Below are 57,671 nucleotides of genomic sequence, written 5' to 3'. Positions count from 1 at the left end.
GGCCCGTCGCCAAGCCTACTATGACATTTTAGAGTCCACCCAAAGGGGCGATGTCGATATTACTCCTTGGTTAGTATGGTTTTTTGAAACCCTCAATGATTGCTTACTCAATGCGATGGGAGAGGTGAACAAGACTCTTCGGAAAACGCAGTATTGGCAAAATCTCGATCAATCCTTATTGAGTCAAGAGCAAGCCAAAGTGCTCAATCGGATGTTAGATGGCGATTTTGAATTAGGAATGAATAGTAGCCAGTATCAAAAGGTCGCTAAGGTAAGCCGCGCTACCGCCACCCGTCACCTTGCGCAAATGGTCGAGCAAGGCTTCTTAGTAAAAGCCAACGCCGGCGGCCGAAGTACGAGGTACTTATTGGCGAGTGGGCAGTAGTGAGTGCTTAGCTTTAAGGCTCAACAGTGGCCACAAAATGGTATCGCCCGCAGGCACGCCGTAAACTCTTCCATGAGGGCTCCTCTGCGCCATCCATGGCGCAGAGGGCCTGCTTATCGATACCATTTTCCGCTATGAAGCCATTCTATATGTCCACAGCGAAAGACGGGTCAATAGTTTTGCAGTTACTTGTTTAAGTTTTACATAGATAACTATGGCATGTGAGTCAAAGGAGCATATCTAAGGATCTACTGATTGTGGGTAGTGATACTCAATGTTTGGATCTTACATTATAGATTTCAGAAGTTTTGCCACTGAACGGAACACGGGGACAACGACTGAGTTACCGAATTGTTTGTATGCACTGGCGTCAGCACAAACTATTCGGAAGTTGGTATCCTGTTCACTGCGATCAAACTCAGGTTTTTCAAAACCCATCAAGCGAGCACATTCCTTGGGTGTCAGGCGACGAGGGGTTTTGTAGAGGGCATTAAACTCTTGGGTGTATCTCCCCTTGCAATTATCATATTTCTTTTCCCCTTCTTTGAGCATTTCATAGCACTTAGCGTCAGTAGCATTTGGGTTTTCTCTCCGAAAATGCTCTACAAATTCCCTTGCAAATTCTTCGCGCTCAATATTTTTATTGATGGCGAACTGTTTTTTTTCTTCTAAATAATCATTTTCCAGGCCTGATTGATTGATCAGAATTTCTGAGCCGTCTTTGTAATATCTGGCTGACAAAGTTCTTGTAACAGCATCCTTGTTCTTTGGGTTCACCAGACCAAACCCAAACCCATTTCCTTTGGTTTTGTGCTTCAGAGCATAGTGATATAGATAATTCCATAGATTAGGTGTCAGAGTGTACTTCCGAAGCTCATCCTCTGAGAGATCGCAAAGAATGTCTGCGATGGTGTAGCGAATCTCAGGCTTTTCGATTTGGCTCAGGGACAGTGCTTTTAATAAGGGATTTTTTTCAACGAGATCATTTCGAATACCAACCAGCACGATGCGTTCTCTATGTTGAGGAATGAAATGTATGCCATCAAGAATAGCTGGTTCCTGCTTACGTTTTCTGACGTTGGAAATGGCTTCTTCAATATTACTTCCTGCATTGCTGATATCTAATATCCAATATCCCAATCTGTCTAGGGTACGGATGATAGTTGCAAATGTGTTACCTTTATCGTGGCTCTTAAGGTTTTTGACGTTTTCCAATACAAAATATTGGGGTTGTCTTGCCTCGATAATCTTTTCAACATCAAAGAAAAGTGTTCCCTGAGTTTCGCATTCGAAACCGTGGGCGCGCCCAAGAGAATTCTTTTTGGATACGCCGGCAATAGAGAATGGTTGACAGGGAAATCCTGCCAACAGTACGTCATGGGCTGGGATGTGCTTGCGTATATGCTCTGCCTTCTCCTCATCACTGAGATTGGGATGTCCGCTCAGTGTAACTTTGGTTATATCCATGAAAGATCTGTTTTTTTCAGGGTTTTCTTCCTCAGAATCGATAAAGTAAGGCAGATCATGTTCATCAACGTAGTGATTTGCTAGATAGGTACGTCGTGCCTTGGGCTCCCACTCGCTGGTAAAAACGCATTTCCCGCCAATTTCTTCAAATCCTTTACGTAAGCCACCAATACCGGCAAATAGGTCAATAAATCTGAAATCGGGTTCGTCCCAATGGCTTGGTTTGGTGGGAAGAAGATGCTCACGTATCAGTTTCATGGCTTTTTCATCTAGGCCAACACTGACTGATTCTGGATCTTTGCAAAGTTTATTAAGGCTTTCTCTGCTGGTATTGAAGCCCAGTTCATTCAGCTTGATAGCGAGATTTTTTTGGTCATAGATTTCAATCAGAAATTTGAGAAGGCGCTTTGCGCGTAGTTCAAGTTGTTTGTTGAGTTTTTCATGCAGTTGGTCGCCAAGGGCTACGATATCTCTGGTCATTACTTTTGAATATTTTCAGGTAAAAGTGTGTCGAACTTTATCACACGTTTTTCCCTTTTTCTTGGGTAGGAGGGGGGGATCTCCCAATTTTTACTTAATATACTGACTTAAAATGTTTTTTGTTTTAGGTTGTGTGCATTATCAACCTAGATCCTACAGGGAAAGTGTATGAAGTTTATAGCGTGGTTGTACGAAAAGTATTTGAAGGATGATTGCTATCTTTACATAAAGAGGCTTTCTGCAAATGATACGGGAGCTTCTGGCGGTCATCAGGTTGGTGTTTATTTCCCCAAAAATGTACTTTCACACCTGTTCCCGACTATAAACACCACTGCCGTTTTAAATCCTTCTGTTGAGTTAGGTTCTAAAGTTGTGAATCCTTTGCCGGAAGTTACTGCTCAAGTCAGAGCTATTTACTACAACAATCAGTTCTTTGGGAAGACAAGAAATGAGAAACGGATTACGCGTTGGGGGGGGAATAAGTCTCCTCTGCAAAACAAGGAATCCACAGGATCTGCAGCGATTTTTGCTTTTCATAAAACCAATGGAAAGGATGCGGAGTATCTTGAAGTGTGGATTTGTGATTCGCTCGAAGAAGAAGTCGAACTAGAAACTGTTGTTGGTGAATTGGTTGCTGGTGACGCTTTTTACGGCTTGGCGTCAGAATTATTGATAGGTGTCGGGGCCAAATATAAAAAGGGAGCGTCTTACGAGATTCCTCCTTCATGGGAGGTTAATTTTCCATCGGGTAACGATATAGTCAAATACATATCAGAGACATTTAAAGTTGTAGATACAGATCCTGATAAGCTTCTTCTCGAACTCAGGAATGTAGAATATACCTTGTTCAAAAAAGTAGAAGAACATCATGTTCTTAATGTGGTTCGCGAAGGTTTTAAGAGCATGGATGACTTTATGGCTACTGCAAATTCAGTCAGCAATAGAAGGAAGTCGAGATCGGGGCGGTCTTTGGAACTTCATCTTGAAAACATTTTTAAAGACAATGGGATAACAGGTTTTTCAACTCAGTCTGCTACTGAAGGGAATAAAAAGCCGGACTTTATTTTTCCTTCTATCGAAGAGTATAAGGATAAAGACTATCCCATGGAGCAATTGCGAATGCTTGCCGTAAAAACGACCTGTAAAGATAGGTGGCGACAAATTCTCAATGAGGCAGACAGAATACCAACAAAACATTTATTTACTCTTCAACAGGGTGTCTCCGAAAACCAATTCCAAGAGATGAAGAGCGCAGGGGTGAAATTGGTCGTTCCGAAGGAATTACACGACAGTTACCCTAAAAGTATCCGAAATGAGCTGTCAACTTTGGCTGAATTTATAGACGAAATAAAATCTCTTGGTGTTGAATAGTACTCCCTACTTACAAGTTCCTGCATTTGAAGCGATCATATCCACATGGAGTTCAGGCTTGACCGAATACTATTTGTACTACATATATCTCAAACCTCCGTATGAACAGCACGGGAGCAAGCGGCTAGATTGTCTGATGCTAATAAAATATACATGGCAAGCACTATTCCGCTAGCTTTTAGTTTGTGATTGAGGAGTTTGTAATTGTGATAAAACTTAATGACTAACTTATATTCACATCGTACAAAATAACGCCACATGCTTAGTCGTTAGCAAGCTTTTTTGCAGAAATGCTTTTGGGGCTATAAGTACAGATACCTGATAGAGCTGAGGTCATATTAGAATCGACATTGTTGCACCAGTGACCGTCTAAAACAGGGAGGTTTTAGTCGAGCCTACATGGAGGTATGAACGGCGTGTCACTGGGGAAATAATGGAGGTTAAGTGACTCATTTTATGTATCACTTTTTGCTCTATTTTTTAAATTTGATAATTATATCAATTGGTAATGAGTGAGCCACCCATAAGCAGCTAATCCTCTTTTGCCCTAGAATTTATAAATTGTTGTGCTTCTGCCAGTGCAAAATCAAAATGAAATGCTAGCCCTGATTGAATTACTTCATTATCAAAGCATACGGACCATTCAAAGCCTCCCCTGAACCGATCTGGGTTTCGTTCGATGTAGATCACGTATCCACACCATTCTTCTTCATAAGCGACAAAATAAGCCTCTTCAAACTGGCTAACGGATTGGTATTCCATGATGTAAACCTAGTGTATTGGTAGGCTTATATTTTCAGTCATTGCTGTTGTATGTTCCACGGACTATGAGTCACATCGAATAGTTTTATTTTGTTAGTCGGGCATTTATGTCGTGGTTATCGTATTGAAACTACTTTGGCGCTCAGTTGCTGTTTTATCTGCTCAAGGTAGTGAATTAGGTCACAGGGTTGTTCAAATTCAAGTTGTAGTGTTGGCTGAGAAGCGGTACGAATTTCTGGGTGTATGTTGTCGCCGTCATTTACGGCCGAAATAATGGTGTAGCGGGGATAATCTTCTTCGCGGCAGATGGGGTCGGCATAGTCGACCCAAAGAATAAAGTAGTGGTTGTTGTGTTTGAAGTAAAAGCTGGGGCACATATCGTTTTGGTAGCTTTTATCGATGAGAAATGGGTATAAGCTTAGGTCGAAGCCAAGCTCAAATTCATCGCCAAATGTTTGCTGATAAGCACTCATTTTTTGCCTTAAATCATCGCATTAAGTGATGTTAAGTATAGTAGAAGTATTTTCTTAACGAACTGTTTTATCAGGCTTAAATGTATTTTTATTAGTCTGTTTTGGCTGTGTGGTTATGTTCGTTATAACCATTATGTAATGCCGTATTTATTATTAACCCTAGCTAATAATTGCCCAATCTCTTTGCTAAGAACTCCATCAAAAACTCAATCAATACCGTCACTTTGGTTGGGAGGTATTTTCGCTGTGGATACACAGCATAAATTCCATGTTCGGGTAGCGGATAGTCTGTAAGTAACGCCTGTAAACGCCCGGTTTGCAGATCAGGCTCAACAATAAAGCGCGGTAGGTTGGCGATGCCTAGGCCATCGAGACAGGCTTGGTGGATAGCATCACTATTATTCACCTGATAGTTGCCTTTGGGCTGAACACGTTGCACGCCATTGGGACTGTGGAAACTCCATTCCACACCATCTTGAAAGTAACTGTAAAACAAACAGTTGTGCTGAGTTAACTCGCTAGGAGTGAGGGGGACACCGTGCTGAGCTAGATACGCGGGGGATGCGCAAATCACGCTTAAGCAAGGGGCTATTTTGCGGGCGATAAGGCTGGAGTCGGGCAGTTCGCCGATACGGATAGCTAAATCGAAGCCGCCTGCAATTAAATCTGTGGTCTTGTCATCCATTTGCATTTGCAACTGAATATCGGGGTAACGTTTTAAAAACTCAGCGATTAAAGGCGCAATATACAAGCGGCCAAACACCATAGGCACGGAAATTCGCAGATTGCCTTTAGGTGTTTGCTGCAATTCGGAGATGGCATCCAATCCTTCTTGGGTGAGCTGTACCGCCGGGCGAATATATTCGAAATAGCGCGCGCCAGCACCCGTTAGGCTCAAACTGCGAGTGGTGCGTTGTAACAATTGAATCCCTAAGTGTTGCTCCAACTGTGTGATTCGTTTGCTGATGGCTGATTTACTCAGCCCAAGTTTTTGTCCCGCAGCGGAAAAGCTACCGCATTCCACCACAGTGACGAAAATGGGCAGGGCGGAAAAATGTTCCATGCAGGGCTTCCTTTATCAAACGATGATGTAACAGCCGAGACTTGGCTGTAGGTCTTATTTATATCACGTTAAGCTGAGTATGAGGGGATTTAGGGCCTCACTTGCATCTCGCTTTTCGCTTAAAGCGGAAATCATCAACATTAATTGTCAGCTAAAGCTCAACAATAAGTTTCTATAACGGTGGATTATAAGGCCTAAACTATCACTGTAGACTATTTTGCAACAAAAATGGATGGACTGTTTTGATGCAAACGTCAAACAAACTGACCTTATTTATGTCCTTTGTGGCGCTCTGTTCCGGCGTTTTACTGGCATTAATGATTAAACTCAATAGCCAGCTTGCTATGTATAGCTCACCGCTTTTGGCATCTTGGATGGCTCATGGTATTGGCGCAATAACAGTGTTGTTGATGCTGTTTTTACTGAGAAAAAGGCTGGTGGGTAAGGAAGCCAAGTCGACTTTGAATGCCGATGCGAGTCAATCACTGTTACCTTGGTGGGCGTATTTAGGTGGTGTTCCTGGTGCTGCGACGGTTGTGTTGGCCGCTGTCACAGTCAACAGTGAATTAGCCTTGGCTGGCACCTTAGCCTTGATGCTTGTGGGGCAGTTAATCTTGAGCTGTATATTCGACTGTTGTGGTTATTTCGGTGTCCTTAAGCGGCGCATTCGATTCACAGAAGTCATTGCTATGGTAATGATTTTGTTGGGAGCCATGTTAGTGATTTATTCACACTAGCTGGCGTAGCAGGGGAAATTGAATGGAATTGATGGTGCTTATCGCACTGCTTAATGGCGGTTTGATTGCCTTAAGCCGAACCTTTAATGGTGCTTTGGCAAAACATAGCCATGCGTTAATCGCATCTTGCTGTAATCATATTGTGGGCTTTGTAGTCTTGAGTGCATGGATAATCTGCCTAGAGAGTGGCACAAATCAGCTACAAGGGCAGCCGCCAATGTATTTGTACCTCGGTGGAGTCATTGGTGCTTTATTTGTCGTGCTAAATAGCTGGGCATTGCCATCGTTAGGGGTGATGCGTTGTACTTTGCTGGTGATATGTGGGCAGATGCTGACAGGCGTTGTGCTGGATATAATATCTAGCACCAGCGGTATGCATTGGGCGTCGCTCGTTGGAGTATGTTTGATGTTAGCGGGTGTCGTGTTCCTTAATCGGGCGAAGCAACCTACGCCGCAGGTAAAGCATGCGAATTGCTCGTTGTGATATGGTGTTAATTGCCGTTCAAGCTCATCATATCGTAGCGAACGGGTTGCTTTGTCATTCTCGGGTATGTGAAAAACATCCCAAGTTGTGACTGGCTGTTGTGTTGATTATTTTTAGGGTTGTCGCATAGTTTTTTCATGCTTAGCATTTGATTTTTGTTTGTTATTAGGAGTGTTATGTCGTTCTCAAGCCAGATTAATTCTTCGGCCGCACCTTACTCTTGGGTGCTTTTCGATGCCGATGAAACCCTATTTTATTTTGATGCTTTCGAAGGGTTGAAGCGGATGTTTTCAGGCTTTGGCATCGATTTTACTCGGGCCGATTTCGATGAATATCAAAGTGTAAATAAGCCGCTGTGGGTTGAGTATCAGGATGGCAAGATCAGCGCCGCCGAACTGCAAACCATACGCTTCGAGCCTTGGGCGGCAAAGCTTGCTGTGACCCCACAAACCCTAAATAGTGCATTTTTAACGGCTATGGCTGAGATTTGTGCGCCCTTGCCCGGCGCCCGTGAATTGCTGGCCGCGCTGCAGGGAAAAGCCAAAATGGGGATTATCACCAATGGCTTTACCGAGTTGCAGACAGTGCGTTTAGAGCGTACAGGTTTGCAGCATCATTTTGATATTTTGGTTATTTCAGAAAAAGTGGGCATTGCAAAACCCGATGTTGGTATCTTTGAATACGCTCTCGAGTTGATGGGCCAGCCTGCGCGCGAACAAGTGTTAATGGTGGGCGATAACCCACATTCAGACATTCAAGGCGGCATCAATGCGGGATTCCACACCTGTTGGTATAACGTCCATGGACACGCTGCCCCCGCAGGTATTCGCCCGCACTTTCAAGTCGCCTCCCACCATGAGTTACAGCAGAAGCTAATCTCATTACTCGGCTAGCTTTCAAAAAAACAAAAGCCCTTAAAAAGGGCTTTTGGTTTTAGATAACACAAATAACACTATTCCACGTTTTGGATCTGCTCATTGAGCAGCGGACTAGACCCTCAAAAAATCAATAAGTTACCGAAAAGAAACCGTTCAAAAATGCCTGTTTGCCCACCAAACTGCCCACCACTTGCCTGTGGCTTTTACTAAATCTTAGTGGTTAGCAATGGAAAAACAGTGCCGTTTTTTTGCTGCTGTTAGAGCTAAAACATAGCAGTTTTGAAGGGCTTTATCGAGTAATTTTTTCAACACTTTATTTAATAATGGATACAATAATATCCACTTTCTGTTTTATTTCGCTATAATGGATATGACTGTATCCATTTGGCCTTTGCGGATGAAATTTACCTTACTTGATGATACCGATGTAAGCCACGCCTATGCGGCTTATTTACGTGAGTTACGAAAGCAGGCAAAGCTGTCACGAGCGGCGCTTGCTGAGCGAAGCTGCGTACCTGCGGCCACCATTAAGAAATTTGAGCTGACCGGGCAAATTTCATTTCGCCAATTGCTGTTGCTATGGCAGACACTTGATTCGCTAGAGAGGCTCTATCAACTCACACAACCTAGCAAAGAACGGGTCACTATGCCCTCTAGTATTGATGAGGTGCTAAAAGATGAGTTTTAAACCCATTCAAAAACTCGCCGTGACTCGCACCTTAAGTTCAGGTGAGCAGGTTGCAGTAGGGGTCTTGGCGCAGAATCGGCAAGGCGTTTTTTTCCAGTATGCAGACAGCTATTTGCAGCAGTTTGGCAACTTATCACCTTTTACCTTGCATGCGAACGCGCAAGTTCAAGTCGCTCCTAAAGCGCCGCACCAAGGTGTACATGGCGTATTTGGAGATTGTTTACCCGATGGCTGGGGCATGCTGTTACAAGATCGTATTTTTCGGCAAAAGGGCATCCTACCTAATCAATTAACGGCGATGGATAGACTGGCCTTTGTCGGTGATAAAGGCATGGGAGCATTGTCTTTTTCTCCGGTGTCTGAGTTTTCAGCCACCACGCACGCAGATATTGATTTAGCGACGTTAGGCTTAGAAGCACAAACGCTGTTCGATTCTTCGATGTCAGATTATATGGATGATAATCACGATGAGTTAGATGGGCATACTCAACAGGTGTTGGCCGCATTAGTTGCCGGAGGTAGTTCGGGTGGGGCAAGGCCTAAGGCACAAATTTATATGCCTGCTGGGGAAACTCAGTATTGTCGAACCTTCGCTCAGCTTGGAGATGAGGCTTGGCTGATTAAATTTACTTCTAAAAATCTCGCGCTCGGGCATGAAGAAGGTTTGTGCGAGGCAGTTTATTTACAAATGGCAGAACTTGCTAAGTGTCAACCGCCGCAATGGCAACTCATTGAAGCACCACCTACAAGCGGTGCGTCTGCTTGGTTGGCGCTTAAGCGTTTTGATTATGTCACTGAACAGGCCGACTTAGGCAGAAAGCGCAGTGCAGGTCGATTGCATATGCACAGCGCTTGCGGGCTGCTGGATGCAGACTTTCGAACGCCAAGTTTAGATTACATTGATTTAATTAAAGCCAGCCGTCAGTTGTGTAAATCGCCAGCGGCTGGACAGCTGCAATTTCGCCGCGCCATTTTTAATCTGCTGTCGTCTAATCAAGACGACCACAGTAAAAACTGGGCGTTTTTGCAAGCGGATGACGGTCAATGGGATCCTGCCCCTTTTTACGATGTTACCTACAGCCCGTATCCATTCAACGAACACGCCACTGCTTTCGGCGGTTATGGCAAAGCGCCATCGCTTAAGGTGATGCAAAAACTTGCTACTAGTGCTGGCTTTGCGAATTGGAATGATGCAAAGCAAGTTATTGAAGAAGTCGCAGAAGCCATCAGCCAATTTACGTATCTTGCCAAGCAACAAGGGATCAGTAAAACAACAGTGTCTGCGATTGCTAAGACATTGGAGCAGCGTAAACAAGAAAATGCAGCGCTTTTTCTATAACAATTTTGTTAAAACAAACTTTTCAATTCACCATAAATAGATAGCAAGGTCATCGTGAGCGAATATCAATACTATAAATTTGAGCGTCTGGATGGGTATTTAGATGCTAAAGCACGTCAAGCACTCAGGGCCATTTCAAGCCGTGCCGAGATCAGCGCTACGTCCTTTCAGGTGTATTACACCTACAGTGATCTAAAGGCCGAGCCTTTTGAGCTGATGTTAAAATACTTTGATATCGGTTTTTACTATGCCGATTGGGGCTCAATCGATGTATACATCAAGCTACCAGCAGGAACGCTTCCAGATGCGTTACTTGGCTTTTCAAGTGATGGACTTCATATTCACGAAAACGATGAGTGGCAGTTGCTGATTTTTTCCCTTGAGGAGTATGACGAATATTTTGACGATGAGCATGCCGACCAATTTTTCCAGCATTTAGCTGGGTTACGCAGCGGGTTAATGCAAGGGGATTGGCGCCTTGTGTACTTTATGTGGCTCAAAATGTTTGATTTTAATGATGACGTTGAGCGAGTGCCGTTAATTCAATTCGATTTTGAGCACTTCAGTGAAGAGGAGCAGGCGTTTGCAGCGCTGTATGATATTCCCTTAGCATTAGTTAAGGCTCTGGCCATGGTGCTGAAGGAGCAACCCAGTCACCTAGCCAAACAAACCCAATTTCAGTTTGATTCGTGGCTCCATAATCTCTCGCAAGCAGAGAAAGACACGCTTTTACGCACGCTGTTTGAGCAAGGCCAGCTAACCCGACACCAAGCCTTAGCGCTGACGCGAAAAGAACCTGTCAACACAGACGAGATCTATCAGTATTGGTTAACCCCCGAGGTAATTTCTCCTTTTATTGAGCAAGCGCAAAGTCAATTACAGCAAGAGCAATCCGCAGCACTCGCAAAAAAATTAGCTATCGAAAAAGCGGAAAAAGAAAAAGCGTTGACTGATATCTACAATCAACGTGAGCACTACTGGCAGCAATCACAAGAGCAAGCGGATCGAACTTGCGCCAGTGGTTACGATGCGGCATCACGCTATCTGCATCAGCTGTTTGAGGCCTATCAGTTCAAAGCTGATGAAGCGGCGTTTGAACAACGCTTTAAGCGCTTTTTTGTGGCGAATAATAGCCGTAAAGCACTGTTAAATCGCTTGAGTGATTTGCTTTAAACGATGAGGCGATAGGCTGGCCAAATGACGTTAGCAAAAAACCGATTGAGGGTTGGTTGAAAGGTTGTAAGCCCACCAAAGGTCTACAAATTGTTACCTATGAAGTCACTTTGTGTAGACCTTCGGAGCTAAGCAACGCGCCTTTACCATCTCTCTGGTAAATACTGCGTGAAATACAAAGGCATCACGATATTGGTTTGTTCTAACGCTGAAGAGCCTTGTGTACCCGTTAACTTAAAGGTTTTACTTGGAGTACACTTTTCAACGTAGGATGCCAACGATTTTGCTCTTGTACGTTTACCACTTTTGACTTCAACAGGGATGATATCGCCTTCATCGGTCGCCAAAATAAATTCGATTTCGGCGCGGGCGTCATTCCATGAATAGCTTGGGTCAACGCCAATAGCTGTGAGCTCTTGTTGCACAAAGTTTTCAGCCACATAGCCTTTGTATTCATAGTTTTGTTGCTTAATCTCTTTATAACTGCTGCTCAGCATATGATTGAGCAGGCCCACATCAAACAGAAATAGTTTAACCATATTGTCTTTTTTATAGGCCGCCAACGGAGATTTGGGTAATCCTTCAATAGGGTAGTTTGGCAAAGCTAAGCGGCAGCAGTTAAGCCAATGGATCGCGGTTTCAAAATCGCTATAACGAGATTTACGCTCATGCACATGCTTAAATTTAAAGCGTTTAACTGACTCATCGCTGACAAGTGATAGCTGGGCTGGAATGCTATTAAACACCGATTCAATCAGTGTGGCATCGACCTTGCCCGCGTACTTACCGAAATCGCGGCGATAACCTTCAACTAAATCGGCATGAATTTTTGTGACTTTTTCAACACGCTCTAGAATGCTTGAATCCTTAAACTGATACCAAGCAGAAACGGCTTCCGGCATACCACCGGTAAAAAAATAGTCGGTTAGTTTATCCATCAATTTAGTGTGCACCGCCGGTGTGCTTGCTTGACTATCAAATGCTTTGATCAGTGCTTGCTCGTTGGATGCGTAAATAAATTCTTGGAAGGTCAGTGGTCGTAAATTGTATTGTTCTACCTTGCCCACAGGGAAGGTGTTGAGCAAACCAATATTTGAACCGCTGGCTGCGACAAAATAGGACGGTGCTTTTTCGGCAAAATACTTCAGCGAAGTTACGGCTCGTTCACATTCGCCAATTTCATCTAATATCAGCAAGTCGGTGTCTGGATTGAACGCTTGGTTGGTTAACAACTCAATGTTCATTACTAGCTCGTCAGGTGACAACGAGCCATCGAACGCTTCTTTGTAAGCTGGGTTTTCAAGGAAGTCGATACGAAGGATGTTGGCAAAGGTATTCCCAAACAACTCTTGCAGTAGATAGGTTTTACCTGTTTGTCTTGCGCCATCGATCAATAATGGCTTGCGCACAGGTTGACTTTTCCATGCTATTAGGGCGTTGAGTAAGTTGCGCTGCATTGTCATTTCCCGCCAATTAAGACTGTTAACTGCCTGTAGTATAACTCAGTCTACACTTTTACGCGCAGAAAAATGCGGAATTTTACATTTTTGTGCGCATAAAAGTGTTATAACGTTTTCGTTGGGCAAGGCTTTCCCTCTTGAGATGGCTTTGGGCACTTACCCTTTGGGCATCTGGGGCAGTTTGGGCAAAGCTTTAGTTCACGCCACTTAGGCACACACTAACCCTGCCCACAGGGTATTTATGACTTGGGGCATTATGTAAAATTCTGGGGCAGCTAGCTATCTGTACCCTCAGAAAGCTGCACGATCTGAGTATTTATCTGCCTACTGCGTCCGTTTAGTACTGGCAAACTCCTAACTGAACTTAACAGATCAGTGAGGAAGCAAACGATGAACCCAACCACACAATTACCCACAAACTCAGTACACCCAGCGCGTCAGCAGCGGATTTTGCGCTTGCCCGAGGTAAAGGCCAAAACAGGCTTTGGCCGCAGCACCATTTATGCCCTGATGGCTAACGGTGAATTTCCGCGATCTATCCGGATTGGTGCGCGTGCTGTGGGCTGGTTAGAAAGCGATATCGACCAGTGGATTGAAACCCGCCGTATCGGTGCTGCTTATGGCCGTGGATAAACCGTCAGCATCAAACCAACTACCTTCCAGTGATATGGATAGCAAAGTGCCAACATTACCGGCTGGTTTTGCCTATAACGCGCAAAACTGGCTGGTGATGCAACCAGCAGAGCAAGATAGCCCAGTCAAAATCTGCTCTTGGCTGCAAGTAGCTGCTCGTACTCGCGATCCACAAGGGGACAACTACGGCTATTTATTGCACTGGTTAGACGATGACAATCGCCATCGCTATTGGGCCATGCCCGCAGAACTCTTAGCAGGAGACGGCAGCGAGTACCGTCGAATCCTACTCAGCCGAGGAATGCGCCTAAGCAACAGTGTCAAAGCGCGGCAGTTGCTCTCGCTGTTTATTCAACAAATGGGCGAACTGGCTACGCAAAAGGCTATCAGCGTGAACTGTATTGGTTGGCATCACCACGCTTATGTGCATCCGCGCCTCACCTTTTACCCAAGCGAACACAACAACCCGCGCATGGTGCTGCAAACCATGCACCCGATAGAAGGCTTTATTCAACAAGGTAGTAGCGACAGTTGGCGGCAGCACGTTGGCCGTTATTGTCTAGATAACCCGCTATTAATTGTTGGCGTTTGTGCTGCACTGGCTGCGCCTTTGTTGCATTTGTGCGGGGTGGATGGTTTTGGTTTACACCTCTACGGTGCAAGCAGCACTGGTAAAACCGCAGCGCTGTATCCGGCATTATCGGTGTGGGGCGAACCTAATCAGCTGCGCCACAGTTGGCGTGCCACGGCCAACGGTTTAGAAGGCACAGCATTAGCGCATAACGATGCCTTGCTGGCGCTCGATGAAATGGGCGAAGTTGATCCTAAAGAGGCGGGAGATGTCGCTTATATGCTTGCCAATGGCCAAGGTAAAACCCGTGCAGGCAAATACGGTGAAATGCGCTTACCCGCCCGTTGGCGTTTGGTGTTTTTATCCACCGGTGAAGTGACGCTCGAAAGCCACCTTGCCAGTATTGGCAAACGCGTGAAAGCGGGGCAGCAAGTGCGCGTGATTGATCTCAGTGCCGATGCCGGAGCGCAAATGGGCGTGTTTAACCAGAGTCATGGTATGAACGCTGCCGATTTAGCCGATCACCTAAAACAGCAAAGTCGCCAGCATTACGGCAGCTTGGCTTTGGACTGGTTACGGTATTTAACGCAGCACAGCGCTCAGGTGCGCCCCGTTTTCCAAAATGTACGCCAACGTTTTTTAACCGGCTTACCTCCCGAGTCAGACGGCCAAGTGCGCCGGGTCGCCGAAAAGTTTGCCTTACTGGCTAGTGCTGGGTTGTTAGCCATTCAAGCCAAAGTACTCGATTGGCCGGCTCAAAGTGTCGAAGCCGCTTGTTTAAGCCAGCTTAACCAATGGATACTCGCCCGTGGTGGTGTGGCCGCCAATGAGGACCAACAAGCCATTCGTCAGGTACGCAGCTTTATTGAGCAGCATGGCGAAAGCCGCTTTACGCCTAAGCAAACCGGTTACAGCAGCCAAGTACGCCAACGCGCAGGGTGGATAGACACCAGCGGCCCACAAACCCTCTACCTGTTTTACCCAACTGGCTGGCGTGAAGCCACCGAAGGCCTAAGCCCTGATCGCGCCGCCAAAGCGCTGATGGCCGCAGGCTACTTAGTCCCCGATGGTAATCGGCCACAGCGCAAAGTCAGCCTGCCCGACAACACCCGCCCACGCATGTATTGCGTAAAAAGCAGTATTTTGGATGACTAAAAAGGCGATGAATCCTGTGTGGGCTTGTCGCCTGGCAGTGAACTGCCAGTCAACATATGGACTGGGTTAAGTTTGAAGTCCATTGCAAACAAGACCGCTAGAGTACTGGCTGTGTACTTAGCTATTCGATACAGCGTATTGACTATATCAGTGCCATTTCCAGTTTATGTTTTCGCTTCACCCAATCTGGTAGAGAGCGTTCGAGCAAACGATAAAACTCTGGGCCATGGTTGTGGTGCTCTAGGTGACATAGTTCATGAATGATCACATACTCAATACACTCTTTCGGTGCTTTAATTAAGTCGCGGTTTAAGGTCAGCGTTCCGCTTTTTGATAGACTGCCCCAGCGTTTTTTGAGTTGCATTATTTTAATTTTTGGCTTGTCTGTATCTGAATATTTGAACTTCTCCCAACAATCCGAAAACACCTTATTTAAATGAAAATCGGCTTTTTCTCGATACCAATCACTCAGTAACGACTCCACATGGTCTGGTTTACCATTGGCAGACGTTACCCAAAAAAAGCCCGCTTTCAGCGCTACACCGTTGTCAGTGCCTACTGCAATTTTTAGCCGATACTTCTTACCAAGATACAAATGGCTTTCACCACTTACGTATTTGCGAGAAGGGGTTCTTGGGTCAAACTGGTCAAAGTAGCGAATTTGACGTTTGATCCACCGAGCACGCTTCTTCACCTTAGCTTCAATGGCCTCACGGTCGGTGCCTTCAGGGGCTTTCACAAAAACTGATTTATCAGGGTGAACTGATATTTCCAGCGACTTGCGTTTAGAAAAAGCCAGCTGAAAGGGGATTTCTCCCCCTCCGTATACAACCGCTAGCTTTTCAGCGCTTGCTGTTGGTATCTCGGCCTGCTTGATGGTTGACGACATCAAGAATGCCTCCGGTGCTTCGCAACTTGCATGGTTTTCTCAATGATTTCGTCCATTTGCTCTAGGCTCAGCGTCACGCCGTACTGCTCTTTGACTTCGTCATAAAGAAAATCGTCAATATCATTCATCGCCGTTTTTTGAACGTCGGCATCGTCCCAAAAATCGACTTTCCAATGAGCATCAATGATTTTTTGTATCGCTAACGATGTTTGTGCCGCAATCGCATCAAGCTGAGCATCATCTAACTCGTTGAGTGTTGCCACTTGCTGAAACTGCGGCTTAATCAAGCCAAAGTAGGCGCACGCTTCGTCGTTTTCACGAATGCAATCAGGCATATCATCATGCTGCTTTGTGGCCACTTTGTTACGAATATCAATCACTCGGTTGAGATATTCTAAGTCTGAGATGCGCTTGGCCTTAAAGTCATCAATGGCGGCTTGGATCAGCTTCGAAAACTTCTCATAAAACGCAGGGTCTTCGTCCATATTCTCCGAAATACTGCGCTTTGTAGCGTGGGCGATGGTGTCCGCTTTTGACGCTGTGGTTTTAGCTTGATAAACCCCTTGCTCTTCTTTCACGGCGGTAAACATTTTTTCATCAAAAATATTCACGGGCTCGTTAAGCTGAGTCACCTCATTAGCCTGAATATGGGTATCCAGCAGCTTTTTAATTTTCGGCTCGTAGTCGCGATAATCAATCGCCTCGGCGTAACGCAACTTAACTGCCGCCTTTAAGTTCTGAAAACGTTTTAAATCGTTTTTATAGGTTTGTAGCTTTTTCTCATCAGAGTTCATGATGAACTGCTCAGACGATAAAGCGATGGCTAAAGATTTACTGTATGCCGATAAACACTCGTAAAACTCTTCACGCAACTCGTCATCTGCCAACAACACCTCATAGGCTTCTTCGTCTTTTGAGTTTTTAACGGCTTTAAACAAATCCCATAGGTCAGAGTAACGCTGTGGCAGCTTAAACACTTCCTCATTAATGGAGGTGAGCGTGCCTGCTAAGTCATCTTCATCAAACCCTTCAAAGGCTTCGTACATGGTTAGGGCTTTATCCAACTCGCCCAATACGCTGGCATAGTCGATGATATAGCCAAACTCTTTGCCTTCGTAAAGGCGGTTAACCCGAGCGATAGCCTGCAATAGCGTGTGCTCTCGCAGGGTTCGGCATAGATACAGCACGGTGTTACGCGGTGCATCAAAACCGGTTAATAGCTTATCCACCACAATGAGTATTTCAGGGTCATCACCGTATTTAAACTGATTGATGATTTGCTTGGTGTACTCTTCTTCAGAGCCAAAGCGCTTCATCATTTTATCCCAGAATTTACCTACCTCATCGGTTGGTCCTTCGTCCACTTCGTCGTGGCCTTCACGGGTATCAGGGCCAGAAATCACCACCTCTGTGGTGACGGTGCCAATCTCTTGCAAGAACTGCTGGTACTTTAACGCCGCCGGTTTGCCTGGGGCAACCAGCTGAGCCTTAAAGCCGGTGCCTTGCCAGTTCGCACGAAAATGCTCGCTGATATCAAAGGCGCGCATATATATCACCTGATCAGCTTTGTTTAGCATTTCAGCACGGGCGTATTTCTTTTTAAGGTCGGCCTTTTGCTCTTTGCTTAAATCGGCGGTGTGGCGTTCAAACCAGAGGTCGATGGCCGACTGATTCTGCTCCATCTCAATATGTCGGCCTTCGTACAGCAATGGCAATACCGCTTCATCGGCAACCGCTTGTTTAATGGTATAGTGCGGCTCAATCAGGCCACCAAATTTGGCAAAGTTATTCTTTTCTTTTTTCAGTAGTGGCGTACCGGTAAAGCCAAGAAAACAGGCATTGGGCAACATTTGGCGCATTCGGGCTGCCAATGAGCCAAAGTTGGTGCGGTGACTTTCATCGACCAATACAAAAATATCGTGCGATTCATCCACAAATTTCTCGGCTACCCAGCCTTTATCAAATTTGTGGATCAGTGTGGTGATCAGGCCCACTTTATTTTTAAGGTGCTTCACCAAATTACGGCCAGACGTGGCACGCTCGCGACTTAAACCACAGGCCGCAAAGGTATTACCCAGTTGTTTATCAAGGTCATCCCGGTCGGTAACCAAAATGATTCTTGGATTGATAAGCTGCGGATCAAGTGCCATAGCACGGGTGAGCATCACCATGGTAAGCGACTTACCCGAGCCTTGGGTATGCCAAATAACACCACCTTGGCGGTTTTCTTTTGCACCATTGCCTTTATTGGTCAAACGTTTAATTCGGGCGATGGTCGCTTTAATCACAAAGTATTGTTGATAGCGGGCTACTTTCTTAATGCCACCATCAAACAGGGTAAAGCGATACACCAAATCTAATAAGCGCTCTGGACGGCACAGGCTGTGAATGGCATTGTCTTGTTCCGTCACCAAGCGTTTACCTTCCGCCTCTAGCGCATCAAAAAATGGCCGTGCTGCAGCAAACTCACCACTGAATAGCTGTGCTTTAGTGTCTTCGTCTAAAGCGGTATTTACGTCTTTATCGACATCGGCAGGTTTGTCTTCTTGCTCTTTCCACACGCCCCAGAACTTCTTAGGAGTGCCAGCTGTGGCGTATTGGGCGGCGTTTTTATTCACTGCCAGCACTTGCTGCACATAAGTAAACAGGCGCGGAATATAGTCATCACCTTGGTTACGAATATTTTGTGATACGGCTTGCTCTACATCCACTTTAGGTGATTTACATTCAATCACGCTAAAGGGAATGCCATTCACAAACAGGACGATATCGGGACGCACCGTATCGGTGCTGCGCGCGCGCTCAACCGAGAATTCAGCCACCACATGAAAGCTGTTGTTAGACGGCGTTTTCCAATCAATGTAATTGAGGGTAAAGCTTTTTGAGTCCCCCTCAATGGTTTGCTCCATGGCTGAGCCTAAGGTGATTAAATCGTAAATCGACTCATTGGTTTTTTGCAGGCCATCAAACTTAATATTTTTGAGCTTTTGGATCGCGGTTTGAATGTTCTCTTCGCTAAACAGATACTCGCCACCTTTATAGTTAATGCGATTAATCTTCTTCAGCTGCTGACGTAGTACCCCTTCCAAAATCACATTGGCACTGCGTCCACCCCGTTCAGCCAGCGCTTGTTCTGGAGTGAGGTATTGGTAACCCAAATTGATTAACTGTTGCAGGGCAGGAATTTGCGACAAGTACTTTTCGTTAAATTCAAAGCCCGAAGGCTCTGAGTTTGCTACGTAATTGACTGGAGGTGTGCTCATGCGCTTGCCTCCTGATAAGTCTCCTCAGAGAGGTGCTGAGAACTACCAACTTGCCACTCACCTGTAAGCAGTTTTTGCATCAGACCGCGTTTTTGGCTGCGGTATTGCTCTAAGGTCTTTTTGAGTAAGCTGATTTCCTTTTGAGCAAGGTTGAGCTTGTAGGTTACGTCTTTTTGCACGTCCATTGCTGGCAATGGGATATCAATTGCGCCAAGATCTTTAAAACTGACTGTCTCACGCACGCTACCCTGAGCGCTGTTCTTAATACGTTGGCGTGCTTCACTTGAATTAAGCCAGTGCAAAAAGTAGTCGCTACATACCTTTTTTGTATCTAGTTTAAACACGACGTACATTGGGCTTAAAATGCCATTTTCCCAGTCATCAAGACGAGCAATAGAGCCCACATTGATTCGAGACGGGTTATAAGCGTATTGGCCTTGTTCAACGATTTTGTAATTTGACACGTTTGCGCTGGCCACGCGTCGCTCAAATTGCTCTTCTGGCAACACAAAGCCACTGTGATTTGTTACGCTTAAAACACGTTCAATCGTGCTGTTTTTATTGCGTTTAGAAACCTCTGTCATCAAACCAGAAGCCGACGTACGTTTATGACCAGCACGGTTGATCAAGTTAGAAGTTAACCACTCAAACTGCTTTTCCTTAGCCGCAATTAACGCCTCTGTTTTTTCGATGGCGTTGTCCCAGGTACCAAGTAAATTAGCAATTTTTTTCTGTTGTGACAGTGGCGGGAGTGTAATCGGAATTATTTCAACCAACCCTAAATTTAAATTGCCCTGCCCACTACTATTGCTTAACGCTCTGATATTCTCGTAGTTAAATAATAAATACTGATAAATGAACCAGCTATCGCACTCGTTATTACATGTTATGGTTGCTGCGTTTTGATTAGTACAAGCATCGAAGCTTAAGTAGCCAACTTGCCCACGAGTTTTGCCTTGGCCAATCATGCCCAACACAATAGTTCCAGCCGGTACCATTTTGGCCGATGAATTTTTTAGCCCTTCTTCTGTTATCCACTCATCTACATCTTGCGGGGTGATAACGCAATTTTGTATTTGGGTTGTTTTAACCCAAGGGATATTTCCATTCCAGTAACTCGGGTTGGCGCGAGAAGGTGTGCCACCGGAGGAAATACGTGCAATTTCGCCTAGCTTTACAGACTTAATCATTGATCACCCTCCAACTTCTTCTGTGCACGAGCCAACTGGGGAATGCCTTTTTCAGGTGTTGGTAAATCCTCTGGCATGGTGCCTCCCAGCTCTTCAATGGTGGCACGCACTTTTGCACCTACTTCAAAATGGGTTTGATTGGCATGGACTTTCTTGCTGACCTGATCGCGCTTTAGCTTTTCTTCCGTTTGCGTGGCGCGGAACAGGTTAGCGGCAAGCTCGGTACTGCCCATGTGGTCGAGGATTTTTTGGCTCTTTTTTAAGCCCTTGTGTTGGTGAATGGCTTTATTGTCTAACCCGCCATATAAGCCTTTGTAGCCATGGTTTTGGAAAATGGCGTAGTCCAAACCCGACTCAACACCTGCATCACGGGCCGCCGCAGCCAGTTGCTTGTTGTGGTCGGCCAATTCATTGCGTAGCATTAAACGCTTTTGGTCTTCATTTAGTTGCTGAAAACCTGTGTCATCCTGTAGTTCTTGACGACGGGTTTGAATAGCAAAATAGGTCTGGCCATTGGCGATCACCGGCTTGCTAGCATCACCGTTTTGCACAATGAGGTAACAGGCGTAACGGGAAAGCTGATAATCACGGGTAGTTCGCTTAGCCCCCGAGCCAATATCGACCATTTTTCCCACCTGGGAAAAATGGTCTTCACTCGACTGGCCGGAGCCCTCACAAGCGGTGATCGCTTTTTTGATAACACGCTCAAACTTGTCCCAAGTGCTGTAGTCAAGAACAGTCTGTAACTCTCTGGCATACCAGAACTCGTTACCTTCAGATTCATGCTTTAAGCTTTCAAAGCTGGTGTGTTCTGGTTGGGTAAGCTGCTTGTCACTCATCGCACACCTCCCACCATTTTCGTGACGTCACGCAATTGGTCTGTAGTGCCGTACTCACACTTAGACACCATTTTGTTGGCGTCAACAAAATGGTTGTTGTTCGTCATACTCATTCAGCCACCTCCGTTGTGTTGTTTTGCGCTTCGTTAGGTACGATATCCTTTAACAGCGCTGCCATTTTGCTGCGGACATCGGCAAGTTCGCTTTCAAGGCTGGTGATCTCAGCCTGTACCGCCACAATATCGACCTCAATTTCTTCTTCGAAGGTATCGACGTAGCGCGGGATATTCAGGTTAAAGTCGTTCTCTTTGATCTCGTCAAAGGTGGCTAAATGGGCGTATTTTTCTACCTCTTCACGGGCTGTTACCGCTGCAACAATTTTGTCTAGGTGTTCATCCAGCAGGATGTTTTGGTTTTTCCCTGCTTGGTAATGATCTTTACCGCTGGCATCGACAAACAGCACGTCTTTGCGGTGTTCATTGGCACCGCCTTTCTCACGTGAGCGGTCGAATATCAGGATTGCGACAGGAATACCAGTGCTTGGGAACAGGTTACCGGGCAAGCCGATTACGGCATCTAATAGGTTTTCTTCAATCAGTTGTTGACGAATGCGTAGTTCCGCCGCACCTCTAAACAGCACACCATGAGGGACTACTACGGCAATGCGGCCTTCTTTTTCAACGGCGGCTTCAACCATGTGGCTGATAAAGGCAAAGTCGGCTTTTGATTTAGGCGGTAGCCCGCGCCAGTAGCGGTTGTATCTGTCGGATTCAACGTCTTCTGAACCCCATTTGTCGAGTGAAAACGGTGGGTTGGCAACCACGTTATCAAACTTCATCAGTCTGTCATTTTCGACCAGCGCAGGTGAAGTGAGGGTGTTACACCATTCGATACGAGCAGAGTCGGAGCCGTGCAAGAACATGTTCATACGTGCCAGCGCCCAGGTGCTGCCGTTGACTTCCATGCCGTAGAGTGAGTAATTGCGGTCACCCACTTGACGAGCGGCTTCAATCAATAAACCGGCTGAGCCACAGGCAGGGTCACAAATACGCGCCCCCGATTTTGGTGCAGACAGACGCGCAACCAGCTCAGAGACTTTATGAGGGGTGTAGAATTCACCGGCTTTTTTACCTGCATCGGAGCCAAAGCGCTCAATAAGGTAGATGTAAGTGTTACCAATGACATCTTCAGACACGCGCGACGGGCTCATGTCGAGTGCTGGCTTGTTGAAGTCGTCCAGCAAGGTTTTTAGGCGACGGTTACGGTCTTTGGTTTTACCCAAGTTGGCTTCGCTGTTGAAGTCGATGTTACGGAATACGCCTTCTAACTTGGCTTTGTTCGCGGTTTCAATATGCTCTAAAACAATGTTGATCAGTTCGCCAATGTTGGGTTCGTTTTTACGCTCTAACAATGAATAGTAGTTGGCCAAAAATGTGTCGGTAACAACGGTTTTCTTCTCTTTGGTTGCTTTGTCTTCTACTTCTTCTGTGAGTTCAACCATTGGCAGTACAAAACGCTCGCGCTCAAGCTTACGTCTGATACGGACGTCGTCGTCGCCGTACTGCTTTTTATATTCTGCGTAGTGGTCATTCCATACATCGGAGATGTATTTTACGAACAGCATGACTAGGATGTAGTCTTTATATTGCGCAGGGTCTACCGCGCCACGGAAAGTATCGCATGCAGCCCATGCTGCATTGTTGATGTCTTTTTGTTGAATCTTGTCGTTCATATCTTTAGTCATGCTTTTGTTCATGTTGTTATTCATAAAAGGCCCTCAAATTTGTTCAGTGTCATAAAGCGGGGCAGGCTATACCGATAGCGCCCCGCTAGCTGTAAGTTAAAAGGTTAAGAATCGAGTACGGCTGATTGAGTCCAGGTAATCGACCGCCCAAATGGAGGGTAAATCGATGTACTGTCCTTTATGGTGTACCGTGCAATGACTTCACCTTGCTCGTTTAGCTCTTCACATTCATAGGTATCAGTGTCTTGGCCTTTTCGTTGCGACCACTGACTACTTACGATGTTGAGGGTATGCGACTCGGGTACACCTATTTTCTTTTTGTATTCATCACTCATAAGGGCTCCTATCCTTTAATGTCTTTTGGGTCGTTACCGTGGCTATCTTTGCGTTGTATCTGGCCGTCTTTGCCATGTACAACAAGCTCAGAACCTTCGCGCTTACTTTGCTCGCGCGCCGCAGCCTCGGCCTCTCGTTTGGTGCTGTGTACACTTGAAGCGCGTTCGGCACCGCCTTTTTTGTTCGCCCATCCATCAGGATGTGGTACGACATGTCGGGTATTGCCCTTGCTTGATGATGTATTCTTTGCCATAATTTTGGCTCCTGTTTTTTTGAAATGAAACGCGGATTAAAGTTTTGCTAAAAGTGCTGTCACACTTTCGGCTCATCTAAACCCAGTAACTGTCATTACTGGGTATTCATTGCTAAATTCATTAATATTGCGTCAGTTAACACCTCCTTTTTCTTTGCTAATGCATTCATTAGCTTCTGTTCGTTGATGGATAATTGGTAAATCTTAATGATCTTTTTCTGCACATCGAGACTAGGCACTACTATCTCCAGATCCTCAAGTGCAGGTTTGCCAATCATTCTTACCGCCGTGCCTGTTGCCTTACTCTGCAATACTGCTTGTGAAGTCGGTTGATTAATAAACCAGCATAAATACGCCGGCATAACCGAATCACTTTCAACTCGAATTCGCAACAGTGGCGCAGCGATAACAGCATCATTCAACTCTTGGTCAATCAATGCTGCCGTGTTAGTTTGACCTCTAGAGCGAAATGCTAAGTCGTTATGTTTAACTCTGTGATGATCCTTCAAATCTTGCATAGTAATCTGCACTAGCTCTTGGGCATTAACTCGGTTATCTTCAGTAAGATCCTTCATCTGAATAACAGAGATATTTCCATTAGCGTCTGGCTCAAGCTTTGACCTAAAAGAGTGTCCCATCTGTACAGAGGCAATTTTTTTCAAATTAACTTTCATTGTCACCTCAAATGCGTTGTAATGGCGTTTCTGCAACTTGTGAATAAGCTTAAGCTGAGATTCATAAGTTGTCAATTTTTTATTTTACAAAAACGTCGTTACTGTATTTTTTTTAGTGGCGTTTGGAAATGCTTGAATTGACCGGATACTTGGCTGTATTGAGAGGGATGAGTGGTTGTTGTCTGGTACCGACATTTATGTCGGTACAGGTATCTTGCTGATAAAAAAGAGTTAATTATTAAGAGTCATATAACCAAGCTGGTAGAGCTGTACAAAACGCAACCATCTGGAAATTCCGAATAGTTCAACGTGAAGCCTGAGTAAAACCCTAACAGAGACCGCTCTAGCCAAAAATATCGAGCTATTTGGCGCTTTTGATATTAAAATCGCACCAACAATACCCCTCCCGCTACCCGTTAGATCAGCGCCCTGTGAGGGGGTACTCTTTTTTCAGGCTTCTAATTTTTGGTACCGTAATGAGTTATGGCACCAAAATTCGCTTTCAACCACACATCATTCTCCGGCCCACAAAGGTGGTGCAGCAGCGCTAAGTTTAACTGGTGACTGATCACGTTGCAGTTTTGTTTTTGGCTTTCTTTTCTTAAACCGCTCACTAATAACCCCGTGCACGATTTTCCTATTTGTTCTGGCGTACTGGGCAGGCAAAAGGCGCGGTTTTGCTGTTTGGGGTGCAAGGTAGCGCGTTTTCCTGTTTTAGATAAAGGCGTAATGCACCAAAAAATACGGGTGTTGGCCGGTGCGTTTGCTTGCAATATTCTAGTTTGAATCGTGCCATCCCTATTTGTCGGTAACAAATGTGCCGGTAACAAAACTAACCCTCCTTGCGCGTGGCCTTCAACCTCAGGTAAAGGTAGCCAATACAGGTTTGGCCATTGCTCGGGGCTCTGCCATTTTTCTACGATCACTTGCGCGCCAATGCTATTCAGCCATTGGTGAATCGGGCAGCCTGGGTGCGCTTGTTTAACGCGTGGTAACTGATAGGTCAACCAACGGGTTAAACGTTCGGCGGCATTATCGCACAGGCTTAATGCTGGGTAGAGGGTAAACGCGCCATGCCCAACCAGTAAAGCGACCACCTGCTGTATCCATTCTCTATCCCAATCATTAGCACTTGCCCATAACACGTCACTTATCACCCTGTTGGTTCGTCATGCTATCTATTTTCAGTGGTCGGGTGCAGACGCGGTGGTGAATTAGATGAAAGAAATGGCCATCAAACTAACCAGTCAAATCGGTTTTTTATGATGACTTGTGTGCGGCTAACTGTTTGATATACATAGTCCAATACGGTGCTGTTTGGCGGCATTTAGCCCATGCAAAAAAATCGAGACGCCAAACGATCGTTTGAATTCTGGGTTAGAAAAAACAAACGGTTTGTACTTTGATGCCGAGGTTGGTTTAGGGTGCAAAAAGTGCCAAACCTTGTGTTGATCCAGTACTGGCAAGGCTTAGCAGCGTTGGATTTAAATCGAGAAGCCAAACAATGAATGGGCTAATTTCCCTGTTTGGCGTTTCGATCCAAAAGCCAAACGGATAGTGGTTTTGGCGTATGGGGGTAAAGGCATGGGGAAGTGTTTAATGAAGTGCTGCTGTTTATTTTGGCTTGGTATTTGATGAAGGGACGTTTTCTAACTTCAGTGAAGGTTGCTTGTTACTGTTGTCATCAATGTACTCAAGGGCGTACCCCATAGCCTTGTAGCTTTTCTCGCGTTTTTTAAACATGCGTTGCAGCATAGGGAGGGCGCAGTCTACATAGTCGTGAATGGTGACTTGTGTTTTTCCTTCCGATTCACGATGAATTCGACCGGCATATTGGGCCAATGTACCTTTCCATGCGATTGGCATGGCCAAAAACAACGTATCCAGTCTTGGTAGGTCAAACCCTTCACCCACATATTTTCCTGTTGCGACGACAATTTGAGCCGATTGCAGATGATTGTCAGCGTTCTTGCGTTCGACAGATTTCATGGCGCCTTTGAGTACGACAGTGCTTATACCCATCTTGGTAAGTTGTGAGTGTATTTCCTCTGCGTGCTCTCTACGCTCTGTAAGGACTAAGGGGTGTCCGCCATTTTGAACACACTGAGAGGCGTCTGAGACAATTTTTGAAGTGCGCTGTTGGTTATCGACGAGCCAGCGGTAGGCATCGCTTATTTTTGGGCGCTCATCTGTTTTTATTAGCGCAGCTGGCGGTATATCGTAGAGCTGATGAATCATCACGGTTTGAGTAAATTGCTCATCAGGATTTTGTTTCACTTTGTAGCGAATGGGCCCTGCCGCCATAAAAATGATTTTCTGATGGCCATCTTGTCGCTCAGGTGTTGCTGTTAGGCCCAATACAAATTTTGCTCTTACCTCGTTGAGTACCATTTCAAACCTTGGCGCAGACAGATGGTGGCATTCATCAACAATAATATGGCCGTAGTCTTGGATGAGAGGCGTGATGGAATTGTCTTTTTTATTGACCAAGCTTTGGTAGGTGGCAATGTCGATAATGCCACTCGGCTTTCTTTTCCCCCCGCCTATACTGCCAATGTTTACTTCTGGTAGGAACGTGCGTAATCGCTCTTGCCACTGTTCAAGCAGTTGTCGGCTATGAACCAGTATTAGGGTATTTACTTTGCGTTTTACGATCATGCCAATGGCAGTAACCGTTTTTCCAAATGCAGTCGGCGCATGCAAAATACCGAAGTCATGTTTAGATATTGCGGCCACTGCGTCTCGCTGGTTCTTTCGCAAGGTGAACGCAGGGGTAAGTTTTAATAATGGTTTGCCGGTTTCACGCTTATCGTCAAGCAGTGGCGAAATATTGTGCTCTTGTAGCAAAGCAATCGCATCATCGAGACAGCCACGCGGTAGTGCAAGATAACCGTTTTCAATACGAGCGCAGGAAATAAACCTTGGAATGCCATGGGTTGAAAAACGCAACGCTTGTGTCTTAAAAAACACAGGATTAGAAAAACTAGCTAATCGCTTTAGTCCTGCCAGCAGTGGCCCAGGTAACTCGCTCATCAAAAAGTAGATATGGTTGGCCAAGGTAATAGTCACGTTTTTCGGCAAAGACTCTAATTTTATTGGTGTGGCTTTGGCTGTGATTTCCCAAGGTGGGCGGTTATCTGTTAGCCCTTGTTCGGACAGTAATAGGGTGTTGGGTGAAATTGTTGTTATGAGTTGATCAATACTCGATTGCGTGAGCGATTTAAGCTCAGCAAGGTACTGCCATTGATCGTCAATCGCATCCAGGTCATTGTCAACAAAGCAGCTACGGCCTGAAAGGCGAGCCTCCTTTTGAAGTGGTAGCGCAATGAGATTGCCAAACCCTCCTTCAGGAAGGACATCTTGGTTAGGAAAGAGCCTGTCATAGGAGTCAAACGATAGATTTGGAAATATTTCCATGGCTTTATCAAGCAAAGCGAAACCAAGTGCCCGAGCTTGGTTAGCGGGGATGTTAGTTTCAAAAAAGATCCATAAGTGCGCCCCGTTGCCAGAACGCGAGATTTCTATCGCGTGTGGAATATCAAACGCTTGGCACGCTTTAGACATTGCTTTGACTTCTTCTTGCCAACAGCCTTTGTCAAAATCGGCTGCCAACAAATAGCACGTATTATCTTTCAGTAAGGGATACAGCCCCACCACTTGATGACCGGCAAGGTGCCTGTAAATAATGCGCTCGTTTAGTTCGCTAAACTTTCGGTGTGAACAGTCTTGGCATTTAATGCGGGGCTTGTTACAAACCCCGTTTACCCATTCATTATCACAGGCTACGGAATAGCCACTGCGCCCCTGTTGATTTTGCCAACGATTGGCGAAGATATCCTCTCTTCCACGAAATCGTTGTCTGAATAGGGCGACTTTTTGTTCTGGCGTGAATGTCTGTACTGAACGCTCGTTTTGAGCGCTACGCAAAGCCTCTCTTAATGCGAGAAGCTGCTGCTTTTCATTTTCAAGCTCAGCTAGCCTGTTATCAATAGCTGAAATATTTGGGTAGCGAGCGTCATTCATGACAACATAATTTTTATGCGCAGCGCTATGAAGCGCGAACTTGCGGCGGTTTGATGAGCGACTCTGCTGGAATACCTAGCCCTTCATGAAGTTTCCAAATCATTTTTAGCGTGAGTGATCGCTTATGGTTTAGGATTTCATAAACACGATTGCTTTTACCTATCATGGGTTCAAGATCTTTAACTGTTAATCCTTTGCGCTCCATCTCAAACTTTATTGCCTCAACAGGATCTGGCAAATCCATTGGAAAATGCTTTGCTTCGTAGGCTTCAACTAACGTAACCAAAATGTCCAGCTTTTCGCCTTCGATGGTATCAGGCTCCGCCATCATTAGGTTTTCGATGTCGTTTAATGCCGCGCGGTAGTCGGCATCTGTTTTAATAGGTCTGATGTCCATTATATTTACCTCTTGTTACTACCTTTTGGCTTCAAATCGTTTGCACATCAATTTTATCGTATTGCGCATGGCTGCCGATAAACCGTATGTAAACCACTTTGTAGGCATAATTGATCCAAACAACTAACCGGTATTTATTACCGGCAATGTTAAACACGACACGCCCATCTTTGAGGATGCTGGCATTTCTAAAGTCCTGTTTCACATCCGCCGGTGCTCCCCAATCAGCGTTTAATGCATGCCTATACCACGCTAACGTTGGCTCTTTAGCGTCAATGTATTCTGGGCTGTCTTCCCAAAATGTTTTTAAGGTTGATAATGCGATAATTCTCATAAACAGATGTTAGTCCCAACTTGGGACTTTTGCAAGTTTGGTATTCTTGATGCGGTTAGGAGTTGTTACCGCATCCCCAACTGCCCCATTCCTTGGGGCAGTTTAATTTCCTCTTATTCACCCTCTAAAGCTCGGCATATCTAGTGTTGCCCCATTGTCCCAACTGCCCACGGTAAGTGAGTAAATGGGGACTGCTAGTTTCGCCTGATTGGCTTTTTTGGCATACGGCTGCGTTTGCCATCGAAGAAGGCTAATACTCTGAACCAATAGAGTGATTCTTCATAACCTAGGCTATACGTTGGGCGTGCAGGCGGGATGAGTCCTAGTTTACGTCCTAGGCTGACAATCACGTAGAACGTGAGTTTTAGCGTCAGCCAAGGAGCGAGTACCACGAATACCATCAGGCAATATCGAGTAAGTGTGTAGCCTACGCCATAAGTTTGTTCGAGTAAGGCAATGCCAATACACCAGCCAAGGCCTGCCAGCATGGCTATTGGAAAGGTAATGGGGGCGAGTCGCATCATAAACTGCATATTAGCGCCCTCCGGTGTGGTGTTGTGAAGCGGGCTCAAAGTTCACCAGCGGTTCAACCACATCAGCTACGGTTTGGTGGGCAATACGGCGCTCTTCAAAGTAATCGTGGCGGTCGTAGATGCCCTCAACGCCTTTTAGCTTATGGTTAAGGCAGCGTTCGGCCACGTTGCCTGCAATGCCCAAAGAGGCGGCAAGGCTGCGAAAGGTGCGGCGCAAATCGTGTACGGTGAAGTGTTCAAGTTTGCCCATTTTATTGGGAGGCTGCTTTTTGCGCCCAGGCTCGCGACCAAAGAGCTTAGAAATGGCACGGTTAAGCGTATCTGGCCCCATATGCGGACGATGGCTTGCTCGTCTGGCTGGGAAAACATAAGGCGAGCCACAAGCGCGGATTTGCAACTCGTTAAACCAAGCAATGGCTTGGCGCGGTAAAGGGATGCTGATTGGCACGCCAGTTTTACTGCGTTCTTTGGGAAGATCCCACACGCCTGTGGTTAAATCCATTTCACGCCACATGGCTTCGCACAATTCGCTTTTGCGCACGCCCAATACCAAAAACAGGCAGCAAGCGAGGTAGTTGTCGCGGCCAAAGCTATTGATATGGGTATGAAACACGCTAAAGGCGTAGTGAATTTCCTCTTTGCTGAGCATCCTGTCTTTACTGGACTCCACGCCACCGGCATCGTCCACGGTAAAGGCTGCGGCGGGGTTGTTCAGCGTTAAGTCGAGCTTTATCGCATGTCGAAACAGTTGCTTCATGTACATCAAGGTATCGTTGGCAATGGTAGGACGGTTACTTTCTCGAATGCGCTCTAATACTTCGCGTACATGTGTTGGACGCACAGCTTGGATAGGAAGTTGACCAATCACTGGTGCAATTTCTTTGGTAAAAACACGTTTGGGTATATTTGGGTGCTTTAATCGGCGACTTAAGTCTTTGGCATACCAGTCTTGAAACAGCTGACTGACATTTTGAATCTCAGGGATGGTTTCAATAGCACGGATTGCTAATGGGTCTTCACCTTGCTGAAGTTGTAGCTGCATTTTAGACGATTCAAGTCGAGCCTCTGCTAAGGTCATACTTGGGTATTGGCCGAGCGTGGCTTCTCGTCGTCCGTTTAGGCTGGTATACCTTAGCATCCAATACGGCATGCCAGATTTTCTTACGCAAAAATATAAGCCGTTACCATCACTGTATTTTTTGTTTGCTGTTGCGGCGCGAGCATAAGACTGCACCTGAGTTGCGGTTAGTTTTGCCATCGTTTGTTACTCTATATTCCTAAGAAATCGTTAAAATTTGCTCACCATTGCCCACCACTGTTTGTTTATCGATTGGTTCGATAGTTGAGTGATTGAACAACCTGCAAGCAGCACGATAAGTGGAGATGGCATAAGGCGGTGGTGAGATAGATGCAAAAATCTGCTCACCAGATACCTTGACTTTTTGCTTATTGAGTCAAAAAAACAGGTCTTGCCCACCATTTTGCCCACCACTTAAACAGCAACTGGTAACGGACATCTGCAAACCGATTTGGACGGGGAAAATAAAAAAGCCCTGTATTTACAAGCAAATAACAGGGCTTCTAAGACATTCTTGGACGGGTAAAAAAACTATTCGATATTTTGAATTTGCTCGCGCATTTGTTCGATAAGCACTTTGAGCTCGACGGCTGCTGCTGTGATTTCAGTGCTGATGGATTTTGAGGCGAGAGTGTTAGATTCGCGGTTAAATTCCTGCATCATAAAATCTAAGCGACGGCCTTCGCTGCCGCCTTTTTTGAGGATGCGGCGCGCTTCGGTGACATGGGCTTCGAGTCTGTCCATCTCTTCGGCCACATCTTGTTTTTGTGCTAACAGGATCATCTCCTGCTCGATGCGGGCGGGGTCGAGTTCACCTTTGATTTCCGCGAGGCGATTGGTGAGTTTATCGCGTTGATATTCCATTACTTTAGGCATGTGTTCGCGCACGATAGCGATTTGTTCTTCGACGCCTTCTAAACGGCTTAACAACATTTCTTTAATCGCTGCACCTTCACGGCCACGGGCTTCGATAAACTGGTCTATTGCTAAATCGAAAGCCGTTAATAGCTCGGCGCCAATGGCATCCATATCTTGCTCTGAGCTTGAGAGTACACCTGGCCAGCGCAGAATGTCAGTCAGGCTCACTTCGCCTTGGCCGGCTTCTTGTTTTAACCAGCTGGCGGCGTCGAGCAACTGCTTGGCTAACCCTTGGTTTAATTTGAGTTCGTTATTGCTGTTGTCGGCTAACTCATAGCGTAAATTGACCTCGACTTTACCACGGCTTAAACGTTTACGCAGACGGTCGCGCAGTACGGGTTCGAAGCTGCGGAATTGTTCTGGTAGACGTAGGTAAGTTTCGAGATAACGCTGGTTGACTGAGCGAATTTCCCAAGAGGCGGTGCCCCATTGTGCTTTGTGCTCGATGCGAGCGTAGGCTGTCATGCTTTGGATCATGGGATTGTCCTGATGGTTGAATCGTCATATTGATAGGCGATTATAGAGTCAATGGCTTTAGGATTAAAGGCATACAATATACTGCTAGGGGTTAAGCTAGCATTTAAAGATGGGGAGTTTGTCAGAGAATGGCCCTAGGCATGGCATCCTCAGGCACAAATCCCTATAATATGCAGCCAAAATCGGTCAATGACTCAGAATACAGGAATCTCGCATGCGTCCAAGTAACAGAACGCCAGTACAAACACGTCCCATCACTATCACTCGCCAGTTTACGGCCCACGCCGAAGGTTCTGTGTTAGTGGAGTTTGGCGAAACCAAAGTACTTTGTACCGCCAGTTTTACTGAGGGTGTGCCACGTTTCCTAAAAGGTCAGGGACAAGGCTGGGTGACGGCAGAATACGGTATGTTGCCACGTTCAACCCACAGTCGTATGGACCGTGAAGCGGCTCGCGGCAAGCAATCTGGCCGTACTCAAGAGATCCAGCGTCTGATTGGTCGCGCACTGCGTGCTTGCGTCGATATGAAAGCCCTTGGTGAAAACACTATCGTTATCGATTGCGATGTGATCCAAGCCGATGGCGGTACTCGCACCGCGTCTATCACAGGTGCCTGTGTGGCTCTCGTGGATGCACTGAACTGGGCTCGTGGTAAGGGCATTATCAAGTCTAACCCACTGAAATTCCTAATTGCTGCGGTTAGCGTTGGTATATACAACGGCGAAGCGATCAGCGATCTCGAATATGTGGAAGACAGCGCTGCCGAAACCGATATGAACGTAGTCATGACGGAAACCGGTAAGATTATTGAAATTCAAGGTACGGCCGAAGGTGAGCCGTTTAGCCATGAAGAATTGATTGAGCTACTCGGGTTGGCGAAGAACAGTATTCGCGAAATCGTCGATGTGCAGAAAGCCGCATTAAATTAATTGTTGTTGATAAGAAGCCCCGTTATGGGGCTTTTTATTAAATCAATATTGCTATAACCAATAAAAATAGAACGTTAAAGTCGTAAGGAGAGATTGTGAAAGCCTATCAACGTGAGTTTATTGAATTTGCCCTAGAGCGTCAGGTACTGCGTTTCGGTGAGTTTACCCTTAAATCGGGCCGTATCAGTCCTTATTTCTTTAATGCGGGTTTATTCAATACTGGACGGGACCTTGCGCGTTTAGGCCGTTTTTATGCGGCGGCGTTAGTGGATTCCGGCATAGAGTACGATCTGTTGTTTGGCCCGGCTTACAAAGGTATTCCGATTGCGACCACGACGGCGGTGGCCTTGTGCGAACACCATGATATCGATATTCCCTACTGCTTTAACCGTAAAGAGAAAAAAGATCACGGTGAAGGCGGCAGCTTAGTCGGTAGCGAGCTTAAAGGTCGGGTAATGCTGGTGGACGATGTGATCACCGCGGGTACGGCGATTCGTGAGTCGATGGAAATCATCGAGGCCCATCAGGCGCAGTTGGCTGGCGTATTAATCGCGCTGGATAGACAAGAGAAGGGCAAGGGTGAACTGTCGGCCATCCAAGAGGTTGAGCGTGATTTTGGCTGCGGTATTGTGGCGATCATCAAGCTTGCGGATCTGATCAGCTACCTGTCAGAAAAACCGGGTATGGAAGCGCAACTGGCGGCGGTAAGCCAGTATCGTGAGCAGTATGGCATCGAGGCCTAATAAGGCTTAAGCGGGTTATAAACCGCTAAAACAAAAACGCTGCGATTCATCAAGAATGGCAGCGTTTTTTTATGCTTTGATTAAATCTAACAGCTTATTTGGATTGATTTAAAAATTCGGCACGGGTGGCTGGGTTAGATTTAAAAATGCCCCCTAAGGCGGTGGTTGTGGTGGAGCTGGTGGAGTCCATCACGCCGCGGGATTTGACGCAGTAATGCACCGCATCCATTTTCACGGCTACGTCTTTGGTTTCGAGCAGGGTTTGCAAGGCAACTAACACTTGTTGAGTTAAGCGCTCTTGCACCTGTGGACGCTGGGAGAAGAAACGTACTATGCGGTTAATCTTTGATAAACCTATAATTTTTTTACGTGGAATATAAGCGATCGTCGCTGTGCCATCGATAGTGACTAAGTGATGCTCACAGGTACTGGTCAGGCTGATATCCTGCACGCGCACCATCTCATCGAAACCCATTTTATTATCAATGACAGTGATCTTCGGGAAGTTTTCATAGTCTAAGCCGGAGAAAATTTCGTCGACATACATTTTGGCGATGCGGCGTGGAGTATCGGCAAGACTGTCGTCGGAAAGATCCAGTGACATTAGCGTCAGGATTTCCTTCATATGGAATTCAATCTTGTCCTTACGCTCTTCAGGCGTAAACACATTGGGGAGCATGGGGGTTTCAAGTCCGCGTTCTTGTAGGGCGGCTTGTACTTTTACTGCTGCTTCACTTAATGCCATCTTATCCTCCACTACTGCAGTAGCGGCTATCACTGAAAACCTAGCACCCTAAACTGAGTTTGTACAATGGGTGAACTCAGGTACAAATCGACTCGTTCTTATCTGGGTAAGAACAAGGTGGGGGAGAATAGCGCGAATTGCGGATAATTCATACCAAAAAACGCTCACGCTGAAGATGAAAAAGCCGATAGTCCTTATCGATTATTGGCTCCTTGAGGCGCTAAAACATCATTATCTTGATGAAGATAATAGGGCGTGTTGACGTTTTAGGGTTATTTTTGCAGCAATTTGGCGGGTTTTTATGCAAGGCAAAGTCCGTGCTGTGTAGTTATTCTACATAAACGGACGATAACGCGGCAGAAAAGCCAGCCAAATGCTGCCCGAAGGGTTCGTCTGGCAAGCCCTTGCTCTTTGTCACTCGTCATTTGAGTAGAATAACTACACTTCATTCCTCGTTTCGCGAGCACGAGCTTGCCAGAACGAACAAAATTTAATCTCGAAACGTCAACACGCCCTAGTTATTTTAGCGAGTACTAAAGTTTTAAGTTGGTTTTTAAGAAGCTCAGCATCTGATCGTAATACTTGGCTCTATGCTCATCGTTATAAAAACCATGGCCTTCGTTATTCATCACCAGTTTTTGGTAGGGATAATTATGGGCTTTGAGAGCTTTTTCGAGTGATTCGAGTTGTTCAATCGGCGCTCGCTCATCGTCACCACCGTGCACCAGTAAGAGGTTTGCTTTCAATTTAGCAACGTTTTCTGAGGGAGACATGGCTTTTAGGTTGGCTTTGTCTTGGCCGAGTACGTCCTTAAGATAGCTTGTGCCTGAACGTGTTCTGGCGACGTCTCCTTCATCAAACATCAACTCCAGATCATACACACCGGCAAACCCAACCGCGCATTTAAACATATCGGGCGCTAATACGGCGCTTTGTAGTGCGCTATAGCCGCCAAAGCTACCGCCTGCGATACACACCCGTTCCTTATCGGCAACGCCTTGATCAATCACATATTGAGTTGCATCGATAATATCGTGCTGAATATCCGAACCCCACTTTTGATAGCCTGCTTGCTCGAAACGCTCGCCATAACCACCTGAGCCGCGGAAGTTAACCTGCAATACCGCCATACCATTTTGAGCGAGTAGTTGGTTTTGTGGGTCAAAGCCCCACCAGTCACGAATGCCATGGGGACCACCATGGGGATTGACGACCAAGGGTAAATTTTTGGCTTCTTTGCCGAAGGGTAAGGTTAAATAGCCATGGATTATTTGGCCATCGCGGTTGGTGAAACTAATAGGTTTAACCTCCGCCATTTTTTCGGGGTCGAGCCATTTACGGGCGGCGGTTAGATACTCTAGCTTGAGCTTTTTCGTATCAAACAAATAGTAATCACCGGGATTGCGATCGTTAAATGCAATCACCACTAATTGTTCGCCATTACGGGTTTCGCTGACGATTTGCACTTGATGCCCCGGTAGTGCCGCGAGTAAATCCTTAAGCAGTTTGGCATGGTTATCGTTGTTATCGACAAAGGCATAACTGGGGTAGCCATTTTCAAACTCAACGGCATACAGCTGCTTATTGGTGCCGTTGATCCAGAAGTTGCTCGGATCGACCGCTTCATCTTGAATAATCTCAGCCTTCTCGCCCGTTTCGAGATTGATGCGATATACGCCTAAGGTTTCGTTACCCACTCGGCCTGCGGCGTAAATACTATTTTTATTATCGGCGAAGGAGATAGGCTTGAAATCGCTTAAGCCAAGGTTGAGTTTGTCGGTGTTTACCCATTCGCCATCTTTGCGGTAAAAGACTTTAGTGATGTTTTTGCCATCTTCCCCAGCCACAAAGCGGACTTCACCCTCATGGTCTGTCATAAAGCGAGCTTGGCCAATGGGAGAACCTGTAATGCGCTTACGCGTGCCGTTAAATAGGTCTACGCGGTAGACATCCTGCAGCAATTCAAAGTTTAAGTTCGATTCATTATTCCAAGGAATCGCATTGACCAGCATATAACGCTCGTCATCAGGCAGAGGATCGAGAATAAAGGCGGTGGCGCGCATTGGGGTGTTTTTCTTGATACTCGATCCGGTTTGTTGCTCGCCGCTGTTATAGCCGAATAGGTACGCCTTGCGAGAACCATCGGCGTTGACCGCCATTAATTCGCCGTAGTATTGGGGTACATCGGTCCAGCCCTTAAGGTATTCTTTTGCCAGTACAATGCGTTCGCTATTGGCCCACTCATAGGTGCCTACCTGCGCGTTGCTCGGGAAGCGAATTGCGTTAAGCATTTTTTTGGTTTTAGCATCGAGTACTAAAAGTACATTTTTGCCTTCGACACTGGTGATTGCACTTAAGTATTTGCCGGTAGGCGAGATCTTGACGTTAGAGTACTCGTTACCGCGACTGAATAATTGGGATTGTGACAGGGCATTTGCCGCCGAGGTTTCGGCCGCGAATGTGCTGAAAGGCATAATAGGCAAGCAAATTACGGCCAATGCAGCAAATGGCAAAGATTTCATCTGACATCCTTGTAATATTATTGTTGTTTTTGTTTTGAAAATGTTTACTCGAGATTAAAACAAAAGAAATACCGATACAAGGCGTGGGGGATAAAAGAAAGGACGGTGATTACCGTCCTTTGTATTGAAAAATCATTAGCTTTGTAACAGCTGATGCTGAATAAAGCGCCACTGTTCATCGAAGTGCTGTGTCGGTTTGAGTTTAAACTCGCTGCGTACAAATTGGGCGATTCGCCCTTCGGCGAAGGCTAACAGCAAATTAGCTAAAATAGCCTCATCTAAATTAAAGCCTTTCCCTTCACGTAGGGTTTTTTCCCGCAGAATTTGCTTGAGTTGGGTTTCAATTTTGGCAAATAGGGTGCTGATACGACTGCGTAGACGCTCGTTTTCACCTAAGAGTGCATCGCCATTGAGTACCCGAGAGATCCCAGGGTTGCGCTCGGCGAAAATCAACAGCAGTTGTAGCACTAATTGGCAACGTCTCATGGTGTCTTTTTCATCGTCCATGATGATGTTGATGCGGGAGAGTAGTGACTCTTCAATAAACTCAATTAACCCTTCAAACATCCGCGCCTTACTCGGAAAGTGGCGATAGAGTGCCGCTTCCGATACACCGACCTCAGAGGCGAGTTTAGCGGTGGTAATACGTTGTCCTGGGCTGGTTTCTAGCATTTGCGCTAGGCATTGCAGTATGTGTTCACGACGATTAATTTTTGGGCTTACAGCCATTGCAGTATCCTTGCTCAATATCGATGCTGGTTATTTAGTGCCAGAATGGCCAAATCCACCTTCACCACGATCTGAGCTGTCGAACTCATCAACGAGTTTGAATTGTGCTTGTACCACTGGAACAAACACGAGTTGTGCGAGACGATCACCAATTTCTAAAGTGAATGGGGTATCGCTGCGGTTCCAGCAAGAAACCATCAAGGGACCTTGATAATCTGAATCGATAAGCCCAACCAGATTGCCGAGTACGATACCGTGCTTATGGCCAAGGCCTGAACGGGGCAGGATCACGGCGGCAAGGCCTGGGTCTGCCACGTGGATGGCGATGCCCGTAGGGATTAACTGAGTCTCACCTGGGGCTATCGTCATTGTGGTATCTATCATGGCGCGAAGATCCATTCCCGCGCTGCCAGGCGTGGCATAGGCGGGCAGGGGAAATTCAGAGCCAATACGGGAATCGAGGATCTTTAATTCAATCGGTGTTTTCATTTATTTTGTTTTTTCTTTCACTATCAACGAAAGTAATTGCCGAGCCAACGTGAGCTTATCGGTAGCAGGCAAATCTTGACTACCCTGCGGCCAGAATACACGCAGGGCATTGGCATCGGCATTAAAGCCAAGGCCAGCAACGGATACATCGTTTGCGGCGATCATATTCAAGTTTTTGCGTTTGAGTTTATCGCGGGCGTAGGTTTCTACATCATGGGTTTCGGCGGCAAATCCCACCACAAAAGGACGGTTTGCCAAGCTTGCGACCGTCGCTAAGATATCAGGATTCCTCACCAGCGCAAGTTGCATTTCTTCGGCGGACTTTTTGATCTTACAGTTCGCAATATCACTGACGCGATAGTCGGCAACCGCCGCGCAGCCAATGAAAATATCTTTTTTATCAACATTATCCATCACAGCGTCGAGCATGTTTTGCGCGGATTCGACATTGATTCGCGTCACCCCCTCTGGGGTGGCTAAATTTACTGGACCTGCGACCAAGGTCACAGCGGCGCCCATGTCGGCGGCGGCTTTCGCTAAGGCGAATCCCATCTTGCCTGAGCTGTGATTAGAGATATAACGCACCGGATCGATAGCTTCGCGGGTAGGCCCTGCGGTAATAAGCACCGACTGGCCTGCTAACGGCTGAGTTTCCTGTTCAGCATAGACATCTTTTGTTGCAAAAAAGCGACTGGCTAATTCTGCGATTTCTAACGGTTCGAGCATACGGCCAGGGCCTACTTCGCCGCAGGCTTGGCTGCCGCTGGCGGGGCCCCACAGGGTATAACCTCGGCCTTGTAAACTCGTTAAATTGGCTTGAGTGGCCGCATTGCGATACATCTGTTGATTCATTGCGGGGCACAGGGCTATCGGCGCTTCGGTCGCAAGGCAAGTGGTGGTGATAAGCTCATCCGCCATGCCCGCATTGATTCGGGCCAGCAAATTTGCCGTTGCAGGGGCGATAATCACTAAATCCGCCCAGCGCGCGAGCTCGATATGACCCATTGCCGCTTCGGCAGCCGGATCGAGTAAACTTGATGCCACGGGATGGCCTGATAAGGCTTGCAGAGTGAGAGGGGTAATAAATTCCATGGCGCTCTGGCTCATCACCACGCGCACATCAAAGCCGCGTTCTTTTAAGCGGCGCACTAAATCTGCACTTTTGTAGGCCGCTATGCCGCCGCCAATACCCAGTAGGACGTTTTTCGTTATCAGGCTCACAGACATCATCCGAGATTGAAATAATGTCGCCAACCATACCACAAAGCGACTAATTGGCGTGACTGTCCCAGTTCAAAAAATCTCGTCCATACTTGTCTAAAGTGAAAATTCGCGCTGACAGGGAGGTCGTATGGCGATTAAGGATTGGCCCGAGGGTGAAGGCCCGCGGGATAAATTATTAGTAAAAGGCGCCGCCCATCTCTCGGATGCAGAATTACTGGCCGTTTTACTGCGAAATGGGCTGAGCGGTTTGAATGCGGTCGACCTTGCACGCTCACTCATTCATGAATTTGGTGGATTAAGAAGCTTACTTTGCGCACCAAAGCATCAGGTGTGTCGACTTCCGGGCGTGGGACCTGTAAAATACGCCCAGCTTCAAGCCGCGGCTGAATTAGCGAGGCGTGTGGCACAAGAAAACCTGCAGAGAGGTCAGGTTTTGACAAATCCCGATTTAACTCGGGATTATTTAATGAGACAATTAGCTGACCGCTCCTATGAAGTGTTCGCAATTTTGCTGCTGGATAGCCAGCATAGAGTGATTCAATTCGTCGAATTATTCCGCGGAACAATAGATTCAGCTTCGGTGTATCCACGTGAAGTGGTGAGCCTAGTGCTGGAGAAAAAGGCTGCTGCCGTCATAGTGTGTCACAATCATCCGTCTGGTATTGCCGAGCCCAGTCAGGCTGACAGACGAATAACTGAGCGATTAAAAAATGCGTTAGCAACCATAGACGTATCCTTACTGGACCATATGGTTGTTGGTGATCGAGAGATAGTTTCCTTCGCGGAACGAGGCTGGATTAATTAATCTAACGCTTGATCTTACCTCTATGATCGTGTATAAAATGCGCCCTCTTTGTGCCTCGGGCGACGGCCATACGAGGTACATTAATGCTCGAGCGTTAAAATTGTTTTTTGGAGAAGACTGACATGTCAAGAGTATGCCAAGTTACTGGCAAGAAGCCGATGGTTGGTAACAACCGTTCGCACGCAAAAAACGCGACCCGTCGTCGTTTTTTACCTAACCTGCAAAACCACCGTTTCTGGTTAGAAGAAGAAAAACGTTTCGTACAGTTACGTGTATCTACTAAAGGTATCCGTCTGATCGATAAGAAAGGTATTGAAGTTGTTGTTGCTGAACTTCGTGCCCGTGGCGAGAAGGTGTAATAGATCATGGCTAAAGCTAAAGGTAATCGTGAGAAGATCAAATTAGTTTCTACAGCTAAAACTGGTCACTTCTACACAACTGAAAAAAACAAGCGTAACATGCCAGAAAAAATGGAAATCAAAAAATTTGATCCAGTTATTCGTCAGCACGTTATCTACAAAGAAGCAAAAATCAAGTAATCCTTGTTTAGTGTTTCGAGAAAAGCCCCTTATCTAAGGGGCTTTTTTTTGGTCTTTTTTTGGCTTCAAGTCATCAAGTTGAGATAAATCTGTCCCATACTTGGCCAGTGCAGCTAAATCACATCGAGTTAAAAAAATGTGATCATTTATCAAAAATGCAATTTTTTGAAAATATAAGCACTTTATTGTATTAAAACTGCATTTTAATGAGAATAAATTCTTTATTGGTGAATTAAAATGCAATACTATACGCGTGTTTTAGTCATTCACTCCTGGTGTGTCATGTTGGCATTGCCAGCTCAAATATGAGGTGTAAACAACGCGTGCGTACCACTGAACTGGTTGATGGATTTCGTCATTCTGCCCCTTACGTCAATGCCCATAGAGGGAAAACCTTTGTGGTGATGTTGGGTGGCGAGGCTTTAGCACAAAATCAATTTCGCGGCATTTTAAATGACGTGGCCCTGTTGCACAGTTTAGGCATTAAAGTGGTGTTGGTGTATGGCGCGAGGCCGCAAATCGATGCGGCATTGGCAGCCAATGGGATTGAACCCGCCTACCACGAAGGTGTACGTATCACCGATGAAGACTCGCTTAAAGTGATCAAACAGGTCGCGGGCGCATTGCAGTTTGATATCACGGCACGTTTATCGATGAGTCTCAGTAATACGCCGATGCAAGGCGCGCAAATCAACTTAGTCAGCGGTAACTTTGTGATCGCCCAGCCTCTGGGGGTCGATAATGGCGTTGATTTTTGTTTAAGCGGCAAAGTGCGCCGTATCGATACTCAAGGGCTTAAGCGTCAGCTCGATAACCACTGTATCGTGTTGATGGGGCCGATTGCCGCATCCGTCACTGGCGAAAGTTTTAACCTCACCGCCGAAGAGATTGCCACTCAAGTCGCGATCAAGCTGAAGGCCGATAAGATGATTGGCTTTAGTTCGCAAAACGGCATCCTCGATCGCAATGGCGATGTGATTGCCGAATTAATGCCAAATGACGCGCAAAACATTCTTAATAAGCTCGCTGAGCAAGGTTCAGCCTGTGTGGGCACCATGGCCTTCCTCAAGGCGAGTATTGATGCGTGCCGCAATGGTGTACCACGTTGTCATTTGGTCAGTTACCTCGATGACGGCGCCTTGCTGCAGGAGTTGTTCTCCCGTGAAGGCATAGGTACGCAAATCGTGACAGAAAGCGCTGAGCGTCTGCGCCGCGCGTCGATTAGCGATATTGGTGGCGTACTAAACTTAATTCGTCCCTTGGAAGAGCAAGGCATTTTGGTGCGCCGCAGTCGTGAGCAGCTTGAGATTGAGATCGAGCAGTTTATGTTGATTGAGCGTGATGGCTTAGTCATTGGCTGTGCGGCCCTGTATCCCTTTGAAGAGGATAACGCCGGGGAGTTTGCCTGTTTGGTGGTGCACCCAGATTATCGCGATGCGGATAGGGGCAGTTTGCTGCTGAAAAACATCATAGGTCAGGCGCGTAGCCGCGGTTATTCCCGTTTGTTTGCCTTGACGACCCGCAGCATTCACTGGTTCTTAGAGCATGGCTTTGTGATTGAAGATGTGGAAGCCTTACCGCAAAAGAAAAAGCAGCTGTATAACTACCAGCGCCGCTCTAAAATTCTCGCCCTCGATCTGTAAGCTTTGCACGCTTGATAAGATGCCAGCCTAGCGCTGGCATTTTTGTTGACATAATATGTCTTTGTTGGCAGATTAAGCTTTTCTTCCTTAAGGACTGCCCACCATGGTGACTCAGTTTTTCTCCCTCGCGCCTCTGACTCAAATCTCCATTTTAAGCTTTATTATCTTGTTGTTAGGCTTAGCTGGCGTACTGTGGATGTTGTGGGTTAAACCTATGCCGAAAGTGGCTAAATCGGCGAGCTTAGGTATTTTGTTAGTGATGATTGGCGGATTTTCTTGGGTGTTTTATCAATCCCATAATGCTGAAATCGCGCTAACCGACACAGAGCTAAAACTTGATATTCCCTTCTATAAAGTGCAGTTAGCACGCTCCGAGCTGCTGGTCGAGCAGGCGCGCATTATCGACTTGAAGCTGGAGGCGGATTTAGCGCCCAGCTTTAAGACCAATGGTATAGGTATGCCAGGGTTTCAACTCGGCTGGTTTAATCTAAAAGGGAAGGGTAAGGCATTTGTGGCTGTGACGGATAAATCCGAGCTAGTGCTAGTGCCAACGACGCGAGGCTACAATCTGCTTTTGTCTGTGCCCGAGGGCGAAAGGTTGATCACCCAGCTACAAAAATAGCAGGCTAAGTACACGCTCACTTAACCACTATTTTTGCAACTGTCGGCTGCGGCGTGATGTTATCGCGCCGTTTTGCGTTTATAGGCCATATCGAAGGTGAACACCAACAGGGCGCTCCAGATAAAACCAAAGGTGATGCTCTTCTCGGCATCGAAGGGTTCATTGAATAAGGTTACCGCGAGGATAAACATAATACTCGGGCCGATATATTGGAAAAAGCCGAGCATAGACAATGGGATGCGTACCGCTGCACCGGCAAAACACAATAGTGGAATTGTGGTAACAATCCCCGCCGCCATCAATAACAAATTAAGATGCCAATCGTTGGTGAGCATATTCGCCGTGGCGCTATCTAAAGTCGCGACCAGATAAACCAATGCGACCGGTAGCAGGATAGCGGTTTCGACTAGCAGACCCGATTTTGCATCCACGTTGACCTTTTTACGCAGCAGCGCATACACCCCGAAGGTGCCCGCCAAGGCGAGGGAAACAATGGGGATTGAACCGAATGAAATCAACTGAATAAGCACGCCAGCGCTCGCCAGCGCGACGGCAAACCATTGCAACTTGCGTAATCTTTCACCTAAAAACAGCATGCCGAGCAGCACATTCAGTAGGGGGTTAATAAAGTAACCCAAGCTGGCATCGAGCATATGATCGTTATTCACGGCCCAGATAAAAATCAACCAGTTGGCGGCAATCAGCAGGGAGGTGATGGTGAGCACGAGTAACTGCTTTGGCTGTTTAAACAGTTGGCGCAGCTTTCCAAAGCCACCGATAAACAGCATGATGATCACCATAAACACAAATGACCAGATCACCCGATGCAGTAAAATTTCGGTCGCCGAAACATGGTGGAGTAGTTTGAAATATAAGGGCGCAAATCCCCACATACAGTAAGCACTGACGGCGAGTAGGATCCCTTTGCGGTATTCAGTATCAGGCATGAGACATCTTCGAAGGACAACAGGACGGCGATTGTAGGAGGCTATGGGAATTGACTCAAGGTGTGTGCGGTCGCCTTTTTCGTTACAGGATGTCTCTAATAACCTGTGCTCAGCAAAAAGCAGAGGGAAACACCTGAATAATCAAGGTGTTTTCCTTTAACTTATCGATGATGAATGCGGTAAAAAATTTCTAAAAAACGATGTGTGACAACGGACTAGCCAACCATATAAGTGCCAGTGCCGAAGGCGATATGGGTTCCTTGCTCATTATGAAGCTCCATGCGACACACTGAGACGCGATTGCCGGCACGGATCACGCTGCCCGTGCCAGTGAAAACCTGTCCACGCCCGGGGCGCAGGTAATCGACGCGCATATCGATAGTGCCTAAGGTCTGCAACCGTTGTTGTAACTCCTCCACAGTCCAATCATCACGGCTAGCAACCAGTCCCGCAAAGGCGGTGAGCCCTCCTACCACATCGAGCACGGTGGCAGTGACTCCACCGTGGAGAATTTGTTGGTGAATATTGCCAATGAGTTCTGGCTTCATATTAATCACCACTTCGACGCCATCTATGTCGTAGCGTTTGATATCCAGACCCAATAAATTATGAAACGGTACGTGCTGGTCAAACACTTCGGCAACACGTTTGAGTACTTCGGCTTGAATTGGGTTTGTCATGCTGTTCGTCCTTGTAGGCTGTAGGGCTTCTTAGAATAGGGTCGAAACACGCACAATGGCGTTCGACTTAGAGCAATTAATCTACAGCCAAGCCTATGCCTAATGCAACTTAAGCCTTTGTGTGGGGAAATCGTTTTAGGCGTTGTGATAAGCCGTGAAAGTAGGCTAAGCCTATTCCATAGTTGTTCGCGCGGAGGCAGTTTGGGCAAGATGGCGCAAGACAGGAGCGATTCTGTCCTTTAGAATAGGCGCCCTTACTTTTTAGCTAGAAGATCCATGGAAACTCAGTTACTCGACATACATGATGATCCGCTGTCGCAACGCCTCGCGCAGGTGTTTGGCTACCGTGACTTTAGGGACGGTCAGCGCGAGGTTATCGAACGTGTATGCAGTGGTGAGGATTGCCTTGTGATCATGCCCACTGGCGGCGGTAAGAGTCTGTGTTACCAATTGCCCGCACTGCTGATGCCTGGCATTACTATCGTGGTATCACCGCTGATTTCATTGATGAAAGATCAGGTCGACAGCCTGTTGCAGACGGGTGTCAATGCCGCCTATTTAAACTCCTCGCAGCCGCGGGAGCAGAGTGTAGAGGTGCTTAGGCAGTTGCATCGAGGCGAGCTAAAACTGCTATATGTGTCTCCTGAACGGTTACTTACTGGCGATTTTATCGAGCGTATGCGCTCCCTGCCGCTATCGATGTTTGCCATCGATGAGGCGCACTGCATCAGTCAATGGGGACACGATTTTCGTCCTGAATATGCCGCCCTTGGCCAGTTAAAGCAGCTCTTCCCCCATGTGCCCATGATGGCGCTCACCGCCACAGCGGATCAGGCGACGCGGCAAAATATTTGCGAACGCCTAGGGATTAATCCCTTTAGGTTACTATCGAGTTTCGATCGGCCTAATATTCGCTATACGGTTGCCGAAAAACTCAATGCCGCGAATCAATTACGACAGTTTTTACTGCAACAAAATGGCAGTAGCGGCATAGTCTATTGCAGCAGTCGTCGCCGTGTGGATGAGGTGGCTGAACGGCTCACCCTACAAGGGTTTCATGCTAAGGCATACCATGCGGGTATGACGCCACAAGAGCGCGGTGAAGTGCAGGATAGCTTCCTTAAAGATCAAATTGATATCGTGGTTGCCACCGTAGCCTTTGGTATGGGGATTAACAAATCCAACGTGCGCTTTGTGGTGCATTACGATATTCCTAAGAGCATCGAAGCCTATTATCAAGAAACCGGTCGAGCGGGGCGCGATGGACTCGAGGCCGAAGCCTTTATGCTGTTTGATCCTGCCGATATTGGGCGAGTGCGCCATCTTATTGAGCAGTCGGAGCCAGGGCCGCAGCAGCAGGTGGATTTCCATAAGCTCAATACCATGGCTGCATTTGCAGAGGCACAAACTTGTCGTCGCCAAGTGTTGCTGCATTACTTCGATGAGAGCGCGTTAGAGCCCTGCGGCAACTGCGATATTTGTCTCGACCCGCCTAAACGTTATAACGGCACCGAGGATGCGCAGAAGGTGCTGTCTTGCATCTATCGGCTTGGGCAACGCTTTGGTATCAATCACTTGATTGAAGTCTTGCGTGGCTCCAAGGGCGCAGCGATTGTGGATAGAGGGCACGATAAACTCAGCACTTGGGGCATAGGCAAGGACAAAAGCCATGAATATTGGCTGAGTGTAATCCGTCAGCTGATTCACTTAGGGCTTGCGAGCCAAGATATTACGCGGGGCTCGTCCATTACCTTAAACCCTTCGGCAAGGCCGATCCTTAAGGGCGAGGTGGCGCTAATGTTGGCAGAGCCACGGATTCAACTGACCAACATTAAGCGCAAAGTCACTCAATCGCGGGCACCGCTGAATTACGACCGCAAACTGTTTGCGAGGCTAAAAGCCCTACGTCGTACTATTGCCGAGGAGCAGGATGTGCCGCCCTATCTGGTGTTTAACGATGCGACCCTAGCGGAAATGGCGGCCATGATGCCCACCAGTCCCGGTGAAATGCTGGCGGTTAACGGCGTTGGTGAGCGTAAACTCAGCCGATTTGGCGACGATTTCCTCGATGAAATTGCCGCCTATTTAGCGGGGGAATAATCGCTTTGTGGGTCGCTCCCCTTGAGTTTACCTAATTGATTGATGCTCGCGCGCTTAACCAAAGAATCCAAAGTATCAAACTGTTGCATCACCGCAACGCCAATATTCACCTTGCTTGTTCCTTGTAAGGTTTGGATGGTGGGGGTGATTTGACCGACGACTTTCTGCGCGCCCACGGCAGAGGTATAAGGTAACACAATGACTATCTCATCTATCGAATAGCGCAATAGTTTGTCCTGCTCACGTAGCTTGTCTTGTAACTTATCCATTAGCGCGGGTAGATCGACTTGGCGAATTTGGCTGGCATTGAGCAGCAACAGCGACAATGGATAATCGCCCTGCTTAGCGCTGTGAAGTGTTAACTCGAGTAGTTGTTGTGGTGGCAGATTTTGGCTGTCTGATCCAGCTGATGGTGCACGATTATTTTGTTTATCAATGAAATACCAAATGGCACCGCCCAAGAAGGCCATGGCGACTAAAAATAGCGTGCTATAGGCCCAATCGATATTGAGCTCTTTCAGTACCGAGGTGTGAGTTGGCTGATTCTCCTTGCTCGCCAGTTGTAGTCCTTGCTGATTTAATCTGGCCTTAAATTGCAGGATACGGGTGTTATTCATCGACTCGTTAGCAAGCTCTGTGGCATCGAAACGTTTTTGCAAATACTCGTAGGCAAGTTTGTAGTTGTCGTGGGTTTGATAATAATCGCTCAAAATGCCATAAAACCACTTTAGATCAGAGTATTGCTTTAATGACTCTCCCTGCTCTATGGCGGAGTTCATAAGGGCTAACGCCGCTTCATCTCTATGTTGTGCAAACCGGATCTGTGCCAATAAACGGGTCGAGCGCATCATCGCTGCCCGTTGGTTTTGCAGCTTAAAAGTGTTCATGGCAATGGAGATGTATTCTTCGGCAGTGTCCATTCGTCCCTTATCGAGGGCGATTGAAGCCAAAACGGCATAACTATAAGCCAGTTCTAAGGGAGAGCCGATTTCGGGTAACAAGGCTTTTGCCTGTTTCTCCAGTTGGTCGCTGTATTCTCTATCTTGATTATCTAACGCGAGACGCGATGCGTTTAGTAGTAACACATGCCGTGCCTTCCCCTTAGCATCGGGACTGTTGAGTGCCATATTGGTGTAATACATGGCTTGGGGTAAATCATGGGTTGCGTAGAGCAAACTGCCCATAGCGGCATAGACATAGGCCTGCGGCGGCCACACCCAATTTTGAGTCTGGGTATGAATATCGGGATAAATATCGATAGCGATGCGCAAATCTTCGATGGCGGAGGAGAAGTTATCCGTGTTGGTATCGAGTTGCCCCCTTAACCGCAGTGCATCGATTAGGGCTTGAGGTTGCTGATAACGTCTCGCGAGGGTAATCGCTGAATCGAGCAAGGGTAAGGCATCTTGGACATTATCATAATTGAGATAGGCATCGGCCTGACAATTCAAAAAGTAGGGACGTGCCTGATCGAGTTTTAGCTGTTTGGCACTGGCTTCGCCCATCTGGGCAAGGTTGATTGCCGCTTCATTTTCCCCTAATTGCAACAAGTTTTGGCACTTGAGCATACTGAGGCGAAGCCTATCAATATCACTAGAGTTATCAGTGGTTTGTTGTTTCTCTAGTGCGCTAATTTGCGTCAAAGCCTTGGTCGGATACTGATAAATCAGTTCAGCAAGTGCATCGAGTTGGTCGTTAGCACTGACCCCAAAAGGGAATAGCCATAACAACAGGCTAAGCGCTAAGACGCGAAAATCCATTTTTTGCTCCATACCATGCATTAATTCTAATATCCGTAACCGCGGGCGAGGATTATAACGTGTCTCAAGGCTTTTTTGCATAAAAAATGATTTTTTTGTTCAAATTTTGACTTGAGCCATTTTGTGGATTTTTCTCTACTGACAAGGGATTAACGAGAGTCTTGTCGAGTGAATATGGGTAAATTTTGCTATTTTGCAGCAAATAACTCGAAGAACATGAAAAAAATTGGGGTTGACACACTTAAGCAAGCGAGTTAAATATTAACCGTCCTTATTTTGAGTCAATAGAATAAATATTTAATTTAAATGAATAGAATTAGCAGCAAACTCGACCTCCTCCTTCTCTCTCTCGCGCCACAAACGCGGAGGTCTTAGTGTTGCTCGCTCGATAGATAGGCAAAACACTCATAAACCCCGCACCAATGTTGCGGGGTTTTTTGTATCTGAATACGGCAAAAGTTAAATAATGAACGGTGACGTTCCATGGAGAAGCGAGATGTCTAACAGAGTAATTATATTTGATACCACCTTACGTGATGGCGAGCAGGCGTTAGCGGCAAGCCTGTCGGTCAAAGAAAAGTTACAGATCGCCATGGCGTTAGAACGTCTCGGTGTGGATGTAATGGAAGTCGGGTTTCCCGTGTCTTCCCCCGGTGACTTTGAGTCGGTGCAGACTATTGCCCGTACCATCAAAAATAGCCGTGTGTGCGCCTTATCCCGCGCCTTGGAAAAAGATATCGATGCCGCAGCCCAAGCATTATCGGTGGCTGAACAGTTCCGTATTCATACCTTTATCTCCACCTCGACTATCCATGTGGAGAGCAAGTTAAAGCGCTCATTCGAGCAAGTGTTGGAGATGGCGGTAGGCGCAGTGAAGTATGCCCGCAGGTTTACCGATGATGTAGAATTTTCCTGCGAAGATGCGGGGCGCACGCCAATCGACAACCTGTGCCGTATGGTAGAAGCGGCGATTCACGCAGGGGCTCGTACCATCAATATCCCTGATACCGTGGGCTACACAGTGCCAAGCGAGTTTGGGGGCATTATTCAAACCCTGTTTAATCGCGTACCGAATATCGATCAAGCCATTATCTCGGTTCACTGCCATGACGACTTAGGCATGTCGGTGGCCAATTCGATTACCGCCGTACAGCATGGTGCTCGCCAAATCGAATGTACCATGAACGGTATTGGTGAGCGTGCGGGTAACTGCTCCCTAGAAGAAATCGCCATGATCTTAGCGACGCGTAAGAATCTGCTGGGAGTTGAAACTGGGATCAATGCTAAAGAGATCCACCGCACGTCGAATCTGGTCAGCCAGTTGTGCAATATGCCGATCCAGTCGAATAAGGCGATTGTGGGCGCGAATGCCTTTACCCACTCTTCGGGGATTCACCAAGATGGTATGTTAAAGGCACAAAACACCTATGAAATCATGACGCCAGAGAGCATCGGCCTAAACCGTAACAACCTGAATATGACCTCGCGCTCAGGCCGCCATGTGATTAAGCATCGCATGGAGGAAATGGGCTACAGCGAGCAGGATTTCAATCTGGATGCCCTGTACGAACAGTTTTTACATTTGGCCGATAAAAAGGGCCAAGTCTTCGATTACGACTTAGAAGCCTTAGCCTTTATGGAGGCGCAAGCGGCGGAAGATAACTTCTATCAATTACAGCAGTTAGTGGTGCAATCCGACTCCACCGAAGGCGTTGCCACAGCTACTGTACGCATCGATGTCGGCGGAGAGATTAAAACCGAAGCTGCGACCGGTAATGGTCCCGTTGATGCCGCCTATAACGCCATTGCCCGTGCGACGAACCGTCGTATCGATATCATCAGCTACAAATTGGGCGCTAAGGGCGAGGGGCAAAATGCGCTTGGCCAGGTCGACATTACCGCGGTTTACCATGAACAAAATTTCCACGGTGTCGGCTTAGCGACCGACGTGGTTGAGGCATCAGCCCGTGCGTTAGTGCACGTGATGAACCTGACTTGCCGCGCTGATAAGGTCGCAGATTACAAACAGAATATGCATAAAAACAGAGAGCTGGGCGGCGTATAACCCAAGCGATATCGAGCATAAAGTTTTCACATTGAAGGAGTGAGCGGGCGTATGAGTTATCAAATTGCAGTATTAGCCGGGGATGGTATTGGGCCAGAAGTGATGGCCGAGGCGCGTAAGGTGTTAAAGGCGGTTGAGGCACGTTTTGGTCTTAACATTGAATACTCTGAATATGATGTCGGCGGTATCGCCATCGACAACCACGGTTGTCCATTGCCTGAGGCAACACTGAAAGGTTGTGAAGCGGCCGATGCCATTCTATTCGGTTCAGTCGGTGGTCCTAAATGGGAAAAACTGCCGCCGAATGAACAACCCGAGCGTGGTGCATTGCTGCCGCTACGGGGTCACTTCGAACTGTTTTGTAACCTGCGTCCGGCGAAATTGCATGATGGTTTAGAACATATGTCGCCGCTGCGCAGCGATATTTCTGCTAGAGGCTTCGATGTTCTCTGCGTGCGTGAGTTAACGGGTGGGATCTACTTCGGTAAGCCTAAGGGTCGCCAAGGTGAAGGTGAGAGCGAAGAAGCCTTCGATACCATGCGTTACAGCCGCCGCGAGATTGCCCGTATCGCACGCATTGCCTTCGAAGCCGCCCGCGGTCGCCGTAAAAAAGTCACTTCGGTCGACAAGGCAAACGTCTTAGCTTGCTCGGTATTGTGGCGCCAAGTGGTAGAAGAAGTGGCGGTGGACTTCCCCGATGTTGAACTGGAACACATCTATATCGACAACGCGACCATGCAGTTGCTGCGCCGCCCCGATGAGTTTGACGTTATGCTGTGCTCTAACCTGTTTGGCGATATTTTATCGGACGAAATCGCCATGCTGACTGGCTCCATGGGTTTGTTGTCTTCGGCGAGTATGAATAGCACTGGCTTTGGTTTGTTTGAACCCGCTGGTGGCAGTGCGCCGGATATCGCGGGGAAAGGTATTGCTAACCCGATTGCACAAATTCTGTCGGCTGCACTGATGCTGCGTCACAGCTTAAAGCAAGAAGAAGCGGCGAGTGCCATTGAGCGCGCCGTGAGCAAGGCGCTGAATTCTGGCTATTTAACCGGTGAGCTATTAAGTAGCGACCAACGCCATAAGGCCAAATCGACAGTCGAAATGGGCAACTTTATCGCCGATGCAGTTAAGGCAGGTGTGTAATGACGACTCCTTCAACATCAAACGCTCCGAAAACCCTGTATCAAAAGGTGTGGGATGCCCACGTTGTGGCAACCCCAGAGGGCGAAGCGCCGATCATTTATGTCGACAGACATTTGGTTCACGAAGTGACATCGCCCCAAGCCTTTAGTGGCTTAAAAGTGGCTGGGCGTAAGTTACGCGCTCCAGAGAAAACCTTCGCGACCATGGATCACAACACTTCGACGCGCAGTGCTAGCCTAGATGCTTTAAGCCCTATGGCACGCACTCAGGTCGAGACCTTGGCGCAAAACTGTAAAGACTTCGGCGTGCGCTTATATGACATTCACCATCCTAATCAAGGGATTGTGCATGTGATGGGGCCTGAGCTTGGCATTACCTTACCCGGCACAGTGATTGTGTGTGGTGATTCCCATACCGCGACTCATGGTGCATTTGGCGCCTTGGCTTTCGGTATTGGCACTTCCGAGGTGGAGCATGTGCTGGCGACGCAAACCCTGCGACAATTAAAAGCTAAGACCATGAAAATCGAAGTACGTGGTCATGTTACCGATGGCGTAACTGCTAAAGATATCGTACTGGCTATTATCGGTAAGATAGGTATGGATGGCGGCACTGGCTATGTGGTTGAGTTTTGTGGTGAGGCCATTGAAGCGCTGTCGATGGAAGGGCGCATGACTGTCTGCAATATGGCGATTGAAATGGGCGCTAAGGCGGGCATGGTCGCGCCGGATCAAACCACTTTCGATTACCTAGAAGGCCGTGAGTTTGCACCAAAGGGCGAAGATTGGGCAGAGGCCGTCGCCGCTTGGAAGGCGCTGAAAACCGATGTTGGCGCTGAGTTTGATGCCACCGTCGTGTTAGATGCGGCCGATATTGCGCCGCAGTTGACTTGGGGCACCAACCCCGGACAAGTGGTTGCCATCGATGCGCCCGTGCCTAATCCTGCCGATGAGGCAAATCCGACGATTCGCGCTAGCATGGAAAAAGCCTTGGACTATATCGGCTTAACCGCAGGCACGCCGATGACAGACGTCGCGATTAACAAAGTCTTTATTGGTTCTTGCACTAACTCGCGGATTGAAGATTTACGCAGCGCGGCGAAACAGGCGCAAGGACGTAAAGTGGCTTCGGGCGTTACGGCAATCGTAGTGCCGGGTTCTGGTCAAGTGAAGGCACAGGCCGAGGCCGAAGGGCTAGATAAAATTTTTATCGAGGCTGGATTCGAATGGCGTTTACCGGGCTGTTCTATGTGTTTGGCGATGAACGACGACAGATTAGAAGCGGGCGATCGCTGCGCCTCGACCAGTAACCGTAACTTCGAAGGGCGCCAAGGTCGTGGTAGTCGCACCCATTTGGTGAGTCCAGCGATGGCGGCAGCGGCGGCGATCGCGGGGCATTTTGTCGATATCCGTAAACCTTACTAACCGTAATCCCAAGAGGAGAAGTTAATGCAACCTTTTACTAGCCATACCGGGCTTGCGGTCATGATCGACAGCGCCAATATCGATACCGATCAAATTATCCCGAAGCAATTTTTATCTAAGGTGACGCGGGATGGATTCGGTGTGCACCTATTCCACGATTGGCGCTATCTCGATGATGCCGGGGATGTGCCTAATCCTGATTTTACTCTAAACAAGCCTCGCTATAGTGGTGCGTCGATTCTGCTGGCACAGGAAAACTTTGGCTGCGGCTCCAGCCGTGAACACGCACCATGGGCATTAGCGGATTTTGGCCTGCGCGCCATTATTGCCCCGAGCTTTGCAGATATTTTTTATGGAAACTCCATCAATAACGGTTTGTTGCCAGTGAAGCTGAGCGCGAATGAAGTGCGTCAGTTAATGGATGAGGTGGCGAGCGAAGAAGGCGCACAAATCACAGTCGATTTAACGACTTGTAAGGTTACATCGCCTTCGGGAGCTGAGTTTAGCTTTACGTTGGCCGAGTCGGCGCGGCATAAATTGCTGAATGGTTTAGATGCCATTGGCTTGACCTTGTCCCACGGAGTGCAGATAGGCGAGTACGAATCACAAATCCCAAGCTGGCGATGCTAAGTATTCGGCGAACACTTGTACCTTAATGGATGTTAATCTTAAACGCCTAGTTCGAAAACTAGGCGTTTTTATTATCTACGCTTAAGTCGTGAATACTAATCTATTGTATTTATTGATTTAAAGTGAAGGCATTCTTTCCTGCATCGCAATCAAAATGAGCGCTAGTGATTTATGCTGAATTTTAATGGGTAAAATGGCTTACAAGTGTTTATAGGTTTCACTACTATTAATGCATTGTTTATAAAGCAATTTAATCGTCAATGTAGTAACGTTGAAAAATATTTTCAGCAAATGGTGCTTCGCATTTTCACTTATCATTCTTGTTTTAAAAGTGATTTATCTCACTAAAAATATTGAATGCCTTTTGATAACTAGTTTTTTTGTCTGTTTTATTCCCGCTTGTTGCAAACATCTTCTGCATCGGTAAACTGCCTCGCATTCAATCTGGAGTGTTTGCTCTATTTTGTGTGAACGCCATTGTGACCAGGTTACTGGCACAGATAACAATAATATTTTCTGAGAATAACAATGCAAAAACGTCTTCTGACTTTGGCTGTGACTGCGGCCTTATTAAGCACAACGACTCAAGTCAATGCAGCGGGTTTCCAACTGGCCGAATACTCAGCGACGGGGTTAGGCCGCGCCTTTGCCGGTGAAGCCGCGATTGCCGATAACGCTTCAGTACAAGGCCGCAACCCAGCGATGCTGACCTATTTAGAAGGCCGTCAGCTGTCTGCGGGTGGTATCTATGTGATGCCTAATGTGGATGTTAAAGGTGATGTGAGCCTAAGCTCGCCATTACTGGGCCCAAATCCCGTTGAAATGAAAGGCGGCGATGCCTTAGATGTGGCCGATGATGCGTTAGTGCCTAACTTCTATTATTCCAATCAGTTAAATGACCAATGGACTTGGGGTCTGGCGGTTAACTCTAACTATGGTCTGTCAACCGAGTTACCTAAAACCCACGCTGCGGCGATTTTCGGTAATAAAACTGCGGTGACCACTGTTGAGTTTAACCCTAACATCGCTTACCGCGTAAATGATGCTGTCAGCGTCGGTGGTGGGGTACGTATCGTTTACGGTGAAGGTGAAATCGGTGCCTCGTTACCGGGTTGGGTCGATGGCATTAAGCCCGCATTACCAGAACAAGTGTCTGCCATGCTACCGCCGGGTGGTACTGAGCTGAAAAGCATGAAAGGCGACGACATTGGCTACGGCTGGCAATTAGGCACGAGCTGGCAGATTAATCCTGCACACCGTGTCGGTCTGGCCTATCACAGCGGCGTAAAGCTTGATTTAGAAGGTCATGCATCAGGTGTGATTTACGATGGCGGCCAGAATCTGTCAATTGAAGGTTACATTCCGCTCGAACTGCCTGCATTTGCCGAGCTGTCCTCCTATCACCAATTAACGGATAACTGGGCAATGCACGCCAGCGTTAACTGGACCGATTGGAGCGTATTCGATCAGTTAGTGGCTTACTTCCCTGGTGAAGTTAAGCCAAAGGGTGACTTAGAGTCTGACTTAGTCAAAGAAGAGCACTTTGAAGATAACTGGCGCTTTGCCTTAGGTACCACCTATCAAGTCAGCAATGAATGGTTAGTACGCGCGGGTGTGGCCTTAGATAAAACGGCGGCCACTAATGAATGGCGTACTACGACTATCCCTGACTCTGACCGTCTGTGGTTCTCTGTTGGTGCGGGCTATCAGGCAACTAAAAACCTGAATGTTGATTTTGCACTGACCTATATCCGTGCCACGGGTGATGCGCCAATCAACGAACAGCAAAATCTGCTTAACCTTGCTACAGTGAGTTTCAACGGTGAAGCGAGTGGTGATGTTTGGTTAGCCGGTATCCAAATGAGCTACAAGATGTAATCATCTAGCTGATGAAAAAGCCCTGAATCTTCAGGGCTTTTTTGTGCCTAAAATAACGTGGCTTGATGCGCATTTGCCAGATGTTGGCTAGTCATGGCAAATGCGAATATATTCAGAGCATAATCAATGAGTCATTAAGAATCTGCCGATTTGAATATGGCAGAGGACAAATAGGATAGTCGTGTGCAGAAAAAATACGTAGTGGCGTTAGACCAAGGCACAACCAGCTCAAGAGCGATTGTGTTTGACCACGATGCCAATATTGTCAGCGTTTCGCAGCGGGAGTTTACTCAGCTTTATCCAAACCCCGGCTGGGTGGAGCATGATCCCATGGAGATCTGGGCGAGCCAAAGTTCGGTGTTGATCGAATCCCTTGCCAGAGCGGGGATTCACAGCGATGAAGTGGCGGCCATTGGTATCACCAATCAGCGCGAAACCACCATTATCTGGGAAAAGGCCACTGGCAAACCCGTCTACAATGGCATTGTGTGGCAGTGTCGCCGCAGCTCAGAGATCTGTGAGCAACTCAAGGCCCAAGGCTTAGAAGATTATGTGCGGGAGAATACGGGACTCCTGCTTGACCCTTATTTTTCAGGCACTAAGATCAAATGGATCCTCGATAATGTGCCGGATGCGCGTGCAAAAGCCAAACGAGGCGAGCTCTTATTCGGCACGGTTGATACTTGGTTGCTGTGGAAACTCACCGAAGGCAAAGTGCATGTGACCGACCCCACCAATGCAGCCCGTACGCTGCTGTTTAATATCCACAGCCTGAGTTGGGATAGCAAGCTGCTGGAGGCGCTCGATATTCCTGCCGCTATGTTGCCTGAAGTGAAACCTTCTTGCAGTGTCTATGGCACAACCCGTATTGCCGGTGAGGGCAGCGAAATTCCTCTCGCGGGGATCGCGGGCGATCAACAGGCGGCGCTCTTTGGCCAGCTTTGTGTTGAGCCGGGAATGGCCAAAAATACCTATGGCACTGGCTGCTTTTTATTAATGAATACAGGCAATAAAGCCGTGCGTTCATCCCATGGTTTATTAACCACAGTGGCGGTAGGCGCTCAAGGTGAAGTGAACTACGCCCTCGAAGGCTCAGTATTTATGGGCGGCGCGACGATTCAATGGTTAAGGGATGAGCTGGGATTGATTCGCGATGCCAGCGACACCGAATATTTTGCCTCTAAAGTCGCAGATACCAATGGCGTGTATTTAGTGCCAGCCTTTGTCGGACTTGGCGCTCCCTATTGGGATCCTAATGCCCGTGGCGCACTGTTTGGGTTAACGCGTGGCGCCAACCGTAATCATATTATCCGCGCGGCGTTGGAGTCGATTGCCTACCAGAGTAAGGATTTGCTCGATGCCATGATTAAGGACAGCGGTGAGCGGCTTAAATCCCTTAAGGTCGATGGCGGCGCGGTTGCTAATGACTTCCTGATGCAATTTCAAGCGGATATCACCGACGTTGAAGTCTTAAGGCCGAGCGTGTGTGAGACCACAGCACTTGGCGCAGCCTTTTTAGCGGGTCTTGCGGTTGGTTTTTGGACCTCAGTGACCGAACTTGAGCATAAGGCCTGTATCGATAAACACTTCAAACCGAATATAGATGCGAGTCAAAGGGAGTTGTTATATGCGGGCTGGCAAGATGCGGTGGCTAGAACCCGTTCTTAGTTTCTTTTAAGCCTGAAACACATAAGGCGCACCTGAGGTTGCGCCTTATTCATTTAATCGCCGTAAGTTAAACTTCGATGTCGATGATGTGTTTGCTGGACGATTGTGCGGTGTCAGCGGTATCGTCGGTAACTTCGAGCACCACACCCTCTTTTAAATCTTGTTGTTTGTCCGATGCGCGGCGCTTTTTATTACGACTGGCGTTGTCGTTTTTGCGCCTTTCCCTGACTTTAACATCTAGCGTTGGGGGCAATTGTGACTGCGGGGTTTCATGGCTATCGGGCGCATTAGCAGTCGCACCGCTCACCTGATCGACG

At 47.0% G+C, this 57,671-nt stretch carries 52 protein-coding genes (2 of these 52 only partly in view); 24 read left to right on the top strand and 28 right to left on the bottom strand.

Annotated elements, in window-relative coordinates:
- Window positions 1-385, top strand: the final stretch of a protein-coding gene (locus N5E87_RS19415; protein ID WP_279775755.1) for a Fic family protein. It extends 731 nt beyond the left edge of the window; only the last 385 of its 1,116 coding nucleotides appear in the window; its start codon lies off the left edge, out of view; it ends in the stop codon at window positions 383-385.
- Window positions 386-670: 285 nt separating this feature from the next.
- Here N5E87_RS19415 and dcm read toward each other — a convergent pair whose 3' ends face one another.
- A complete protein-coding gene (gene dcm, locus N5E87_RS19410) occupies window positions 671-2,332 on the bottom strand; it encodes a DNA (cytosine-5-)-methyltransferase (RefSeq protein ID WP_279775754.1) in 1,662 nt (553 codons plus the stop codon).
- 168 nt (window positions 2,333-2,500) lie between these two features.
- Here dcm and N5E87_RS19405 point away from each other — a divergent pair, with 168 nt between their 5' ends.
- On the top strand, window positions 2,501-3,703 hold the full coding sequence (locus N5E87_RS19405; RefSeq protein WP_279775753.1) for a type II restriction endonuclease: 1,203 nt from the start codon (window positions 2,501-2,503) through the stop codon (window positions 3,701-3,703).
- 531 nt (window positions 3,704-4,234) lie between these two features.
- On the opposite strand, the gene N5E87_RS19400 is transcribed toward N5E87_RS19405, so the two are convergent.
- The 3 genes from N5E87_RS19400 to N5E87_RS19390 form a co-directional block, all read right to left on the bottom strand.
- A complete protein-coding gene (locus N5E87_RS19400; RefSeq protein ID WP_279775752.1) occupies window positions 4,235-4,465 on the bottom strand; it encodes a hypothetical protein in 231 nt (76 codons plus the stop codon).
- A gap of 116 nt (window positions 4,466-4,581) precedes the next feature.
- Window positions 4,582-4,938: a hypothetical protein gene (locus N5E87_RS19395; RefSeq protein WP_279775751.1), complete on the bottom strand. Its 357-nt coding sequence runs from the start codon at window positions 4,936-4,938 to the stop codon at window positions 4,582-4,584.
- Between the two features lie 163 nt (window positions 4,939-5,101).
- Window positions 5,102-6,001, bottom strand: a complete 900-nt coding sequence (locus N5E87_RS19390; protein WP_279775750.1) for a LysR family transcriptional regulator — start codon at window positions 5,999-6,001, stop codon at window positions 5,102-5,104.
- Window positions 6,002-6,246: 245 nt separating this feature from the next.
- On the opposite strand from N5E87_RS19390, the gene N5E87_RS19385 reads away from it, so the two are divergent.
- The 6 genes from N5E87_RS19385 to N5E87_RS19360 all read left to right on the top strand — a co-directional run bounded on the left by N5E87_RS19385 (window position 6,247) and on the right by N5E87_RS19360 (window position 11,300).
- On the top strand, window positions 6,247-6,738 hold the full coding sequence (locus N5E87_RS19385) for a DMT family transporter (protein WP_086903056.1): 492 nt from the start codon (window positions 6,247-6,249) through the stop codon (window positions 6,736-6,738).
- 22 nt (window positions 6,739-6,760) lie between these two features.
- A complete protein-coding gene (locus tag N5E87_RS19380; protein WP_279775749.1) occupies window positions 6,761-7,222 on the top strand; it encodes a DMT family transporter in 462 nt (153 codons plus the stop codon).
- 176 nt (window positions 7,223-7,398) lie between these two features.
- On the top strand, window positions 7,399-8,115 hold the full coding sequence (gene yjjG / locus N5E87_RS19375; protein ID WP_011718539.1) for a pyrimidine 5'-nucleotidase: 717 nt from the start codon (window positions 7,399-7,401) through the stop codon (window positions 8,113-8,115).
- Between the two features lie 382 nt (window positions 8,116-8,497).
- Window positions 8,498-8,788 carry a helix-turn-helix transcriptional regulator gene (locus N5E87_RS19370; RefSeq protein WP_000673265.1) on the top strand — a complete coding sequence of 97 codons (291 nt, stop codon included), beginning with the start codon at window positions 8,498-8,500 and terminating at the stop codon, window positions 8,786-8,788.
- Window positions 8,778-10,127, top strand: a complete 1,350-nt coding sequence (locus tag N5E87_RS19365; RefSeq protein WP_279775748.1) for a type II toxin-antitoxin system HipA family toxin — start codon at window positions 8,778-8,780, stop codon at window positions 10,125-10,127. Before N5E87_RS19370 ends, N5E87_RS19365 begins: the two co-directional genes overlap by 11 nt.
- Before the next feature lie 54 nt (window positions 10,128-10,181).
- Window positions 10,182-11,300, top strand: coding sequence for a hypothetical protein (locus N5E87_RS19360; protein WP_000006227.1), 1,119 nt, complete (start codon window positions 10,182-10,184; stop codon window positions 11,298-11,300).
- 143 nt (window positions 11,301-11,443) lie between these two features.
- On the opposite strand, the gene N5E87_RS19355 is transcribed toward N5E87_RS19360, so the two are convergent.
- Window positions 11,444-12,757, bottom strand: coding sequence for an AAA family ATPase (locus tag N5E87_RS19355; protein WP_279775747.1), 1,314 nt, complete (start codon window positions 12,755-12,757; stop codon window positions 11,444-11,446).
- Window positions 12,758-13,150: 393 nt separating this feature from the next.
- Between N5E87_RS19355 and N5E87_RS19350 the strand changes: the two genes are divergently transcribed.
- Both N5E87_RS19350 and N5E87_RS19345 read left to right on the top strand, forming a co-directional pair.
- Window positions 13,151-13,393: an AlpA family transcriptional regulator gene (locus N5E87_RS19350; RefSeq protein ID WP_206625682.1), complete on the top strand. Its 243-nt coding sequence runs from the start codon at window positions 13,151-13,153 to the stop codon at window positions 13,391-13,393.
- Complete coding sequence (locus N5E87_RS19345) at window positions 13,380-15,119, top strand: DUF927 domain-containing protein (RefSeq protein ID WP_347881489.1); 1,740 nt, start codon at window positions 13,380-13,382, stop codon at window positions 15,117-15,119. Before N5E87_RS19350 ends, N5E87_RS19345 begins: the two co-directional genes overlap by 14 nt.
- A gap of 142 nt (window positions 15,120-15,261) precedes the next feature.
- Here the strand turns inward: N5E87_RS19345 and N5E87_RS19340 are convergent, their stop codons facing one another.
- The 14 genes from N5E87_RS19340 to N5E87_RS19275 form a co-directional block, all read right to left on the bottom strand.
- Window positions 15,262-16,008: a SprT family zinc-dependent metalloprotease gene (locus tag N5E87_RS19340; RefSeq protein ID WP_085284095.1), complete on the bottom strand. Its 747-nt coding sequence runs from the start codon at window positions 16,006-16,008 to the stop codon at window positions 15,262-15,264.
- Entirely contained in the window at window positions 16,008-19,271 is a 3,264-nt protein-coding gene (locus N5E87_RS19335) for an HsdR family type I site-specific deoxyribonuclease (RefSeq protein ID WP_279775745.1), read from the bottom strand. Before N5E87_RS19335 ends, N5E87_RS19340 begins: the two co-directional genes overlap by 1 nt.
- Complete coding sequence (locus N5E87_RS19330; protein ID WP_279775744.1) at window positions 19,268-20,461, bottom strand: restriction endonuclease subunit S; 1,194 nt, start codon at window positions 20,459-20,461, stop codon at window positions 19,268-19,270. Before N5E87_RS19330 ends, N5E87_RS19335 begins: the two co-directional genes overlap by 4 nt.
- Entirely contained in the window at window positions 20,458-21,300 is an 843-nt protein-coding gene (gene dinD, locus N5E87_RS19325) for a DNA damage-inducible protein D (protein WP_279775743.1), read from the bottom strand. The genes N5E87_RS19330 and dinD overlap by 4 nt, the downstream gene beginning before the upstream one ends.
- Before the next feature lie 109 nt (window positions 21,301-21,409).
- Window positions 21,410-23,068 carry a type I restriction-modification system subunit M gene (locus N5E87_RS19320; RefSeq protein WP_279775742.1) on the bottom strand — a complete coding sequence of 553 codons (1,659 nt, stop codon included), beginning with the start codon at window positions 23,066-23,068 and terminating at the stop codon, window positions 21,410-21,412.
- Window positions 23,069-23,387: 319 nt separating this feature from the next.
- The gene (locus N5E87_RS19315) at window positions 23,388-23,633 is read right to left on the bottom strand and encodes a DUF2188 domain-containing protein (RefSeq protein ID WP_005085359.1); all 246 of its coding nucleotides are present in this window, start codon (window positions 23,631-23,633) and stop codon (window positions 23,388-23,390) included.
- A 95-nt stretch (window positions 23,634-23,728) separates the two neighbouring features.
- Window positions 23,729-24,307, bottom strand: coding sequence for a restriction endonuclease subunit S (locus tag N5E87_RS19310; RefSeq protein WP_279775741.1), 579 nt, complete (start codon window positions 24,305-24,307; stop codon window positions 23,729-23,731).
- 458 nt (window positions 24,308-24,765) lie between these two features.
- Window positions 24,766-25,452, bottom strand: coding sequence for a hypothetical protein (locus N5E87_RS19305; protein ID WP_279775740.1), 687 nt, complete (start codon window positions 25,450-25,452; stop codon window positions 24,766-24,768).
- Between the two features lie 469 nt (window positions 25,453-25,921).
- Window positions 25,922-28,330: a DEAD/DEAH box helicase gene (locus tag N5E87_RS19300; protein WP_279775739.1), complete on the bottom strand. Its 2,409-nt coding sequence runs from the start codon at window positions 28,328-28,330 to the stop codon at window positions 25,922-25,924.
- A gap of 25 nt (window positions 28,331-28,355) precedes the next feature.
- Entirely contained in the window at window positions 28,356-28,727 is a 372-nt protein-coding gene (locus N5E87_RS19295; RefSeq protein WP_000354813.1) for a transcriptional regulator, read from the bottom strand.
- Window positions 28,728-28,758: 31 nt separating this feature from the next.
- The gene (locus tag N5E87_RS19290) at window positions 28,759-29,061 is read right to left on the bottom strand and encodes a type II toxin-antitoxin system HigB family toxin (RefSeq protein ID WP_102309607.1); all 303 of its coding nucleotides are present in this window, start codon (window positions 29,059-29,061) and stop codon (window positions 28,759-28,761) included.
- A 194-nt stretch (window positions 29,062-29,255) separates the two neighbouring features.
- On the bottom strand, window positions 29,256-29,594 hold the full coding sequence (locus N5E87_RS19285; protein ID WP_279775732.1) for a hypothetical protein: 339 nt from the start codon (window positions 29,592-29,594) through the stop codon (window positions 29,256-29,258).
- Window position 29,595: 1 nt separating this feature from the next.
- Window positions 29,596-30,852, bottom strand: coding sequence for a site-specific integrase (locus N5E87_RS19280; protein ID WP_279775731.1), 1,257 nt, complete (start codon window positions 30,850-30,852; stop codon window positions 29,596-29,598).
- A 351-nt stretch (window positions 30,853-31,203) separates the two neighbouring features.
- The gene (locus N5E87_RS19275; protein ID WP_279775729.1) at window positions 31,204-32,067 is read right to left on the bottom strand and encodes a YicC/YloC family endoribonuclease; all 864 of its coding nucleotides are present in this window, start codon (window positions 32,065-32,067) and stop codon (window positions 31,204-31,206) included.
- 214 nt (window positions 32,068-32,281) lie between these two features.
- Between N5E87_RS19275 and rph the strand changes: the two genes are divergently transcribed.
- A complete protein-coding gene (rph, locus tag N5E87_RS19270) occupies window positions 32,282-32,995 on the top strand; it encodes a ribonuclease PH (protein ID WP_086903058.1) in 714 nt (237 codons plus the stop codon).
- Window positions 32,996-33,090: 95 nt separating this feature from the next.
- A complete protein-coding gene (gene pyrE, locus N5E87_RS19265) occupies window positions 33,091-33,738 on the top strand; it encodes an orotate phosphoribosyltransferase (RefSeq protein ID WP_011624328.1) in 648 nt (215 codons plus the stop codon).
- A gap of 94 nt (window positions 33,739-33,832) precedes the next feature.
- On the opposite strand, the gene folE is transcribed toward pyrE, so the two are convergent.
- The 5 genes from folE to coaBC form a co-directional block, all read right to left on the bottom strand.
- On the bottom strand, window positions 33,833-34,483 hold the full coding sequence (gene folE, locus N5E87_RS19260) for a GTP cyclohydrolase I FolE (protein ID WP_011624327.1): 651 nt from the start codon (window positions 34,481-34,483) through the stop codon (window positions 33,833-33,835).
- A gap of 533 nt (window positions 34,484-35,016) precedes the next feature.
- Entirely contained in the window at window positions 35,017-37,005 is a 1,989-nt protein-coding gene (locus N5E87_RS19255) for a S9 family peptidase (RefSeq protein ID WP_279775727.1), read from the bottom strand.
- 135 nt (window positions 37,006-37,140) lie between these two features.
- On the bottom strand, window positions 37,141-37,734 hold the full coding sequence (gene slmA, locus N5E87_RS19250) for a nucleoid occlusion factor SlmA (RefSeq protein ID WP_011624325.1): 594 nt from the start codon (window positions 37,732-37,734) through the stop codon (window positions 37,141-37,143).
- Window positions 37,735-37,764: 30 nt separating this feature from the next.
- Window positions 37,765-38,223 carry a dUTP diphosphatase gene (gene dut / locus N5E87_RS19245; RefSeq protein ID WP_011624324.1) on the bottom strand — a complete coding sequence of 153 codons (459 nt, stop codon included), beginning with the start codon at window positions 38,221-38,223 and terminating at the stop codon, window positions 37,765-37,767.
- Window positions 38,224-39,453 (bottom strand): bifunctional phosphopantothenoylcysteine decarboxylase/phosphopantothenate--cysteine ligase CoaBC, encoded by a 1,230-nt coding sequence (gene coaBC, locus N5E87_RS19240; protein WP_086903060.1) that lies wholly within the window; start codon window positions 39,451-39,453, stop codon window positions 38,224-38,226. It lies immediately after the preceding gene.
- A gap of 121 nt (window positions 39,454-39,574) precedes the next feature.
- Between coaBC and radC the strand changes: the two genes are divergently transcribed.
- The 5 genes from radC to N5E87_RS19215 all read left to right on the top strand — a co-directional run bounded on the left by radC (window position 39,575) and on the right by N5E87_RS19215 (window position 43,056).
- Window positions 39,575-40,252 carry a DNA repair protein RadC gene (radC, locus tag N5E87_RS19235; RefSeq protein WP_011624904.1) on the top strand — a complete coding sequence of 226 codons (678 nt, stop codon included), beginning with the start codon at window positions 39,575-39,577 and terminating at the stop codon, window positions 40,250-40,252.
- Between the two features lie 122 nt (window positions 40,253-40,374).
- Window positions 40,375-40,611 carry a 50S ribosomal protein L28 gene (gene rpmB, locus N5E87_RS19230; RefSeq protein ID WP_006079870.1) on the top strand — a complete coding sequence of 79 codons (237 nt, stop codon included), beginning with the start codon at window positions 40,375-40,377 and terminating at the stop codon, window positions 40,609-40,611.
- 6 nt (window positions 40,612-40,617) lie between these two features.
- A complete protein-coding gene (gene rpmG / locus N5E87_RS19225) occupies window positions 40,618-40,791 on the top strand; it encodes a 50S ribosomal protein L33 (RefSeq protein ID WP_006079871.1) in 174 nt (57 codons plus the stop codon).
- Window positions 40,792-41,114: 323 nt separating this feature from the next.
- Window positions 41,115-42,434 carry an amino-acid N-acetyltransferase gene (argA, locus tag N5E87_RS19220; RefSeq protein WP_279775725.1) on the top strand — a complete coding sequence of 440 codons (1,320 nt, stop codon included), beginning with the start codon at window positions 41,115-41,117 and terminating at the stop codon, window positions 42,432-42,434.
- 103 nt (window positions 42,435-42,537) lie between these two features.
- Window positions 42,538-43,056, top strand: coding sequence for a PH domain-containing protein (locus N5E87_RS19215; protein WP_279775723.1), 519 nt, complete (start codon window positions 42,538-42,540; stop codon window positions 43,054-43,056).
- Between the two features lie 59 nt (window positions 43,057-43,115).
- On the opposite strand, the gene rarD is transcribed toward N5E87_RS19215, so the two are convergent.
- A complete protein-coding gene (gene rarD, locus N5E87_RS19210; RefSeq protein ID WP_011718514.1) occupies window positions 43,116-44,003 on the bottom strand; it encodes an EamA family transporter RarD in 888 nt (295 codons plus the stop codon).
- Window positions 44,004-44,218: 215 nt separating this feature from the next.
- The gene (locus N5E87_RS19205) at window positions 44,219-44,683 is read right to left on the bottom strand and encodes a thioesterase family protein (RefSeq protein WP_011624318.1); all 465 of its coding nucleotides are present in this window, start codon (window positions 44,681-44,683) and stop codon (window positions 44,219-44,221) included.
- 276 nt (window positions 44,684-44,959) lie between these two features.
- On the opposite strand from N5E87_RS19205, the gene recQ reads away from it, so the two are divergent.
- Complete coding sequence (recQ, locus tag N5E87_RS19200) at window positions 44,960-46,783, top strand: DNA helicase RecQ (protein ID WP_220054050.1); 1,824 nt, start codon at window positions 44,960-44,962, stop codon at window positions 46,781-46,783.
- Here recQ and N5E87_RS19195 read toward each other — a convergent pair.
- The gene (locus tag N5E87_RS19195) at window positions 46,765-48,543 is read right to left on the bottom strand and encodes a diguanylate cyclase (protein ID WP_279775721.1); all 1,779 of its coding nucleotides are present in this window, start codon (window positions 48,541-48,543) and stop codon (window positions 46,765-46,767) included. The two genes, recQ and N5E87_RS19195, sit on opposite strands and share 19 nt — an antisense overlap.
- Before the next feature lie 496 nt (window positions 48,544-49,039).
- On the opposite strand from N5E87_RS19195, the gene leuA reads away from it, so the two are divergent.
- From leuA to glpK, 6 genes are all read left to right on the top strand, one after another.
- The gene (gene leuA / locus N5E87_RS19190) at window positions 49,040-50,608 is read left to right on the top strand and encodes a 2-isopropylmalate synthase (protein WP_086903066.1); all 1,569 of its coding nucleotides are present in this window, start codon (window positions 49,040-49,042) and stop codon (window positions 50,606-50,608) included.
- Between the two features lie 51 nt (window positions 50,609-50,659).
- Window positions 50,660-51,754 (top strand): 3-isopropylmalate dehydrogenase, encoded by a 1,095-nt coding sequence (gene leuB / locus N5E87_RS19185; protein ID WP_011718509.1) that lies wholly within the window; start codon window positions 50,660-50,662, stop codon window positions 51,752-51,754.
- The gene (gene leuC, locus N5E87_RS19180) at window positions 51,754-53,178 is read left to right on the top strand and encodes a 3-isopropylmalate dehydratase large subunit (protein WP_086903067.1); all 1,425 of its coding nucleotides are present in this window, start codon (window positions 51,754-51,756) and stop codon (window positions 53,176-53,178) included. The genes leuB and leuC overlap by 1 nt, the downstream gene beginning before the upstream one ends.
- Before the next feature lie 24 nt (window positions 53,179-53,202).
- Window positions 53,203-53,808, top strand: coding sequence for a 3-isopropylmalate dehydratase small subunit (leuD, locus tag N5E87_RS19175; RefSeq protein ID WP_086903068.1), 606 nt, complete (start codon window positions 53,203-53,205; stop codon window positions 53,806-53,808).
- A gap of 528 nt (window positions 53,809-54,336) precedes the next feature.
- Window positions 54,337-55,686, top strand: a complete 1,350-nt coding sequence (locus N5E87_RS19170; RefSeq protein ID WP_086903069.1) for an outer membrane protein transport protein — start codon at window positions 54,337-54,339, stop codon at window positions 55,684-55,686.
- Between the two features lie 183 nt (window positions 55,687-55,869).
- Window positions 55,870-57,354 carry a glycerol kinase GlpK gene (gene glpK / locus N5E87_RS19165; protein WP_086903070.1) on the top strand — a complete coding sequence of 495 codons (1,485 nt, stop codon included), beginning with the start codon at window positions 55,870-55,872 and terminating at the stop codon, window positions 57,352-57,354.
- Window positions 57,355-57,421: 67 nt separating this feature from the next.
- Here the strand turns inward: glpK and N5E87_RS19160 are convergent, their stop codons facing one another.
- On the bottom strand, window positions 57,422-57,671 hold the 3' portion of the coding sequence (locus N5E87_RS19160; RefSeq protein ID WP_086903071.1) for a hypothetical protein. Its footprint extends 71 nt past the window's final position; the window shows 250 of its 321 coding nt (coding positions 72-321); the start codon falls outside the window, past its right edge; it ends in the stop codon at window positions 57,422-57,424.

Source organism: Shewanella sp. GD03713 (assembly GCF_029843705.1).
Taxonomy (GTDB): Bacteria; Pseudomonadota; Gammaproteobacteria; order Enterobacterales; family Shewanellaceae; genus Shewanella.
Note: the sequence above shows the minus strand (reverse complement) of the source record. Positions and strands in the feature narration are given on the sequence as shown.

What these genes read in the sequence shown, in the direction of transcription:
- N5E87_RS19395 (WP_279775751.1), bottom strand. Translation starts at nt 4,938, where the DNA reads ATGAGTGCTTATCAGCAAACATTTGGCGATGAATTTGAGCTTGGCTTC.
- N5E87_RS19170 (WP_086903069.1), top strand. Translation starts at nt 54,337, where the DNA reads ATGCAAAAACGTCTTCTGACTTTGGCTGTGACTGCGGCCTTATTAAGC.
- N5E87_RS19350 (WP_206625682.1), top strand. Translation starts at nt 13,151, where the DNA reads ATGAACCCAACCACACAATTACCCACAAACTCAGTACACCCAGCGCGT.
- recQ (WP_220054050.1), top strand. Translation starts at nt 44,960, where the DNA reads ATGGAAACTCAGTTACTCGACATACATGATGATCCGCTGTCGCAACGC.
- N5E87_RS19405 (WP_279775753.1), top strand. Translation starts at nt 2,501, where the DNA reads ATGAAGTTTATAGCGTGGTTGTACGAAAAGTATTTGAAGGATGATTGC.
- N5E87_RS19255 (WP_279775727.1), bottom strand. Translation starts at nt 37,005, where the DNA reads ATGAAATCTTTGCCATTTGCTGCATTGGCCGTAATTTGCTTGCCTATT.
- folE (WP_011624327.1), bottom strand. Translation starts at nt 34,483, where the DNA reads ATGGCATTAAGTGAAGCAGCAGTAAAAGTACAAGCCGCCCTACAAGAA.
- N5E87_RS19320 (WP_279775742.1), bottom strand. Translation starts at nt 23,068, where the DNA reads ATGAATAACAACATGAACAAAAGCATGACTAAAGATATGAACGACAAG.
- N5E87_RS19335 (WP_279775745.1), bottom strand. Translation starts at nt 19,271, where the DNA reads ATGAGCACACCTCCAGTCAATTACGTAGCAAACTCAGAGCCTTCGGGC.
- N5E87_RS19310 (WP_279775741.1), bottom strand. Translation starts at nt 24,307, where the DNA reads ATGAAAGTTAATTTGAAAAAAATTGCCTCTGTACAGATGGGACACTCT.
- N5E87_RS19365 (WP_279775748.1), top strand. Translation starts at nt 8,778, where the DNA reads ATGAGTTTTAAACCCATTCAAAAACTCGCCGTGACTCGCACCTTAAGT.
- rarD (WP_011718514.1), bottom strand. Translation starts at nt 44,003, where the DNA reads ATGCCTGATACTGAATACCGCAAAGGGATCCTACTCGCCGTCAGTGCT.
- leuD (WP_086903068.1), top strand. Translation starts at nt 53,203, where the DNA reads ATGCAACCTTTTACTAGCCATACCGGGCTTGCGGTCATGATCGACAGC.
- N5E87_RS19340 (WP_085284095.1), bottom strand. Translation starts at nt 16,008, where the DNA reads ATGTCGTCAACCATCAAGCAGGCCGAGATACCAACAGCAAGCGCTGAA.
- rpmG (WP_006079871.1), top strand. Translation starts at nt 40,618, where the DNA reads ATGGCTAAAGCTAAAGGTAATCGTGAGAAGATCAAATTAGTTTCTACA.
- N5E87_RS19275 (WP_279775729.1), bottom strand. Translation starts at nt 32,067, where the DNA reads ATGATCCAAAGCATGACAGCCTACGCTCGCATCGAGCACAAAGCACAA.
- N5E87_RS19300 (WP_279775739.1), bottom strand. Translation starts at nt 28,330, where the DNA reads ATGAATGACGCTCGCTACCCAAATATTTCAGCTATTGATAACAGGCTA.
- dcm (WP_279775754.1), bottom strand. Translation starts at nt 2,332, where the DNA reads ATGACCAGAGATATCGTAGCCCTTGGCGACCAACTGCATGAAAAACTC.
- N5E87_RS19215 (WP_279775723.1), top strand. Translation starts at nt 42,538, where the DNA reads ATGGTGACTCAGTTTTTCTCCCTCGCGCCTCTGACTCAAATCTCCATT.
- N5E87_RS19315 (WP_005085359.1), bottom strand. Translation starts at nt 23,633, where the DNA reads ATGGCAAAGAATACATCATCAAGCAAGGGCAATACCCGACATGTCGTA.
- N5E87_RS19390 (WP_279775750.1), bottom strand. Translation starts at nt 6,001, where the DNA reads ATGGAACATTTTTCCGCCCTGCCCATTTTCGTCACTGTGGTGGAATGC.
- leuA (WP_086903066.1), top strand. Translation starts at nt 49,040, where the DNA reads ATGTCTAACAGAGTAATTATATTTGATACCACCTTACGTGATGGCGAG.
- rph (WP_086903058.1), top strand. Translation starts at nt 32,282, where the DNA reads ATGCGTCCAAGTAACAGAACGCCAGTACAAACACGTCCCATCACTATC.
- radC (WP_011624904.1), top strand. Translation starts at nt 39,575, where the DNA reads ATGGCGATTAAGGATTGGCCCGAGGGTGAAGGCCCGCGGGATAAATTA.
- N5E87_RS19290 (WP_102309607.1), bottom strand. Translation starts at nt 29,061, where the DNA reads ATGAGAATTATCGCATTATCAACCTTAAAAACATTTTGGGAAGACAGC.
- N5E87_RS19400 (WP_279775752.1), bottom strand. Translation starts at nt 4,465, where the DNA reads ATGGAATACCAATCCGTTAGCCAGTTTGAAGAGGCTTATTTTGTCGCT.
- N5E87_RS19330 (WP_279775744.1), bottom strand. Translation starts at nt 20,461, where the DNA reads ATGATTAAGTCTGTAAAGCTAGGCGAAATTGCACGTATTTCCTCCGGT.
- N5E87_RS19345 (WP_347881489.1), top strand. Translation starts at nt 13,380, where the DNA reads ATGGCCGTGGATAAACCGTCAGCATCAAACCAACTACCTTCCAGTGAT.
- slmA (WP_011624325.1), bottom strand. Translation starts at nt 37,734, where the DNA reads ATGGCTGTAAGCCCAAAAATTAATCGTCGTGAACACATACTGCAATGC.
- N5E87_RS19355 (WP_279775747.1), bottom strand. Translation starts at nt 12,757, where the DNA reads ATGCAGCGCAACTTACTCAACGCCCTAATAGCATGGAAAAGTCAACCT.
- N5E87_RS19205 (WP_011624318.1), bottom strand. Translation starts at nt 44,683, where the DNA reads ATGACAAACCCAATTCAAGCCGAAGTACTCAAACGTGTTGCCGAAGTG.
- rpmB (WP_006079870.1), top strand. Translation starts at nt 40,375, where the DNA reads ATGTCAAGAGTATGCCAAGTTACTGGCAAGAAGCCGATGGTTGGTAAC.
- dinD (WP_279775743.1), bottom strand. Translation starts at nt 21,300, where the DNA reads ATGAGTGACAAGCAGCTTACCCAACCAGAACACACCAGCTTTGAAAGC.
- leuB (WP_011718509.1), top strand. Translation starts at nt 50,660, where the DNA reads ATGAGTTATCAAATTGCAGTATTAGCCGGGGATGGTATTGGGCCAGAA.
- N5E87_RS19285 (WP_279775732.1), bottom strand. Translation starts at nt 29,594, where the DNA reads ATGCAGTTTATGATGCGACTCGCCCCCATTACCTTTCCAATAGCCATG.
- N5E87_RS19385 (WP_086903056.1), top strand. Translation starts at nt 6,247, where the DNA reads ATGCAAACGTCAAACAAACTGACCTTATTTATGTCCTTTGTGGCGCTC.
- N5E87_RS19195 (WP_279775721.1), bottom strand. Translation starts at nt 48,543, where the DNA reads ATGGATTTTCGCGTCTTAGCGCTTAGCCTGTTGTTATGGCTATTCCCT.
- N5E87_RS19380 (WP_279775749.1), top strand. Translation starts at nt 6,761, where the DNA reads ATGGAATTGATGGTGCTTATCGCACTGCTTAATGGCGGTTTGATTGCC.
- N5E87_RS19280 (WP_279775731.1), bottom strand. Translation starts at nt 30,852, where the DNA reads ATGGCAAAACTAACCGCAACTCAGGTGCAGTCTTATGCTCGCGCCGCA.
- N5E87_RS19295 (WP_000354813.1), bottom strand. Translation starts at nt 28,727, where the DNA reads ATGGACATCAGACCTATTAAAACAGATGCCGACTACCGCGCGGCATTA.
- N5E87_RS19370 (WP_000673265.1), top strand. Translation starts at nt 8,498, where the DNA reads ATGAAATTTACCTTACTTGATGATACCGATGTAAGCCACGCCTATGCG.
- leuC (WP_086903067.1), top strand. Translation starts at nt 51,754, where the DNA reads ATGACGACTCCTTCAACATCAAACGCTCCGAAAACCCTGTATCAAAAG.
- coaBC (WP_086903060.1), bottom strand. Translation starts at nt 39,453, where the DNA reads ATGATGTCTGTGAGCCTGATAACGAAAAACGTCCTACTGGGTATTGGC.
- dut (WP_011624324.1), bottom strand. Translation starts at nt 38,223, where the DNA reads ATGAAAACACCGATTGAATTAAAGATCCTCGATTCCCGTATTGGCTCT.
- yjjG (WP_011718539.1), top strand. Translation starts at nt 7,399, where the DNA reads ATGTCGTTCTCAAGCCAGATTAATTCTTCGGCCGCACCTTACTCTTGG.